This window comes from Vibrio sp. Isolate22, assembly GCF_022398115.1.
Taxonomy (GTDB): domain Bacteria; phylum Pseudomonadota; class Gammaproteobacteria; order Enterobacterales; family Vibrionaceae; genus Vibrio.
In genome coordinates this window covers 1-54,722 of sequence record NZ_JAKEUW010000034.1, presented here as the reverse complement: position 1 = coordinate 54,722, position 54,722 = coordinate 1, and the positions used below count along the sequence as shown (strand labels likewise).

Here is a 54,722-nt window from a genome sequence, read left to right as displayed (position 1 = left end):
ACTAAAAAATCAGGGGTTCATGCTTAATCACAAAACGGTTCAAAGGCTTATGGCTCAGCTCAACCTTAAATCGACGGTCAGGATTAAAAAGTATCGTTCATATCGAGGAGAGTCTGGAACAGCAGCTCCTAACGTGCTTGAAAGAGATTTTAGTGCGACTCAACCCGATGAAAAATGGGTAACTGATGTCACGGAGTTCAAAGTAAAAGAGCAGAAAGTATACGTGTCTCCCGTTGTAGACTTGTTTACTCAGGAAGTGGTTGCTTATAGAGTGGCCAAAAATGCCTGTTTGCCGCTTGTCACGGATATGCTGACGGAAGCCATATCAAAGCTTAAACCCAACTCAAAGCCAATTATACATAAAAGCCAATTATACATAGCGATCAAGGTTGGCAATATCGTCATCGACAGTATCAAAAAAAGGTAGCGGAGAGTGGGTTAACACAAAGCATGTCGAGAAAAGGTAACTGCTTGGATAATGCGGTTGCTGAAAACTTTTTTGCTTTACTCAAAACAGAGATGTATCACAACCAAAGCTTTGAAGATGCAGATGCTCTGATAGAGCAAATTAAAGAATACATCGAGTACTACAATACCAAACGTATAAAAGTNGTCGAGAAAAGGTAACTGCTTGGATAATGCGGTTGCTGAAAACTTTTTTGCTTTACTCAAAACAGAGATGTATCACAACCAAAGCTTTGAAGATGCAGATGCTCTGATAGAGCAAATTAAAGAATACATCGAGTACTACAATACCAAACGTATAAAAGTGAAACTAAAAGGCCTGACTCCGATAGAATATCGAACTCAGGCCTTGAAAGCCGCTTAACAGAAATGTCCAACTTTACGGGGTCACATCATACTAGGGCTTTTGGGTTTTCGATGAGTTAATCGGTTCAACGGCTATGGTCGGTAGCATAGTTAACGACGCTTTTGCTCGACTTGTGGTAGAGCTTGAGTGCCAATAACGATCCCCATAGAGCGACTTGCCCCCATAGCAGCGTCCATTGAGATGCCACCTCTTGCCACGAAGCGCCCATTTGGTTTAACGCTAAGAACCCTTGAATCGCTGGTGTACTTGGGAACAGTTGTGATAACAGTACGAGCCATTCTGGCATCATCTCAATAGGCCAAATAAAGCCAGAGGAGAAAATGAGCGGCATTGAACTGATCAGTACAACCACGGTCACGAGTTCTCTTCTTGGTACTAACTCTCCGATAAAAATCCCGATTAAACAGCTAGCCAATAAGAAGGGCAGTAACAAGGTTAAAATCTGTGAGATAGCGGCGAGCTGGTTTATGCCGTACATCGAAAAGCTGGCTCCGAAGTAGTACATCGATAACAAATAGTAGATGCCTACTAAGGTGCAACAACGAGCAAGGATAAGTTTTGCTGGAGAGGTTTTACTCCAGTAACCGAACGTAGACTGGGCGTTTTGTGTCGCACCAACCAACCCGGATGCCATGGCTAGAGTTTGCTGAAGGATCAACACAAAGACAGCCGGAACCACGTAATCGATGTATCCCATACGACTATTGAAAGTAGGTTTTAGATTTAAGCTAAATGCACTATAACCTTTGGCTGCGGATTCTAAAGGCACGCCTTCAATTAAGAGGTGGCTGACCTTTACTTGTGCCGCTAGCGTGCCGCCAGCCTTCGCAAGCCCTTCAACTATAGTGCCGTAAACCAAGAAGTAAGACGCATCACCTGCATAAGAGAGCGTTGGACTTTTTCCTAGAAGTAGGTCTTTGTAGAAGTCTTCAGGAATGATGATGAACCCACCAATTTCTTGGTTGAGCATGGCCTGCTTCGCGTCAGCGATAGTGGAGTCACGGCGAACCAAATCAATTTGAGAGGTCGCATCGACCATTCGCTCCAAGTGGTAGCTACTTTGGCTCTTATCTAGGTTCACGACTGATGCCTTCAATTGTTGAGGTACTTGATTGGCGTAGGGTAGCGGGTACAAGAATGAGTAAAAGACCACGCCACCAAACACCGTCAGTAATACAACAGGGTTACGAAGAACCGCCAGTAATTCTTGTTTCAGCAATTGAGTAAAGCTCATTTATTTACTCCTTGATGTTCTGCTTGTGTCGACTGTGCTGCTTGCGCTAAGTGCTTTTTAATCAACAAGATCACCATAAAAGCAGGAATAACATACCAAAACATTGAAGTGAGGTTCATCAGCGATTGCGCAGCGCTCACACCATAACTGGACTGAGCCGTTTGTACTTCAATGTAATGGCTAACAGGCAATAGGCTTCTCCAAACTAGGGCTGCCGTATTCATGTCTGTGACAGGGAAGGTGATTCCCATAAAGGCAAAACTTGGTGCCGTAAATGCGCCAGCAAAACTCATCGCTCTTGCTGGATCAAGCGTCAAGAAGAAGAACAAGCAACCCATAATGATACAACTAATAACCGTTAGTAACTGTGCGATGGTTAATGCCATAAAGCTGCCGTTAAATGGCCACTCTAAAAGGCGATAAAACCAAAAACTAAAGGCAATACCGAACCCCAAAAACAGCACAACATAAGGAGTTAATGTTGATGCGAGTGCTTTAACAGGAGAGTGAGATAGCCATGCTTGAAGCCCACGCGTGCGTACATTTGCAGTCAGTATCAAAATTGTTCCAACTACAATCATGATCTGCCATAAAGCAGGAATTACGGCAGATACCAAGAACTGAGCGTAACTGGTGTTCTTGTTAAACAATGGCGTGATTTGGCTTTGTACGGTGACAGCTTGCCCCAATGCAGATTGTACCGTGGTGTCACCGTGTGAAAGCTGTCTAACCACTTCGAGTTGAGCGTTGAACGTGCCCTGAGCTTGCAGTAGAGCTGAGTTCACCAGTTTACCAATCAATATAAATTGGCTGTTGTAGAACACGGATACCTGCGGATTTAGCCCAAGGTAAAGGTCTCGGTCAAAGTGTCTAGGTATAACAACATAGCCGTAGATATCACGTTCAATCATGGCTTTAGCTGCTTCACTTGCGGAGCTGTATTTCTGAGTGACTTGCAGGGTCGGTGACGCATCGACTAAGCGAGTAAACTGCTGTGAAATTTGGCTGTGTTCTAGGTCAACCACAGCAACAGGTAAGTCACGAGCGATGCCTTGTGAGAAAATCAGCCAAATACTTGCAGCAAGCAGCAAGGGGATCCAAGTTAAGCACGACAGCAGCCACTTGTCTTTACGTACAATAGCCCACTGTCTAAGCAAATTGCTTTTCGCTTGGTGATGCTCTGGTAAGTGAGAATTAGCAGACATACGTCACCTAAAGCTCAACCACAAGGCTCATACCCATGCGCAGTGTTTCACTTGTATCTACAGGGCGAGCTTCTACTTCAAATGTACGTAAGTCAAAGCCTTGCGCAGCATCGGTTGAACGCCAAGTTGCAAAATCACCCATAACAGCAATATGCGTCACTTGGAAAGTCAGCGACTTATCTAAAGCGGGTAGGTAAGCTTCAAATTGTGCGCCTTTCTCAAAGTGCTTGAGCATATCTTCACGAACGTTAAGTACCGCCCATGCGTCTTTAGTATCGATCACAGTGACAACTGGAAACCCTTGTGGCGCTAACTCTCCGCTACTCAGTAGCACTTGAGATACCTCACCGCTGAACCAGCTGTGTATCTGTGTGTCTTTTGCATAAGCTTCAACCTCAGCGACTGCACCTGCGGCCATCAATGCTTTTTGAGCGGCAGCTACTTTGGTTTCATCACGGGCACCTTCTTGTGCTAGCTGATACATCTGGAAAGCCGCGCTTTCTGTGTATTTTGCTGCTTGCCACTGTGTTTTGGCTTCATCACGCTTTTGCTCAGCGACTACGCCATCGTTGTAAAGGTTGTTTACTCGCTGGTAGGTTTTCTCCATTAAATCAGCGGCTGCTTTGGCTTTCAGCCATTGGTCTTTGGCCGCTTGGATTTGCTGAGTACGTGCGCCATTTTCTGCTTCTTGAGCCAGAGCACCAGCCGCTTTTTCACCAGCTTTAGCTTGTTCTAACTTTGCGTCAATTTCTGGGCTCAGAAGAGAAAAGATCAACTCACCTTTCTCAACAGAGTCGCCTTTACGTACAAATACTTCGTCAATTCGGCCTGGCACTTTCGAAGAGATGCTGTATTGCTGAGCATCGATTTGGCCTTGAAGCTTAACGGGCTGAGGTTGGTACGCTTGGTAAAAACTGTATCCGACCCAGCCAACAATGCCGATACCAACTATAGATAGAAGAAGAGGCTTAATAGGTTTCATGAATTATCCTTTTGACTGGCTAGCGGTGTCTGTTTGTGAGTCGAAATCAGACGTGACAGAAGAAGTTAAGTAGCTCGAATAAGCATTCATTTCGCTGCTGAGCGCTAAAAGCTTGTTGAGCGAGATTAGGTATTTAAATCGTGCAGCGGATTGCTGTGTTTTGATGCTCGCAAGGTATAGCTCAGCGTCAACCACTTCTAACGAGTTAGAGAGCCCTTGAGTGAAGGCTTTTTTGCGAAGTAGCAGATTCTCTTGAGCTAGCGATAAACTAGAGTTTAGCCCTTGGACTTCTTCAATAGCTTGGTTTGCTTCGAGGTAGGTCTTTTGCACCAACACAGTTAAGTCTTGCTTTGCTTGCGACTTAAGGAATTTAACCTGTGATACTGCACTGTGCGCAGCCGCCACTTTGTCTGAACGACCTGAAGTGTCGAGTAGTGGTACGTTAACACCGATACCGACTAACCAATCTGGTTTCATTTCGCTAGCGAGTGAATCGTCTTCATAGAGGTTGTAATCTCCGTATAGGTAAACCTCTGGGTAGTACTTGCCTTTTTCTGCTTTGATTAAGCTACTTGCTTGCTTCTCTTTCGCATCGAGAATTTTTAGGCCCGGATAAGTCATCAATGTTTGATCAATAAACACATCCATATGAGGTAGGTTTTTGTTGATAAACAGTTGCTCTGAAGGTTCAACGCTTTGGCTTTGACCAAGAATTTGGGTAAGGGCTAATTGAGCAATCTTAAGATCATTTTCAGCCTTGGTGCGTTCCACTACCGCTTTATCTAAAGAAGCGTCTGCTTGAAGGCGTTCTACTCGTGCAATTTGCCCTTGCTGTTCCATCTTGATAGCGAAATCTCGGTGCTGAGTTAAGCCAACTTCGACTGCTCGACGCGTTTCTACGACATCTTCAGCTAAGATCACTGAGAAGTAGTACTTGCTTAAGTCTTCGTAGCGAGCCTGCTTTTCCATCAAGAGTTGGCTTTGCGCTTCTTCGCTTTTACCTTCAGCAGCGGTTTGTGCTGCGGTAATTCGACCTCCTGTAAAAATAGGCCATACTGCGCGAATAGAAGAGCTGAAGATATCTTGCTCGGTAATCGTTGAAGTAATACCGCCGAGCGCACTGATAATTTGAGGAGGAACAGGGAGTCCAATGGAGGGTACACCACTCAGGCTATCAGCGAACTGTTCACCATTGATGGTCACATCATTATCAAGGTGAGTGTAGTTAGCACCTAACGTCACTGAAGGCAGGTTGAGGCTTCCAGTTGCATTTTGGAGATGTTGATAACGCTCTACATTAGCTTGTTGAGCCGCAAGAGAATTGTTGTTCTCTTGGAGAATTTGCCACGCCTCAGAAAAAGTGAGTGGGGCAGCATAGCTTGGCGTACTGATAGTACCGAAAAGGATACTGGCAATCACAAGGCATCGGAATGTCGGTTTGGTCATCTGCATTAATTACCAAATTAGAGTATTAACTCTAATGTTAACAGGGGGATCATCATTTGTCTTGAACAGATTACCTCATGTGGGCAAATAACCTAATCAATCGTTAACATAATGTGAATGCTATTAAGGATTTAGCGGCTTAAGACAAAGAAACAAAAAAAGCACGACGAATCGTGCTCTTTAAGTTCAGTATAGAAGAAACTACTACAAATGGAGGGTGCTATTTAAAGCTTGGGCAATGGTGATCGGCACGCCACACCAATTGTCGTGAACCTTGCATCGTTTGTAATAAATCTCTACCTGACATTTGCGGGAAAGCTAACAACACTTTTAGATCGAGAGGGGAAGTCTCGTTCTTCTCATATGCTCTGACATGAGTAAAAGTAGATTGTAAGTTTTTGAACAGCATAGCCTTTGTAAGGCAGATTCCAAAAGTATCGCGTTTCATTGCCTGGTTTCCTTTTCAACAATGTTTGTACGTTATGTTTTTTATCCTGTTTCTATCAGGCATTGCCATTGAGCGATTGCTTAAGCTCTTCCTTATTGGTTATTCAGGGCTGGTTTTGTCAGTTACTTCTCACTAGCGAATAACTGTTGGATTGTCAGTCAAATATCAATAGTGCAGAATGATGTGCATTAGTGATATGACAGCTCGCCCTTCTTTTTTGGATGGCAAGTCCTGTAACTCAAAAAATGTTGCGTGTCTGTTAACTGAAAAATAAGTGCAAATCGTGGTCTTGAAATTAAGACTCGTCACTCAGCAACGTTAAACTTCTGCATATGCAATCATTATAATTGTATTTATTTTGAACACCCTAAAAAACACCTAAAACCTTAGTGATCTAGCTCAATATTTGTTCGAATATTTGAGTTTTTCAGCTAATCCGTTCTAAAAGTGAACGATTGGCGTGTACGTCGAACATAAAGGAATATCAATTAACAATTTGGTTAATTATTTAGTTGAGCAATAGTCACAAATTCGGATTGGCGTAAAGGTGCGGTGATTAACTTAGTGTTAACATTACCAGCTAAGCACTAGGGACGGATTTATATGAAATGGAGTAGTATCAGCTTCAGAAAAAGGTTGCTGATTATCATGACGGTCACTGGCCTTGTTGAGCTGTTGATACTTTCAGCGGCAGGTTTTGCTTATATAAAACAATCTCAAGAGCAAGAGATGGGCCTGAAAGCGCTCGGTGTTGCTGATTTTCTTGCTGAGTCACCGCTTGTGACACGCATTATTCAAGAAAATGGAACCTTAAACTCTCACGGTGCTCCTCATATTCTTTCAGAAGAAACTCAAGCCAAATTCCGAAACCTTACTCAGCTGATTGGTGCTGCATTTATCGTTGTCGGTGACGAGAAGGGCGTTCGTTTGATTCACCCCTATGACGACAGGCTCGGCAAACCAATGCGAGGCGGCGATAACCAAAAGGCTTTGGTGCATGGAGAGTCCTATGTGTCGACCGCGAAAGGCTCTCTGGGCTTTTCAGTACGTGGTAAATCAGCGGTAAAAGATGCTGATGGCACGATAATTGGTGTTGTCTCGGTCGGTTATCTTTTAGATTCCCTCCAAGACAGAATAGAACCTTATTTGGCTTTTTTGATTGTGATGGCATTGCTGGTGGTCGCGGTTAACGCTCTTATTTCAAGCTACGTTTCTCGTCGTTTCCAACGCGCTATCTTGGGGTTTGAACCGGAAGAGATTGGCCGCTTATATGTCGAACTTGATGTGACCATGAGTACGGTTAAAGAGGGCATTTTAAGTATCGATAAGAATGGAATTTTGCGCTCAATAAATAAGAGCGCCTGCGATATTTTATCTATCGATAGAGAATCCGCCCTAAATCAACAGCGCCTTTCTGATGTGTTGGTTGGCAGTGACTTGGAGCAGTTACTATCGACAGGTGACACTGATCATGACATCGAGCTGTATCTCAATAACAAACGAATCATCGCCAACCGAAGCCCCATCATTGTAGCGGGTGAAGTAGTAGGAGCGGTATCCAGTTTCCGATTGCGCGATGAGATTAGTGACTTAACGGACCAGCTTTCCCAAACCAAAGAATATGCCGATTTATTACGCTCACAAACTCACGAGCATAAGAATAAGCTAAACACGATCAGTGGCTTGATCCAGATGGGTGAGTTGGAATCTGTTCAGCAATTGATTGGGCAAGAAACAGCTCACTATCAAAGCCTTATCGAGTTCTTGAGAGAAACGGTAAAAGATCCACTGATTGCGGGCATGCTGCTAGGCAAAACTGAGCGCGCACGTGAGATAGGCTTAGAACTCAAAGTTGAAGAGGGGTCTAGGCTAGAGGCATTACCAAATTGGCTGAACGCTGATGACGTTGTCACTATTCTTGGTAACCTCATTGACAATGCTTTTGATGCGACAATGTCAGCGATAAAACAAGAGGGGCAGATTGTCCCTTCACGTCGAGTGATTGAAGTATCTATCAGTGATTTTGGTAACGAGATCATCGTGGAAGTGGAAGATAAAGGATGTGGATTACCCAAGCACTTAGCAACCGATGCGCTGACTGAGAAAGGGGTGTCGAGTAAAGCCAAACAAAACCGCGGTGTTGGCTTGTATTTGGTTAAGCAGCTCACTGACCGCTATCAAGGGCAGTTAGAAATGGCCGACAACAATGACTTTGGCTCGCGCATGACAGTGTATTTGCCGAAAGAAGAACAATAGAGAACGAGTGAATCTATTAAGATCACCGTGACGGAAAAATAATGGTTAAAGGAAGAACTTAAATGAACGCAATCACGAGAGTCATGGTCATTGAAGATGATATTGCGATTGCAGAACTTCACCATCGCTATCTAGAGCAGATGGGAGGTTTTGATGTTGTCGGAATAGCGACCACCCATTCAGAAGCGTTAATGCAGTTGGATATCTTAAAGCCAGATTTAGTGCTTTTAGATGTGTATCTGCCAGACGGCAGTGGGCTCGATATTCTTAATCATGTTAGAGGTAACAATCAAGGGTGTGATGTGATTTTAATTACCGCAGCCCGAGATGTGGACACCTTACAGACAGCGATGCGTGGTGGTGTGGTGGATTACCTATTGAAACCAGTCATGTTTCCTCGCTTGGAAGCTGCGCTGAAGAAGTATCAGTCACAGCAACAAGAGTTCGAGAGTGTGTCGGATCTTAACCAAGGTTTGGTCGATAAGATGTTGCAAGCTAATGCTAAAGCAGACTCTGCAAAAGTATCGACGTTACCTAAAGGGATCGACGGCGTAACTCTCGATAAGATTCGCGCGATTTTTCAACACGCAGATTCGGTGAACATCACGGCTGATGAGGCTGGTGAACGCATTGGTGCAAGCCGAACTACAGCACGACGCTATCTTGAGTTTTTGATTACCACTGGAGAGTTAGCCGCTGATTTGAATTACGGTACGGTGGGACGACCTGAACGTTACTACAACAAAGCCACAAGGTAGCGTATCTATCCTTCTATTTAAGAGATAACCTTTTGCTACTCATTATGTGTAAAACCAGTTGAATAAGCTGGCTTTGCTTTCTTTTTCACCTCTCTCTACTCACTCCACAGACCAGATGCCATTCTTTCTCGACTACAATGTTCGAGAATGCCGATTTGCTTCTGTTTCAACCCTTGAGAAATCTATGGTCGATTATATTTTGTTCGAAAAGAGTCAATATTTAATCGATTGCCTTCACAGTGGTTGATGTAAAACAAATACTCATAGACAATACTGTCCCGAATAGTGGTGATAGCATTCACCCTCGTTTACCAAACGCATTCTCAAGTGTAATAGGCACTTGCTATTGATGTAATAGCCAAGACCTATTATCTATTTTCGTATGTCGCTGATACCTTTAGCGAATACTAAAAACCTTGTTTTTATAGGAAAGATGATGGTAATACCTGAAAACAGCAGCATCGTTATTTTTGGTGCGTCGGGAGATCTAACTTACCGTAAGTTAATTCCTGCTTTGTACCACCTGTATGCTAGCAATCAACTACCAGAATCCTTTGCGATTCTTGGAGTGAGCCGTACTGAGTACAGCGATGAGTCTTACCGTGAGAAGCTGAAGAAGTCTCTTCAGGAAATGGAACAAACTGAACCAGAGACGCTGAATGCATTTATTGAACATTTGCATTACCAAGCGATCAACACTTCAGATGTAGACGATTACGCTCGTTTAGCACAACGTCTAGACAAACTTGAGCAAGACTACCAATTCGAAAACCACAACACTTTGTTCTACTTGGCAACGCCGCCAAGCCTGTACGGTGTTATCCCAGCAAACCTTGCTGCACATGGCCTTAACGATGAAACGAATGGCTGGCGCCGTCTGATCATCGAGAAGCCATTTGGTTACGATTTAGCTTCTGCTCAAGCGTTAGATGAAGAGATCCATCATCACTTCCAAGAACACCAGATCTACCGTATCGACCACTACTTAGGTAAAGAGACGGTACAAAACCTTCTAGTGCTTCGTTTCTCAAATGCTATGTTTGAACCACTGTGGAACCGTAACTTTATTGATTACGTTGAAATCACAGGTGCAGAATTCCTTGGCGTTGAAGAACGTGGCGGCTACTACGATGGTTCTGGCGCAGTTCGTGATATGTTCCAAAACCACTTGCTACAAGTATTAGCAATGGTTGGTATGGAACCACCAGCTCAAATTAACGCTGACTCTATTCGTGACGAAGTGGTTAAAGTACTTCAGTGTCTGAAGCCTCTTGAAGAAGAAGAACTGCGTAAAGATCTCGTGCTAGGTCAGTACACTGCTTCTGACGTTCGCGGCCAGCATTTGCTTGGCTACCGTGAAGAGCACGGTGTTGCAGATGACTCTCGTACTGAAACTTACATTGGTCTGAAAGCGCACATCAATAACTGGCGTTGGAATGGGGTTCCATTCTACGTGCGTACCGGTAAACGCTTACCAACACGCGTTACGGAAATCGTGATTCACTTCAAGAACACGCCGCACCCAGTATTTGGTCAAGATGCACCAGAGAACAAACTGATTATCCGTATCCAACCGGACGAAGGTATTCAGATGAGCTTTGGATTGAAAGAGCCGGGCGCAGGCTTCAAAGCAAAAGAAGTGAAAATGAACTTCTCTTACTCTGACTTGCCAGAAACTCAAATGCTAACAGCTTACGAGCGTCTACTTCTTGATGCGCTAAACGGTGACGCAACTCTGTTTGCACGTACCGATGCAGTAGAAGCATGTTGGAAGTACGTTCAACCAATCTTAGACTTCAAACAAGATCCTCAAGCACTGTTTGGCTATGCTTGTGGTACTTGGGGCCCACAGGAAGCGGATGAACTTCTGCAACGTGATGGCCGCGCATGGCGTTTCCCATGCAAAAACTTAACAGACACGGATTACTGCGAACTATGATCAACCACAAGATCTTTGAAACGCCAGAGCTAGTTGTTGAAAACCTAGCAAACGAAATGAAAGCGTACAGCGAGCAGGGTAAACCTGTTCACATTTCACTGTCTGGTGGTAGTACACCTAAGATGCTTTTCAAACTATTGGCTCAAGCGCCATACGCAGAAGGCATTCAATGGAACAACCTTCACTTCTGGTGGGGTGATGAACGTTGTGTTGCACCGGATGATGCTGAAAGCAACTACGGCGAAGCAAACGCACTTCTATTCTCTCAAGTGAACCTTCCTGCTGAGAACATTCACCGCATTCGTGGTGAAGATGAGCCAAAAGCTGAAGCTGAGCGTTTCGCTAAAGAAATGGCTGATGTGATTCCTTGCGAAAACGGCACACCTGTTTTCGATTGGATTCTGCTAGGTGTTGGCGCAGACGGCCACACGGCTTCACTATTCCCAGGTGCAACAAACTACCAAGATGAGAACCTGTCTGTACTGGCTTCTCACCCTGAGTCTGGTCAAATCCGTGTTTCTAAAACTGCGAAAGTTTTAGAAGCAGCAAAACGAATCAGCTACCTAGTACTGGGTGCAGGTAAAGTTGAGGTCGTTAAAGAAATTCATACTACTCCTGCTTCAGAGTTGCCTTACCCGGCAGCGAAAATCCAGTCTAAAACTGGTGAAACAGAGTGGTTCCTAGATTCAAATGCAGCAAGTGCTATCGCATAAGTGCGACTAGCCGCAAGGAGATATAAATAATGAAAGGTGATATCGGTGTAATTGGCCTAGCAGTAATGGGTCAGAACCTTATCCTAAACATGAATGACCACGGCTTCAAAGTTGTGGCTCACAACCGTACTGCTGCGAAAGTAGACGAGTTTCTAGAAGGTCCAGCTAAAGGTACCAACATTGTTGGTGCTTACTCTCTAGAAGAGCTAGTTGAGAAACTAGAAACGCCACGTAAAGTGATGCTTATGGTTCGTGCTGGTGACGTTGTAGACACGTTCATCGACAACCTAATCCCACTTCTAGACGAAGGCGACATCATCATTGATGGTGGTAACACTAACTACCCAGACACTAACCGTCGCGTAGCGCACTGTCGTGAAAAAGGCATCCACTTCATCGGTACTGGTGTATCTGGTGGTGAAGAAGGTGCTCGTTTCGGTCCTTCAATCATGCCAGGCGGCGCAGCTGAAGCTTGGGAAGCGGTTAAGCCAATCTTCCAAGGTATCTCTGCAAAAACTGACGCTGGCGAGCCTTGTTGTGACTGGGTTGGTAACGACGGTGCTGGTCACTTCGTTAAGATGGTACACAACGGCATCGAATACGGTGACATGCAGCTTATTACTGAAGCTTACCAGTTCATGAAAGATGGCCTAGGTATGTCTGCTGACGAGATGCAAGCTGTATTTGCTGATTGGAACAAGACTGAGCTAGACAGCTACCTAGTAGAAATCACTGCTGACATCCTTGGCTACAAAGATGAAGACGGTGAAGCGCTAGTTGAGAAAATCCTAGACACTGCAGGCCAAAAAGGTACTGGTAAGTGGACAGGTATCAACGCACTAGACCTAGGTATTCCTCTAACACTTATCTCTGAGTCTGTATTCTCTCGTTGCCTATCTGCACTGAAAGATCAACGTGTTGAAGCTGAAACTCTATTCGGTAAGACAATTACTCCAGTTGAAGGTGACAAGCAAGAGTGGGTTGATGCACTACGTCAAGCTCTACTAGCTTCTAAGATCATCTCTTACGCTCAAGGCTTCATGCTAATGCGCGAAGCATCTAACGAGAACGGCTGGGATCTAAACTACGGTAACGTAGCACTAATGTGGCGTGGTGGTTGTATCATCCGTTCTGCATTCCTAGGCAACATCCGTGATGCGTACGAAGCAAACCCAGACATCGCGTTCCTAGGTTCTGACGAGTACTTCAAAAACATCCTACAAAGCAGCCTAGCGGCATGGCGTAAAGTAGCAGCGAAATCTCTAGAGTCTGGTATTCCAATGCCATGTACGATTTCTGCGCTATCTTTCCTAGATGGTTACACAACTGCACGTCTACCAGCTAACCTGCTTCAAGCTCAACGTGACTACTTCGGTGCTCACACTTATGAGCGTACTGACTGTCCACGTGGTGAGTTCTTCCACACAAACTGGACTGGTACAGGCGGCGACACTGCTTCTACAACTTACGACGTATAATCGTAGTGAGAAGCTGTTAAGAGCCCAGATGCCCTTAAATGTGAAAGCTAGAAATCAAAAGGATGCCAATTGGCATCCTTTTTTGTTGTGTGTGGTTTAGTTAACGCTTGATATTAGATTGAGATCTTGCAGGTTAAGTACTAGGGCGTGTTGATCTTTCGTGGTTAAATTTTGTTCGAGATAAAAGCGTTTTAATCGCGGCGAGGGGGAAGTAGCCTAGTCATTCTAAGCAAATCTCCCTCAACAAAGAGTAAAACGCTTTTAGCCGAACCCTTCGGGCAGCGTTTGCTGGTCATTTCTACTGCGTTATCGGCTTCTCATGTAGGCTAGCTACACGTCAAAGCCTCTGCCTTGTATAAATACCCAGCAACTCGCTGCAAAAACCAGCTCGAAAGAACAACACGCCCTAACTAAGCTGTCATGGCTTGCGGTTGAATATCGTCGTTATATTGCTTTCTAATTGACAGGAAGTAGTCGAGGTTCTGTTTCAGCGCTTTGACACACTGTGGGTCAAACATCGAACCGTTGTGTACCTCTATGTATTCCATCACTTCATTTAATGTCCATGCTCGTTTATAGGCTCTCTTACTCATCAGCGCATCAAACACATCCGCTAAGGTCACTATTCTGGCTTCCAACGGTATGGCTTGGCCTTTTAAGGCATCGGGTAGGCCTGAACCATCAAACCTTTCATGGTGATGACGCACGATATTCTTGATGAACTGAATTTCTTTTGAACACATTGAGCTGTGGTGCGATAGCGAAACCACATCGTTAATCATGTCTTCCCCATATAACGTATGGTTGTTCATTATCGCTCTTTCCTCATCGGAGAAACGCTCGGTACTGAACAATACATTATCTGGAATTCGGTATTTCCCTATATCGTGAAAGGGCGCATATAAGCGAATACGATGGATGAATTGGTGGGTAATCTCTGTGTTTGTATTTGACAGGGTTCGAGCCAATTGCTCACTGTATTTGCCCATTCTAATTAGATGCTCTTTGGTTTCCGGATCGCGAGCGTGCCCCATATTCAATGCAATGGCTAAGGAAGATTGGAAGTGACGTTGCCGCTCGAACAGTTGAATGAACAAGCTTGAGATGACTTGAGTGAGATAAGCCATTTCGCATTGTATTGATGATTTAGAAAAGAACCCAATCGATGAGGCATTCACGAATACAAACCCAAGATTATGTTCTTGGTAGTGAATAGGGGTTGTGTAACTGCTCTGATGGCCGAGCGTTAACAAATGGCAAGTTTGCTCTGTTGGTGGAGTCGAGCTGAGATCATGAATGATGCGAGTATCGAGAGATTCTGCTAATCGCGACAACGCTGATTCTGGTTTTATTTCTAGATCAATATAACGATGTTCAGCTTCTTTACTCAGTGCATCTGACACAAAATAGTTCGATGCTCTATTGTCACTGCATAATATGACCGAGAGCCGTGATAATGAGGGGTAATGTTCACGAGCTAGCCGGAAAAGGTCATCTACGATGGCGATAATGTCCTTATCCTGTGCGGCTACTCTATTGATCTGGGAGTAGTCAAACATGTTGCAAGCCAACCTTTATTTATAGTTATATCATTGTTTAGTAGTGTAATTTTATTTTTCGACGTTACTCAAACCATAGCACAGCGTGCGGATAAAAGACAATAACAATAAAAAAATAAAGGTTATTTCAGTTTGTTCTCATCATTTTTGTTAACTCGCACTTTTGTTTGTGTAGGTCCAAGCAGCAGCTAGACCAAATGTTGAGTGTCAGAGCATTTAATGAACGTTTTAAAATTAAATGAAAAGATAAATAGGATAACCGACGCGCTTTATGCCATCATAACGAAATAAATAAGGGCAATGGACATAATGCCTAAGTGATTGAGCAAGAAGCGGTCAGTGATGACGGTGTTCTCGCGTATATTCAAGGCGTTGATCTGCCTTGAAAAAGGTAATGTTATGACTGAAGAAGAAAGAATCGAACTGCAACGAAATAACCCACTGCATGGCTTAAAGCTTGAAACCATGATCAATGAATTAGTGGATCATTATGGTTGGGAGATTTTAGATGCGGCAATGCGTATGAACTGCTTTAACACTAAGCCAACTATCGCAAGCGCTGTTAAATACCTTAAGAAGACTGAGTGGGCTCGTGAAAAGGTTGAAAACTTCTATCTTTACCGTTTCAAGCGTATGCCTAAAGCGTCAGATATTGAATACCAAATGCCTCCACGTTCACGTACATTCCGCCACGGATTAGAGCCTCGTGAGCCTATGGAGCTAACAGTAGAGTCGATTCAAGCTTCACAAGCGAAAGCGGCTTCTGCATTTAAAGCTCGTCGCGGCGGCAACGGTCGTAACTTTCGTCGATAATGAGAAGGCGTCGTTAACAAGAAAGCGATGAACACAAAATACAAAAGGAGCCTAAGCGCTCCTTTTTTCGTGTATTCAGCTTAGTGCTGTTAAGTCTTAAGCTTCGCGATTTCTCTTTTGGTTCTTCCAGATATCGACGACATAAACGATGGCGCTGACCAGTAAGAAAAGCGCAGATACAGAAAACAGAGCAGGCATTTTTAAGATCCACGCGAACGTTGCGGCAAGAAAAGCCACAAAGCAAATGAGTCGACTTGATGACATGACATGACCGAGTTTAATGTTCATAACGCCTCCTAATGAAGTCTCATTTTCGACAGGAGAATTATCCCACTTTGTTCATAATAAAGGCTAAAAAATAGCCTAAATTAATATCAAATTTACTAATTCGATGACGGTATTCACACATTCCACGCTGGCTATTATATAAGTAATATAATAGTGGTCTGGCTAGTTCGAGAGTAACGTTGTGCAGACAGTCACTCTTGTGTGAGTAACAAAAAATTCTGCGTTTAACTGGCGTAAAAGAAGTAAGCCGTGATTAAGAAACTAGCAATGATCACTGTATTTCGAACGTATTGTTGTGGAATACGACGAGAGACTTTGGCTGAGTAATAACCACCAACCAAGGTTCCCATCAAAACTGCCATACCCGATGGCCAGTCAATCGAACCTTTGACGATAAAAAAGACTATCGCAGCTAGGGAAGCACAAGCCGAAACCAATAACTTGATGCCATTCATAACATTAATATTGGTGTAGCCAGCCAGAGCCAAGTAGCTCAATGTCACTATGCCTAAACCCGCATTGAAATAGCCCCCGTAGATACAAACAATCAGTAGTAACAGTGCTGAAAAAAATGCCCCAGCGCTGGTGGCGTGTTTGTGTTTCACGGTTGCTTGTTTAAGCCATTTGTTTAGTGTCCCACCAAAGGTAAACAGTAGTGCGGCAAAAAGTAGTAACCAAGGTACGGACTGGGTAAATAGAGCCTCTGGCGTGTGCAATAACAAGAAAGCACCAATACCGCCACCTAACACGCATAAAGCGATAACGAGTTTGAGTTGCTTGGTACCGGACTGAATCTCATGACGCAAAGCGTAAGCGCCACTGATGTAGCCGGCACAAGAGGCGAAAGTATTCGTGGCGTTGGCCGCAATCGGAGGGACGCCTGCAAACAATAGAGCAGGGAAAGTTATGAAGCTGCCACCTCCTGCAATAGAGTTAAGCACACCACCAATTACTCCTGACAAAAATAGAATCAACCAATCCATAGTTTTGAATCCAACGCGTTAAATGACTGGTTACCTTACTTTATTTTGTTAAGAATATCAGAGCTGAGCGTTTTAAAAGCGTGAGTTTGTGAGTTTGCTACCATCTTAAAGCCGTGTTTATTCTCAGCGGAGGATAAAAAAAAGGAGCCAGAGGCTCCTTTAGGGTTTCGAACTTTGTACCATGTGTGAGTGTTGGTTACACCTCGACAGGTTTTGCTCTAAAGCTCTTGAAGAGCTTAACCAGAATCGGGCTTGCAAGAACCAACACGGCTAGGATCGTGAATGTCATCGTAATTGGTCTTTCCCAAAGGAAGCTCAGTTCACCATCACTGATCATCAGTGCTCGTCTTAAGTTCTCTTCCATCAAACCACCTAAGATAAAGCCAAGCAGAAGCGGTGCGAGAGGGAAGTTAGCCAGCCTCAATGCAATGGCAGCCATCGCAATAATCAGCATCACAAATACATCCATGGTGTTGAAAGAAACCAAGTAAACACCTGTGATTGAGAAGAACAAAATCATTGGTAGCAATACGGTTCTCGGTACAGCTAGCAGTTTAGAGATGTACGGAATAAGTGGTAGGTTCAAGATAACCAGTACGATGTTACCAAAGTACATAGAGATGATTACCGACCAGAATACATCTGGATGCTCGACAAATAGTCGAGGACCAGGTTGGATACCGTAAGCGATTAATGCGCCAAGCATGATAGCTGTTGTACCAGAGCCAGGAATACCAAGCGTTAGCAGTGGTACGAACGAGCCGCTTGATGCTGCGTTGTTTGCCGATTCTGGAGCAACAAGACCGCGAATGCTTCCTTGACCGAATTCTTTCTGTTTGTCTTTTGGTGCAAGGCTACGCTCCATGCCGTAACTTAGGAATGCCGCAATAGTGGCACCTGCGCCCGGTAATACACCTGTAAAGAAGCCAAGGATTGAAGAGCGAATTGAAACCGGCGCGACTTCTTTGATCTCTTCTTTGGTCACTTTCATGCTACCGATATCAGACATCTTTTGGCTTTCTTCGGCACTGGTGTCTTTTTCTGGTTTAAGAATGCCCATTAAGGTTTCGCCCAGAGCAAAGGTTGCCATCGCAAGTAGTAGGAAGCTAAAGCCGTCCATTAAGTCGGTTAGGCCGAATGTGAAACGCTCGACCCCAACACCTTTGTCGATACCTACGGTTGATAGCATTAAGCCTAAGATAGTCATCATCCACGCTTTGATAACCTGACCAGGGCCAGCAAACGCTGCTACAGCAGATAGACCTAATAGCATCAGTGCAAAGTAGTCAGAAGACTGGAAGCTCAGTGACACGCTTGCTAGCGCCGGAGCTGCGATTAATAGCATGATTGCTGAAAGCGTACCGCCAGTAAAAGAAGAGTACGCAGCAAGGGCTAGTGCTTTACCTGCTTGGCCTTTTTGCGCCATTGGGTAGCCGTCGAAAGCGGTTACAACGGTTGAAGAACAACCTGGAGCGTTGATTAGGATTGATGACGTCGAGCCGCCAAATACCGCGCCATAGTAAACACCCGCCATCAAGATAAGGCCAGAAGAAGGATCTAGACCGTAGGTGATAGGGATCATGAGAGCAATCGCCGAGATTGGACCTAATCCTGGAAGCATACCGATGAAGGTACCAACGAAACAGCCCACGATAACCATCATGATGTTCATTGGCATCACGGCGGTCGAAAGTCCTTGTAAAATTCCGTCTAACATAATGTTGCCCCTACCAAAGAGTGAAGATTAAACCAGGCTCTAGGTAGATATCTAAGCCTTGAGTTAAAAGAAGAAAGAACGCGATAACGAAAGGAAACGATGCGCCAAACAAGATTGACTTGCGGCGCTCTCCCAGTAGGTAAAAGCCAGCAAGCAAGAAGAAACTTGTTGCTAAAACGAAGCCTAGGTATGTCAGTCCAACGCCGTAAAATGCCATTAGCACCAAGAAACCAATCAGTAGTTTCCAGTTCAAAGGCGCGGTTTCACACTTAAGCTTTTTGTCTGGTTGGCCAGTAACAAGCAAAATCAGCGACAGCCCGATACCGATGAAAGTCAGCAGGGTAGGCAGTGTTCTCGCGGTGAAGGGTTCATACTCATCACCGGGAAATAGCGGAATTAGGGTAGTTTGGTAGCCGTAGCACAAGCACGCTAGCATGAAGATCATTGCGCCGAGACGATCACTCGAAAGCAGAGACTCTTTGCTAAAAAATTTGGTTGGTAAGTCCGACATATCCAACTCCATTTGGGGTGTGTAGAAAGTAAAAAAGCCGTATATGAGCGAGTTAATGAGTAATGTCTGGGATCACTAACCTAAGGTAAGCGAATTACAGTGCTGCTTTAGCCACTTGCGTGTACAACGAATCGGCAAGCTTTGGTAATACGTTACGAATAAACAAAGGAGTTTTAGTAAACTCATGTACGGCGAAACAAGGAAAGAGTAAGAGGGCACTATGACCCTCTATCGTTATTGGTTACTTCAAGAACCCTAGCTCACGCATTAGGTCGCCCATCTGTTTTTCTTGATCTTCTAAGAAGGCGTAGAAGTCTTTGTCGGCTTTGTAGTTATCGATCCAACCATTACGGTCACGAACCACTTGCCACTCATCGGTTTTGTACATTTTGCCTAACGCTTCGTTCCACTCATCGATTTTCGCTTGGCTAGTGTTTGGAGCCGCGAAGAAGCCACGCCAGTTCGCAAATACAGTTTCATTGCCGTACTCAGTTAGTGTTGGGATATCTGGTGCTGCTTCAAGACGTTTTGGCGCCGTTACTGCCAGTACTTTTACTTGTCCAGATTTAGACATCTCTAGAACTTCACCAAGACCGGTTGATAGGAGTTGTGTCTCACCAGAAAGCAGTGCTGCCATCGCTTTACCACCTGCATCGTAGGCAATATAACGAACTTTCTTAGCATCAAAGCCTTCGCCTTTAAATGCCGCTGCAACTACTAGGTGATCCATACTGCCTCGCGCAGAGCCACCAGCGATTTTTACCTTACGAGGGTTACTTTCGAACTCTTTTACTACTTCTTCCCAAGTGTTGTATTTAGAATCCGCAGACGCAACGATCGCACCATAGTCAGCAATCGTTGCAGCAACCGGTGTTAGGTCGCGGAAAGATTGAGGGAAGATACCCGTTAGTGAGCGAACAACGATAGGGGTAGAGTTCACCATCAATGTATCTTCTTGACGTTGTGCCGTTTCAATTAGGTGAGCAATTGCTTTACCGCCGCCGCCACCAGATAGGTTTTGGAAAGAGACATTTTCTACGATGTCTGATTTCACCAGTACATCACCAGTACCACGCGCTGTCATATCCCAACCGCCACCAGCGCCGCCAGGGATTAGGAAGTGGATTTTTTCTACGTCTGCAGCAAAAGTGTTGAAAGAAAAGGTTGCTGCGATAATAGAAGCCGCAAGAGTAGGTTTCAGTGCCTTGAACATGGTTCACGTTCCTTATGTAGGGGATCTCTTCAATGGAGAGAAACTTATGTTTTATATCTAGCTGCTAAACATCACTTTTGGGTGTTGCTAAGCAGGTGAAGTTAAAGTTAACGGTGTGTTAATAAAGTGTCTTCAATGCGGCGATATTGAGGATAAAGAACATTGGGTGAATAAAGTTCATAAAGTTCACGGAGGATGAAAGCTTTGAGATGTCGCGATATCGGTAATCTAGGAATAAAAAAAGAGAGCTAACTGAGCTCTCTTTACCTATTGATTCATCGTTGATTAATATCTTTAAGTTTCAGTGGCTAAGGAAGAGCCTCTTAACACTTCTGAAGCTGTATCAAAATCAAATTCCTCTAATGAGTTTTCTAATCTCTTGAACTCTGGGGCTGATAATCCAATCTCAGCGCTACTCTCAATGTTTAGAACTATGGTCAGTGCTTCAGTGTCGTCATTGGCGACGGCTTCGAGCAGTGCTTTATACAGCGCGATGTTTGTCTGCCCAGATGCTGAATCGATATTCCGTGATTGGTCAGTTTTTTCATCAGCAGGTGGCTTAGACTTATCGAATGACTGTGCCAGCGCTTGGCTTAACTCGACAGTCGTTGTGATCACTTGCTCCATAAGCTCCGAATCTGCAGGTTTCGATTCGAGCTTCTCACATAGCTCATGCAACTTAGTCGCGCCTAGGTTACCTGCAACACCTTTTAGAGTATGCAAATAGCGAGCTTGGGCACTGCTCGTGAGTTCAGTGCTTAAAGTGTCTTGGTCTGGGTAGGCTCCAACAAAGCGATTCAACAGTTTCCAATACAGTTGGTGGTTATTGCTGGCTCGTAGCAACCCTATGTCAGTATCTAAACCATCAATGACAGGTAGCGTTGCGACTGCATCTTGTGATTTAGTATCGGCTGGTAGAGTGGGTGTTGTGAACTGCACAGGATTAGCCGGCGAAATCCAGTTCGCTAATGTCGCGAACATTGATCTGACATCGATCGGTTTGGCGATGATATCGCTCATACCACAATTAAGCGCTTTCTCTTTATCTCGTTCCATCACGTTTGCAGTCATGGCGATAATAGGCGTTTTAACATCTTTTATCTCGTGACGAATATACTGCGTTGCTTCATAACCATCCATAACTGGCATTTGGCAGTCCATTAAAATGCCATCGAAAGGGGCGCCATCCGAAATTGCTTTTTGGTAAAGCTCGATGGCTTGCTGACCATTCTCTGCGACCGTCACTTGGATCTGTTGCCCTTCTAAAAGCTCGGTTGCCAGCTCTTGGTTTATCTCGTTGTCTTCAACCAACAAGATGTTAGAACCAGCCAGTTGTTGAACATTCGCAAGCTGATTCTGTTGCTCCAATTCGCTACGAGAGACGCGATCTGAATCAAGCCCATAAAGAGACACGATGGAGTCATAGAGGTGAGAAGAGGTGATAGGCTTGTCTATAATACTCGGAACCTCAAATCCTCTTTTAGTAATGGCTTCGGCTAATTCTTCTCGGCCATAAGCGGTTAGCATCATGATTTTAGGTGCTGTCGATAGCGACAAGCCTTTGTTCAGTTCTGCAAGTAGATCAACCCCGTCACGTTTAGGCATTTTCCAATCTGAGATAATCAGGTCAAATGGCTCATTTTTATCGTCAGCTGAATGCAGTTCTACAATGGCTTCATCGACAGAAGTGCATAGCGTTGGCGTCAGTTTTAGGGACTCTAAGATATCGCCGACGATTAAACGTGCACTCGCGTTATCATCAACCACAAGAACTTTTAGGTGATTAATCGAGGCTGGCACCACAATGCGGTTTTGCGTAATAAAGTGGCTCACTCGTGTTGAGATGGTGAAGGAGAAAGTTGAACCTTTGCCAAGCTCAGTCGAGACTTGAATGTCCCCACCCATGAGTTGGCTAAGCTCCTTACTGATCGCCAAGCCTAAGCCTGTACCGCCGTATTTTCGTGTTGTAGAGCTATCGGCTTGAGTGAACTTGTTGAACAGTTTGTTTGCTTGCTCCTGCGTCATACCAATGCCACTGTCTGAAACGGCAAACTTCAGTTTGATATCATCCCCTTGTCTTTCAGCAACTGAGATGGAGATTTTCACTTCGCCTTTCTCTGTAAACTTAACGGCATTATTGCTGAGGTTAATCAAGATCTGGCCTAGCCTTAGCGGATCACCGATAAGATTGGTTGGCACATCTCGGTCTACTTGGATTAGTAGCTCTAAGCCACGCTCAGAAGCTCGTAGGCCAACCAAGTTAGTAATGTTGTCTAGTACATTCTCGAGATGGAAATCGACGTTTTCTATGTCTAACTTACCGGCTTCGATTTTCGAGAAGTCGAGAATGTCATTGATAAGACCGAGTAGGGTATCGGAAGAGAGCTTCACTTTGTGGATGTAGTTACGCTGCGCCTTGGTTAAATCGGTTTTTAATGCGAGGTAACTCATGCCAATGATCGCATTCATTGGTGTGCGAATTTCGTGACTCATATTAGCGAGGAAGTCGGATTTTGCTTGGTTTGCGGCATCGGCTTCATCTCTTGCTTCAGCTAGACTGTGTGCGAAAGTTTCTAAAGTAGAATGTGCTTTGTTGGCGAGTAAGCCCATTAGCAAGATAATGGCGAAGAAAATGACGCCTCCGACTGCTAAATGAAACGTAACACTAGAGGAGTCTTTAACATTGACACTCTCTGCTAAGTGGCGCTGCGATACAAAGTCGCGCAGTTCAACGAAGCTGCTATCCATACTATTCAGTAATTGATGACCTCGTATTTGCGAATTAACTAAGCCCATAAATTGGGACTCATAAACGCTGATATGCTCATCAAACGCCGTCGCTTTTATGTTAGGTGCGTATAGAGCGAGAAGCCGTTGGGCGTTAGTCGACTTAGCTTGCAACTGGTTGATAACGTTTGAAACCTTTTCCGCGATTAGCTTTTGCTCTTTAGAGTTGGCAAGTAGAAAGTCTCGGTTGAATCGATTTGAACGACTTAATAGTGTGCGAATAGCCAGCAGATCTTGCCCTATGAGTAATTGAGATGAGAGCTCTGCTTGGGATTCGGATACGAGGTGATTTAGCTCTGCCACTTGACTCTGCTTGGCTTGATAGAGTAATCCAACCGAGCGCGAAAATTCAGAACCACTAAGTGTGACTTGATTGATGAGTGACGCTCTTAACTTAGTAGAGGAGGCTGGTACGCCTTGGAGCTGAACTAAGTTTGTGTAGTAGCGATTTTTTGCTTTATCAATGATGTCTAAAAGTTGCTGCCCTTTGTCATCTAAGATCTGTTCTTGCAGCTCCAAAACTAACTGTGAAGCTTTTTGCATCTCAAATTTGACCAAGGAATAAGTCTTTAGATTTCCGTTGAGCAGGTACTCTTTCTCAAGGTTTTGTATGTTGACCGCAAGAGTGGCCAGTTGACTGGTTTTTAGGGCGACGTTGGTTAAGTCTTCGCTGGTTAATCTTAGTGCCCTTATATTCTGACTGTTTTGATTAATGGTTTGATTATGTAGATCCCTCATATCCCGTAACAGCTCTGTCGCGGCGTTTGAACGCTCATCCATGAGCGTTTTAGTCGATTGGCTCATCTTGATGATGTCGACATACTCTTGGAATTGCATCAGGTACTTAGTGAGTAAATCAACAGGCAGCGATGCTGCATATTCGCTTTCGTACTCGTTAGCGAGTTGGATGGTGTGTTCTGCTTCTTGATTAAACTCTTCAATGACTTGTTCGTTGTAATCGTTGCTGAAGGAGAGCTCGTAAACACGCAGCTTATCAAGGGAAGTCAATAACCTGGTGCTAGACGCATACTCTTCAACACCAATGAATCGATTATTGAGGTTGATCCAGGCGCCAACAGCAACGGAAAACACAACGATGGCGGCAACCAGAAAGGAGACTAAGATTATTTTTGAGTCAGTAGCAAATTTAGAAACAGTATTCATAAAGTACCAGCGTACTTAGTGTTCTAGTTCATCAGTAAAAGAGTCTTTGATGGTGAGCATTTCGTCGAGCTTACTAATGAAGATTGGCACTAAGTTAGGGTCAAAGTGCTGGCCAGCTTCTTCTTGTATCAGGCCTATCGCTTGTTCGATTGGCCAAGCTTGTATGTATGGTCGTTCGCTGGTGAGCGCATCAAATACGTCGGCAATAGCGACAATACGTGCGCTTAGTGGGATATCTTCGCCTGAAAGTTTGTGAGGGTAGCCACTGCCATCCCATTTTTCATGGTGGTACAGAGCAATTTCTTGGGCGAGTTTCAGTAGCTTAGAGTCGTTGTCTCCAATGATATCGCCGCCAATGGTGACGTGGGTTTGTATGATTGCCCATTCGTCTGCATCGAGCTTTCCGGGTTTCCCAAGAATAGAGTCGGGGATACCAATTTTACCTATGTCATGCATTGGTGCTGCTTGGAACAGAAGTTCGACCCACTCATCACTAACATCGAGCTGCTGGGCAAGAATTTTGGAATAGTAGCTCATTCGTACAACGTGCATACCGGTTTCATTATCTTTGTATTCCGCGGCGCGCCCCAGTTTTCGAATAATCTCGAGCCTACTATGGCTAACGCTTCTGTTCTCTGCCTCACTTTTTGAGAAAGCGCTAAGTTTTGGTCATAGAGAGAAATATGAGTCACCACACGAGCTTTTACGATAGGTGGACTGACGGGCTTAGTGATGTAATCAACGGCGCCAAGTTCAAACCCTTTTTGTTCATCGACGACATCGGTTTTCGCAGTCACAAAGATCACGGGGATATCCGCAGTGACCGGGTCACTTTTAAGTCGGCGGCATACCTCATAGCCATCCATTTCCGGCATCATAATATCAAGAAGAATAAGGTGTGGTTTCGGTGATGAAGAGGCGATTTTTAAAGCTTTTGCACCGGACGTAGCAGCTTTGATTTTAAACTCGTCGTTTAGGATCCCTGAGAGGGTATGGATATTATCTGGGATATCGTCGACTACCAGAACAATAGGCTTGTCTGTCGTAATTTGATTCATTTTTCGTCCCTAAAAAATTTAATCAGATTGGTGTATTCCATGCTAATAAAGCGTAGTGGGATTTGGTGGAAATGCATGATTTCCGGAGGGTTAATTGTGGTTTTTGGAATCTGAGAGTAAAAAATAGACTTCCTTAATATGAATAGATATTTTATATGTTAACCTTTATTTAACAAAGAATAACTGCATGGATTGTGTGGTAGTGCGATCAGGGTTGAATTGTTCAGGTTGAAGTTTGCTAGCCTCGAGCTTTTCAAGAGGTACTTAGTCGTTCAAGTAACTTTTCAAATTTACCGTGGACTTGTTACAGGGAGAACGTGTGATGCCAAATAGTGGGCTGACTCTCATTCAGAAAGATATGCTATCGTTATTCGCGAACGCAGATTTGGTGGGTGTAACCAAAATCGACAAAGTTAAAATTGCCGTGGCTGCGGCAACAGAAGTAGACAGTTTAACCGGTACAATAACAGAGGCTGTGACAGGGAGTGGAACAAGCCTCGCAGGGATGATTGAAAATATTACCGAGCAAATCAAAGAGAAGTTCTTAGATTATGCGAAGAGCATCACCAGCATTGCGATGGATGATATTAAAGCTCAAATACTAAGTATGATCCCTAGTTTGGTTAAGAAGATCTTCGCAGATTTAGCACCAGCTATTGATGATATCAAAGAGGCAGCTAGTCGAATTTACTCCGCTTTAGGTAAAGCGGTAAACAATCATAAAACTCGTCACTTGAGCTCGATGACAACCACTCGCGTGGGCGCCGATGTAATAGATAAAATTCGTGGTGAGATCCGCGCTGTTGCTGTTCAAGATTCAATGATCGCATTAGCGCATGGTGGTGTGATTGCAATTAACCTAGCGAGTTCTGGTATTGGTGCGGCTGTCACCAGTATTGTTAAAGCTGTCCTATCTATTTTTAATTTTTTCCGCGGCTTGTACGATAAATGGGTAATGGAAAGAAAGTTTCGTAAGTTTAAGCAAGAGTGTCTGATGCTTAATCAAAAGAGAGATGTAATCGGCGCTAACTTCTTCCGTGATTGGTTCAAGATGAAAATGGAAGAGATCCCCGTGATTGCGTCATACATGGTTTGCATGCCGTGTTATAGCTCTCCATATAACTTCTTATCAATAACCGACATTACGCCACCACCGCCAAACATGAAGACTCGTTTAACGCGTAGAATTAAGCGAAAGTTTTGTTTTAAAGTGAACACGGATCCTTCTGTTATAAAGTTGTCTTTCCAGAAGTCGACCCTGAGTGCTTACGCTACTCTGCAAGAAGAGGCGAAGGCGTTTATTGCCAATAGTGAAATCGCATTGGAGAGTAACAAGCCAGGTGTGAAGCAGGTGCTCAATGCTGCGCGCGGTGAGCCTAACTTTATACCGGGAACAGATGAAAAAGCGTTTACTAAAGTAGTAAGAAAACAGCAGGTTAAGAATTTCTTCAATGGCACGACGATCAAAGAGAGCGTAAAAGAAAGCCTAGCACCTAAAGCACTCGCAGCGACGGTTGCTGGTGGTTTGGAATCTCTGTTGGTTCCTGAGTAACTATAACGACAATCAGTTTCTGTTAAATCGAATAAATGCGGATGATTGGTCATCCGCTTTTTTGTGTCTGCTGATACTGTTGGGTTAGCGATGCTGTTTGAGAAGGAGCTGGTAGCGGCTCGGTAAGCTTCCAATATCCGACAGTTCTTCCAATATCACCGCAAGTGCGAACCAATCGTCCAATTTGCTCGTGATAGTGTGCGCTCTAGAATATCGAGGGGTGTAGCTACTAAAGCGAAGCTTTTCTCTATCCGTTCCCATTTGGGTGACAGACCCAAAGTCGATAAGATGCGCCCGTCCTTGTTCACTCATGATTATATTGGACGGCTTAAGATCGCCATGAACGAATCCAAGTCTATGGATTTGGTTTATAGCGGTTTCTAGTGAGCTAATAAATTGAAAAGACGAACACTCAGATAGGTTTGAGTCGTTTAGTATTTCCCGCAGTGTTTGACCACTGATGTGGGAAAGTACTAGAAAGTCTTGTTGGTAGTTAGAGAAGTAGTCGAGATATTTTGGGTAAGTGCCTTGTGTATCCAAATCTGTGTTGGAATAAAGAAACTCTGCCTCTTGTTTTAGATAGTGGCGGTGTTTTAGTTCATGAGCATATTTGATGGTGACCAATCCCCAGCTACGATGCTGAGCTATAAATACTCGCGAGCTTAAGCGAGCAAGGTCGGTATAACCATGTTTTTGGAGCGTACGTCTGAGCTGTTCATCTGTTGAACTTGTCTGGTTAGAAGAGGCATCATCTTCGATGGGTGCAGCTCGCCTTGATGGGGAGGGCGAGCTATTAGACGGAGCGCTATTAAATTCCACTTGGCAGAGAAAACCCTGAGAAGAATCCTGGGACAAATGGGTTTGATTGCCCTTGGGTTTTGATGGTGAGCTTCACTTTACTGTCTCCATAGACGAATTCAACTTGGGTGTTTTGAGCAGACGTAAAATTCACGTTTGGCTCAAATAAGCGGAACCAGCTCCATGTACCTTTCACAGTATCTTGGCCTATGGTTGAGTCTTGAGCATTGAGTTGAACACCGAGTTTTTCGATGAACTTCGCATCACCTTGCCATGATTGTTGGCTCCACAGCGTTGGGCCATGTCGGTAAGTAAAGATAGGTTTATCTGATATGATGGAAAACTCCGTGATGTTCGGTGTCATATCGACGGCTTTCAATTGGAAATTGATCAACACATTGGACGGATCGGCTAAAAACAGGGCACTTTTAATGTCAGCCGCTTTATCCATCATTGTCCAGACGTCTGGTGTAATCGACAACCCAGTGCCCGGCAATAAGCCCGGCAAATAGGGCGCTTCATCACTGTTCTTGATGAAGCCATTGAGGCGAGTCTGGTGGAACTTATCGACGATTCCATTGGTCACGAAGAAGGCTTTAACGTCGGCGACACTCACGTCAGATTTTGATTTTCGATTGAACGGATAAAACGAAGCTAAACGCTGTTGATAAGGCTGATAGATCTCGTTCGACCACGCAGTATTCAAATAGTCATGAGCCAGTGACATCACGGTTTCATTGCTTTGATGAACCACTTTGTTCACGAGTTCTTCTGCGACTTCTAGGTGATTGCTGGATAAGCTCGCGAGTGAAGCAATAGGATTACCAGCCTGTAGAGTCGCAGATAGTGTATCAAAGGCGACCTTCTGGGGCTCTTTAGCCTCGTAAAACTTATCTCCCCACTTATTCGCATTGATAAACGCCGTAAGTAGGTTATCTATTGGCTTTTTACCTTGGTCATTAGCGGTAACTTGCTTTTTGTAGGCTTGGAAGCTGAGTGATATTTGACGAGCGGATTCCTTTTTATCAGGATCTTGAATCGGCATGCTTGCAGGGTCTTGTTTTTTGTCATCCTGAGCGGGGATTTCAAGCTCCACATAGGTGTATTTAGCAATCGTTGAATACAGGCTAACGATTGGGTTATTGCTTGCTTCAGATAGGCTAGCTAATGCATTTTTTAATTGTGTCGGGTCGGCAACTTCTTTGACTTCGACATTACGAATTAGGTCACGCCAATAGTTAATGTAATCGTTTTGGTAAGTCTGCTTGAGTTCTCGGCTAATACGGTGAAGCTCCAATGCACTCGGATACGCGCCCGCCACGCCTTCGTAAGATTGCAATGCAGACATTAAAGTCGGGGAGTTCACCGATAAATCGAGTTCATTAAAGCCCGTCGGTGTGTAGATATATGGAACTAGGTAACCAGCAAAACTTGGTGAGAATTTGAATACCGAATTGAAGTTATCACCCAGTTCGCCACGAATATCGACACGTTTTGAGTAATCTGGTGAGCTCTGAATGTGCTCGTACAGCAGCGTCTCAATACCGGTTTGCGTGATGACCTTCTTAGCCAAACTCTCCAAATCATGGTTTGATTTAACTGGGGTCAGATTACGAGCAAAGATATCATCCAATAGTACTTCGAGTTGAGCAATATTGACGCTGTCGGCTTCACCTTGATCTTGCAGCGTACGAACGTAGTAGTTTTTAAGCTCTTGTACGTTGGTTCTGTCTTTGCTGAAGAGTAAGCGATAGTTATTCAGCAAAGAGAGAGTTTGTGACTGATCTTCTAAGTTCACATAGACGAAGAGATCTTTCTCAAGCGTGTTTTCCATTGAAGGGATTAAAACTTGCTGTAACTCGGCGAAATACGCCTCTTCGACCTCTGACTTAATACTTGGGTTAGGCATAAACGGTAAGGTGTACCAGGGTTCTGGTTGATTGTAGAGGTTGTAGATTCTTTGCAGTGAGAACAGGTTCGGGATGTTATCGGCCATGTTCTCGATGTCATAAGGAGATGCAGAGATCGCTTCCTTATAACGCTCAAGCATCACGTCGGCTCTGGTCTCACGTTGGTTCTGGAAATCAAAATCAAACTTAATCACCAGTAACACAGCGGCGAGCAAACCTATCCAAGAGAGTGTAAACAGCACTTGGTTAACCAGAAGAGTATTCTCTTTACGTTTGTTCACGCCAACCAGTTCGTGCTCCGCCAAGATCACATGCGTCATCAAGTATTGGGCAAACAAGGTTTGGTTTACCGGGATTTGCTCGTTCTGTTGATAGTGCTCGTGACCGACAGAATAGGAGACAGTGCTTGCCAGTAAGTCTGATTGTGCGGAGCTTTGACCATCGTGAGTGAAGTAAAAGCCTCTAAACTGGAGTGCATCGCTGAGTTGTTCTCCGCGATATAGGCGATTTAAAAACAACCACAGGTTTTGTTTCAATAAACCAAACTGGAATGGGGCGCTCGCGATGGAGTTTCGGTAATCTTGATTCAACTGCCCAGCAAGTGCATTGCTCATATTGGCAATCAGTTCACTGATTAAGTGGTCATATTCATCATTAAACCAATCGGCATCGATACCGCCGTGTTTGGAATACGGGGCTGTCGCGCCAAACACTTCGTCTCTCTTTGACTCATCAAAAGCAGAGAAGAACTGACAGAAATCACTGATACTTCCCATGTTTGAGATAACGTTATAAATCGGTAGGCTGACACCAAACGCTTGGTTAAATGTCTTAATGGTCGACTTGAGTTCATCAGCCTGTTGGGTAATTTGCTCGTTGTTCTCTAATAGCGATGACACGTCAGTCGTGAGCAGCAAGCCGTTAGCCGCTTGTCTTGGTCGCCACGCGGTGAGAGATTGGCACAGAGTTTTCAAATATTCAGGGTGTTGGTCTTCACCCATACTGATAGAGACTAAAATCGAATGCTCGCTAACCCAAAATAGGATAGGGAATTCGATGTCATTGCCAAAGTCGTCAAGCTTATACGCCTCATAACCCATTTGCGTGATGATGCTTTTGTCTTTGTTCGGATTTTGGCTTAACAGCAAATAGATAGGCTGGTCATATCGGCTGGTTAAACGTGTCTTGCGTTTTTGTCCGCTGATCATACGCTTGAAATGGTTAGCCAGCTGCTTTTGTCGTTTCTGAATCAGCTCTTTGTCTAGTGACTCTTCTTGTGATTTTGCGCTGCGCTTAATTACTACCCAGTAGCAAATGACACCAACCAAGGTTGATAGAATGGCAGCCGTGGCAAGCGCCCAAACCAGATAAGCATTGAGGGGTGTTAACAGAATGACGCTAGAAGCGACAGTAAAAAACGCGACAGACGCTAGAGCAGAGATACCTACCGTTTTCTTTACGTTACCTGACTTGTTTGGTTTTGCATCCGGCATAATCAGTTAGACTCTTCCTTGTTTAAGTCATGCGCAGAAGTGCGAACGATAATGGCATTTATTTGGTCGTTTTCGACATACCATGCTTTGGTTTTTCTCGCTTCTTCTGAGGTGTTCGCTCTCAATATCACTCGGTAGTATTTCTGGTACGGCGAGATGATTGGTTCATAAGCTGATGGCGACAGATTGTTTATAAAAGCTTGGGCATTTTTCTTACTAGAGAACGTCGCTAATTGAACCAACCAATTCGCCGTGCTTGGCGCTAAGCTGGTAACCTGTGATGTCTCAACCGCTTGGGCTTTACTTGCATGACGAGGTGGTGATTCAAGATCGTTGTCTTGACTAATAAATACGATGTCTTTGACTTCACCAGATAAGACGTAGCGCTCACTAAAGTTAGGTAAAAAGGTGAAATCGCGAGCTCGCTGGGTATGGGTTTTTGTATACCAAAACTCAGTGAGTCCGATACTGGTTGCTATCAAACAAAAGAAAAACAAACTGGTAATGAAGTATCGCTTACGTCGAGTCGGTTTTCTTACTTCTGGGAGCTTAACTTTAGTGCGGCAGTGAACACAGCTCACAGTGCGATACTGGCTAATGGTCTGTTCTAATTGATGGACAAATGCCTTTAGTTGGTCAGCACCACCTTCACGGTATTGTCCTTTGAACCCGATATTGATGAAGAGATAAACGATCTCAAGAAGATCAATTAATTTGTGAGGCTGTCTCGCGGCTTTTTCGGCAACAGAGAAGAACAGCTCACCACCGTTACGCATACCAAACAGTTCACTCAGTAGGGTTTTATTTTCCCAGCCTCGTTTCTCTCCCCATTCGGTATAAATGATGAACTCATCAATCACCACGGCATACAAGAAGCAGAGTTTATCGATAACAGCAACAGGGTAGGTTAACTCGGTGGCCTGGGCTTTGATGTCGTTAATGCCCTGAATAAATTGCTCACGGAAAACGGTTAAATCATCAGGTTCAGATAAGGTTGAGATCTTGAGTGTTTTGGTCAGTAAATCACTGCTGATATTGATCAGTTGATTCTCTGCTTTATCAAAGTGACGCAGAAACTCTTCTTGAGCGCTGGTGGAGTGCACCGCGACTAATTTAGAGAAAGCCTGGTCAGACTCTGTATTGGCAGAGCCTTTTGACGCTTTATCGATGACCAGTGTTTCTTCGTCTAAATAATCCATAGCCATTATCTCAACGCGTAAAGAACAACTTCGAGAGTTGGTATCCGAGCATCAACATGCAGCGCAATGGCATCGCGAGTGTCGAGCATATCGAGCCAGTTTCTGTCTTTGGTATCGACCTCAAAGTAAGCGACACCTTGCATTGGTTTAAGCTCACTTGGCGCAATAGGCAGTGGGGTTAATGAGATACCAGAAAGGGAGCTTCGAACCAGCTCCACAATCTTATTGTTGCTGCTGAGCTTAGCGGAAATAGGGAACAGTTCATTTAACTCTGTGCTACTGATATCTGACTTCACACTTAGAACGAAGCGACGATTGTATACGCTGCTTGGATCTTTGATAAGGGTGCGAAGTAAGCGGCGTTTGTCAAACAGAGATATGTCCCATTTGAACTCGATGACAGAATCTTGTTGAACGAGAGTCAGCAGGTTTCTTAAGCTTGAAAACAGTGGGTTAAAGTTGTCGTAAAGCTTGTCGTATTTTAGGGGCTGGCATTGAGCGGGGATCGCTGGTGTTAGTGCCATCACTTGAGCTTCAAACTGCTTTAGCTTTGAATACAGCTCGTGAGTCGGGTACTTGGTGTTGCTAATGGTTAATTCGAACCACGGTAACCACGTGTTGAGCGTTTGCAACCAAAGGAAGTCTTGCATCATAGACTGCGGGCTTTTCTGCCCTTGGCCAGCTTCGATGCGTTTCAAAAGGTTTTGAGCACGGTTACTTACCAGTGCATGAATCTCTTTGACTCGTTCGCTAAGCAGCGTCGACGCGCCATAGTGCAAACAAGCTGGAATAAAGGCACGATCCAACATCACTTCGTCGGAATCGCTGATTTCTAGGATCTTAGCGACTGGAATTAGGGTAAAACCAGAGGTGTCTTCTCCAGCGAACTTGAGGCCAATGTTGAGTTGTGCGACATCAACCTCGACGCTGGCGTTTTCTGAGGTTGAGGTATCGAAAACATTAATTGAACGAGTGATGTAACGGCTTTGCTCTTGACCATCTTCGCTGTAATCATTGTTACCTTGCAAAGAGATTGGCAGTGCAAGATAAACCACGGTTTCGATAGTGCCTTGTGGGATATCGACAACGATTTCTTGCTTGAGATTAAACTGAGTTCCATCAGGGAACACACCGGAACAACTCGGGATTGAGAGTTTGCCGATCTTTAATAGATCATGGTTGAGTACTAGCTCGGTGATGCCAAAGAAAGGGGCAAACCCAGCCAGTGTTTCAATATTCTGACGAATGTAGTTTTGCACATAGCGGTCTTGCTGCTGAAAGTGCTGAGGCGCAATAAACATCCCTTCTTGCCACACTACTTTTTTGAAAGCGTCCACGTAAAATCCTTTTCTATAATTTTTATTGGTTGGCTGTTTTACTAAAAGATTTGCCACCAGCTAGAGTCTGGCTGTATCACGGCTAGCTCTGCTTTCTTCCCTGTAATCGTTAACTCTAAAGTTTGCTCTGGATCGGAGGGCATCACGAGGACGGCTTTGGTCGTGCCATCTTGGTAATCTGCAAATTCGACCAGTGCTGCAATGTATTGCGTGTTCTTATTGATATCTAACGTCACCGCTTGTTCAGAGTTTGGCAATACGATCGGTAACACTTGTTTTGAAACCAAGTTTGCCGCGAGCAACTGCAAGTCATTATTGTATAAATCAATAAATGGCAGTTGCTTGAACAGCTGTTGATCCGTTAGTTGGTAAAGCCTAACCACAACTGGGTTAGCTTGATCGTCGTTGTATTGATTGATTGTCGCATCTGCTTTTACCGTCAGCGAGTATTGGGTCACAACCGGAACAGGGTCCGATGACGAGCATGCTGCGACGAGTAAACAAAGGGATAAGAGTATGAGTCTTTTCATTCTCTCTCCTCACTTTGCTTTTGCATGTTCTCCATAAACAGTGCTTTGAACTGACGTCTGAAATCTCCGTTGTCTTGACGGTGTTGGAAGTGTTTGCGATAGATCTTCCAATACTTTTTATCTTTATTGCTAAAAATACCGCTACTTACGTACTCGCTAAATTGGCTCTCGAGCTGCTTTGGTGCAAATTCATTTAAGAACTGATCAACCGTTTGTTCTAACGCATCAAACAAGGCTTTTTGCTGCAGTTGCGGATTTTGTAAATACTGCTGATTTTTCTCCGTTAGGGTAATGAGCTTGTCGATTGATTCTTCAATTCGAGTGTTGTTCTCGATATTGACTGGCAAATACTCTAACTCTGCAGAGGATAGGGCGCTGGTGTTACCATGAGCGATTTCATCCACTTCAATGTTGGGAACAACTTGTTCATCGTCCAGATCCTCAAATGGGTCAGAAGAGAACGGGTCATCACTCAACACATTTTTTGAAGAGAAGTTTGATGTTTTTTTTGTGGATGTAACTTCTGGTGCCTCATCGAGAAAGTCAGTGTCGCTGTCATCCAGTTTTAAATTGAAAGGTTCTATGAAAGTGTCATCCTGTTTGTTGTTCGTTGACTCAACCTTGGGGGTACTTAATAGGCTAACCAGCAGTGTGTAACCACCTAGTTTGATGATGTCGCCATCAGTAATAACGTACTCTTTCTCTTTTGCCAGTGATTTGTCGTTTAACGAAACGCCGTTGTTACTGATGTCTTTAATCACGTAACCGCGATCCGTTGGGTACAGCTGACAGTGAGTACGAGAAATCCATTTTGTTTGGTCTGGAAGCGCAATATCACATGACGGAGAACGACCTAAGCTTCCGCCACTTTCTGGCAGATACGACACTCTAGAGGAAACTACCTCTTCAGCAGGTACAGAAATCATGTGGACACTGATGGACAATGGCTACTCCTTGCACTTGGATATGGCTGTGTTAAAACTGTCTAAGAAACCTGAGTAGGTTTTAAGAAATCGATTCGAAAAGTAGACCCCCATATCCTTGGTATCTAAGTTCGTCGAATTGAAGTAATCGAGTGGTAAAGAAGCATGTTCTAGCTCTCGTTTGAATACCAACTCATCTTCTAAAACAACATCAATTTCCCTTTGTTTTAAAAGTCTTAGTAATACTTTAGCATCTCGTGGCTGCTTAACGACGTTAAATCCGTTACGTTTTAGCCAAAACCATTTGTTTGAGCCAAATTTGGCAGAAAAGTTGAGGTTTAACTTTGACAATTCATCAACCTTGGGCTCCACACCTGGACCAAAATACCAATTCAAAGTTTGTTTAGCGATTGGCGCTGAAAGCGTCGCATACTCATCACGTTCTGATGTTTGTGTCGCAACGAAAAAACCATGCTGACTGCCACTATGAACGCGTAACTGTGCATCAGACCAAGTGGTCATTGTTAGCTGATAGGGTTGTCCCATCTTGCCCAAGGCACACTTCACTTTGTCTAAAGCAATGCCTTGCATCGTAGCGTTTTCATAACTTTGGTAGGGCGGCCAATCTTGAGTGGTTAGTAAAAGCCTTGATGGCCCAATTTTAAGTTGAGCGAAAGCGCTCATCGACCAAGATGCCGAGAGGATAAGAGTGGCTAACGATAATCTGATGGTAGAGGCTCTAGTTAACATCATTAGAGTTTCCTATCACTTCAGAGATTTTCAATATAGACACTGGCGGGTAATAGTCGAGCTTCTGTGCGGCTTCGATATTTACAATATAAGAATATTGGCTGAGTGACTCTATTGCTATGTCTGAAGCTTTTTGAGTTCCTTTCAAAATGTTCTTCGCTTTGTATCCCGCAAATTGACCAACGTTGTAGTAACGACTCACGATACCAAACAAGGCTTTATGCTTTCTTATCGGGCTCTCAGTGGCCGAGAATGTTGGGATACCCTTCGAATGTAACCCTGATACGACTTCCCCTCCTTGGGTGATGATGTATGAATCAGGGGGTAAGTAAGCCATATCGACACCATCACGTTTCATATTATTTATCGTGAGGTTAATTAAGTCGCTGTTTGACTTACTTTTATCAATGTTTAATGGGTACAACATAACACGCTTATTATAAATTTCCGATAATTCCATCATTTTATTTGCGGTGATGACCGAATTATTTTCATCAGCGTTATAGATAACCCCAAGGCTAGAAATGTTATTCAGTTTATCAATGGCTTTGAACTGTATTTCATGAGGGACAATATGTGAGACACCCGTAAAATTTCTATCTTTCGAAGATAAATCAGAAATTAAATTAGAACCGACCGGGTCGGTGACAATACTAAACACGACTGGTGTCGTATTGTTTGTTCTAAAATCACTAGGTTTGGAGTCAGTACCCAATAAATTCAGTGTGATAGTGGTACCAAATGAATAGATAAGATCTGCGTTTTTATATTCTAAATCTTTGATGTGTTGCTGGAGTGCTACCTTATCTCGGTTGGCATCTAATATCGTGAATCGCACATCTACATGCTGAGATAAATAGTCCATGAAGCCTTGCTCAGCATCTGTCACTCCTCGCCACAATAAAAGAATGACGTGTTTTTCAGCACTATTAGCGAACGCTGCAGGAATCATCAAAATAAAGCTCAGAACGAACACGATCATTTTCATGATTGAACTCCTAACTTATGTTTGTCAGCCTTTAAAAAGATTGAGAAGAATAGAATCAAGCTTAATGAACTTACGAGCAGGGAAGCACCAAATATAATAATGGTTTGGTCGTAACCGAAAATACTTAAGCTCACGCCAGCTAACATTGGTCCTGCGATATTCCCGATACGCTCTGTTAGTCTGAATATGCCAATTATTTTTCCCTTCTCAATCCCTTGCCCTGAAAGTAAATCGATCACTAAAGGGATTTGTGGGGAAACACAGATGCCGTGTGCAATACCAATGATAATAACGATCAGAAGTAGCCCCAGTGTGCCTTGGAAGAAATAGAAGTTGAGTAGAGCGAGCGCAGACAGTAGCCCACCAATGAAGATAAACGCCATTTTGTTTTTGAGCTTGTCGACCAAAATGGCACTCAACGGTGAAATTAGAATGATCGCGAGACCATAAGCCATTATTACGCGTCCCGATACAGAGCTACTTTCCCCAAGAAACTGAAGGTAAACAGGGCAGATGTAATAAAGGAAGCCTGTTAGAACAATCTTTGCAGGGATAGCGCTGAAGACAGTAATTAATGCGAAGTACTTGTTGCTCAACAGTAGTTTGAAGTCTTGCAACTTGACGGGTTTACTTGAATTACTGCTATTGGACTTTTCAAAGAACACATAAACTAACAGCACGCTGAGCGTGGCTAACAATCCAGCTAGCATAAAGGTTTCTGAATAGCCGAGTTTTTCCGCCAGGATCCCACCAATCGCAGCGCCGCATAGAGAGCCTGAGAAGAACGACGACAAGAAAGTCGCCATGCCTTTTGTCCGGTTCGAGTCATTGGTGGTATCAGATACATAGCCCTGAGCTGAAATAAACACGATGCCGTAACCAACCGCGGTAAAGGCACGAGCGATCAACAACAATTCAAGTGATTGAATGAAAGCGGTAGCCACTAAGCCGATACACGTAATGAGTCCACCCGTGATTAACGATTGCCTTCTACCTACTTTGTCTGACCAATAGCCCGCGAATGGCAGTGAGATTGCCCAGCACAGCATGAATAGAGAAATAGGTAAACTGGTCACAAGGTTTTCAGGTATCCAGCCTGTGGTATTTTCTAATGAAGAGACAAACGTTGGAAAAAATGCCAGCGAAGAGGCTTCAGAGAACACTAATAAAAATAGCGGCAAGCGAATGAATCGAAAATCTTGTTTATCAATATCTTGAGATGGTTGGTTGGGATTTAGTTTGGTGATCGCTTTATTGGTGAGATTGAGTAGTTTACCAATCTCATCTCGAGTCGAGATCTTAGCAAGGTGATTCACAATGTCTCTGTTGACCAGCATAAAGACACGCTTTACCTGATTCCAAGGTGAGATGATCATGAAGTTACACATGAACAGAATGATTTCGGCCACCACAAGACAAGAGGCAACCAACACGGTAATCATATCCATGACGCTCTCTTTGAGCAGGTTGATGATCAAATTATTGTCAGTCGTGACATTCAATTGAATCGTGTGGCTGTTATTGAGCGTGAACGTAGACTCGCGAATAGAAGGGTGATCCACATAAACTTCAGGATAGCGATAGGTTGTTCCAGATTGTCCTTGAAAGTTAATAGATAGGATCTCGCTGTGATGATCGACGAAGAACGCAAATTCTTCTTCTAAACCAAATAGCCTGTCGTCAGGCACTCCCTTATCAAGTAGTCCCTTTATCATTTGATTTAATGAATCACCAATTAGGTTCGATTTCTGTTCAAGCTTGATTTCGTATATCTGAGAAAACTTATCTAGAGATTGGTATGAAACCCCTAAGTTGGCGATGATGGTAAGTAAGATTGCGAGGGAGATAATAAACACGGGAAAGTGTTTGTTTTTAAACTTCTCAAACTTAGATAACGAGTTCGGAGATTGAAGCGCTTTGTGAGCTTGTGTGATCGTTGGCAGCAACTCATCTGAATCAGGCGCAGACTCAAAGATAGCGGTTGCACTTTTTACTCTACCAACAATACCTTCTAATAAGTATTTCAATGCGATAAAGGCAACCAAACACGAAAGCAGAATCCAAATTGCAGAATAGAGAAACTGAAGTTTAAGTAAGAAGGTCTTTTGCTGCTCTAATAGAGTGGTGGAGTAGTAGAGTTTTACTTGACCCTCGACTAAACCAAAAGAGTTGGTGATATCAAGTGATAGCTGACGATCACTTTGCTGAGTTTCTTCTCCGGTACCAAACAGTTGTTCTCCTGAGGTAGAGACAACCACCAAAGCAGTAATACCATCAACAATTTGGAGGCGGCGATCTAGCATATTCTGAATATTGGAGATGGCAGACAGAGGTAAGCCTAAGCTGATCGCTTGGTTAATATCGTTATGAGTCTCCTCTAAGACTATCTCATAGATAGAATCAGACGTTTCAGTCAGTCTCTTTTCAAAATTGAAATAGTTCAGTGTAGCGTTTAATGCAATGGAAAACAGCAAGACCGCCATGATGGCAAACATCAACTTAACCCGCAGCGACAGGTTAAGTAACGATGCTTTGGTCAAGGTTTGGCTAGTCTTACTGCTCATTAGCTAAGGCCTATTTAATCGTTAAATCGAAATCGGCGCTGTTGTTTGTCGCGCTGACCGACACATGAGTAATAGGTTCGCTGCGGCTTAAACGCCCGATACACTCTTCAGCCAACCTAGGCATCAGAGAGCGGTTAATGATTTGCTCGACAGCACGGCCACCCGTTGTTGGATCTGTATTACGATCCACGACAAACTGAATGAAGTCAGCATCCCATGTGAACGACGCTTGATATTGTTCTGCCAGCTTCTTCTTGATGCGATTAAGCGATATCTCGGTGATCTTCGCTAGTTCTTCATCATTAAGCGGGTAGTACGGGACAATGGTAGTTCGGCCTAAGAAAGCGGGCTTGAAGTACTGTTGCAAGTCGGGACGAATCGCTTCCAGTAGCTCGTCGTTGTCTATGCAGTCTGTAGTCTTAGCACAGACATCACAGATAGCTTGATCAGAGGCATTCGAGGTCATGATGATAATGGTGTTTTTGAAATCAACCGTTCGGCCTTCGCTGTCTTTGATATGGCCTTTATCGAAGATTTGGTAAAACAGGTCATGCACGCCAGGGTGCGCTTTTTCCATTTCATCTAACAGCAGCACTGAGTAAGGGTTGCGTCGAATAGCTTCTGTTAACACTCCACCTTCACCAAAGCCGACGTAACCCGCTGGTGAGCCAAGCAACATAGAGATTTTATGCTCTTCCTTAAACTCGGTCATGTTGATGACAGTCAGGTCGTTGCTACCTCCGTACAGTTGCTCCGCGAGTGCCATGGCGGTTTCGGTTTTACCCACACCACTTGGGCCACACATTAAGAACACACCAATTGGTTTACGATTGTCGGTTAAACCCGCGCGGGATATACGAATCGCTTTAGCAAGCTCATTCTTAGCAACATCTTGACCAATAACTCGGGTATTGAGCTCGTCCTCTAAGGTAAGCAGCTTAGCGATTTCATCACTCATCATGTTGCCAACAGGGATACCTGTCCAATTGGCAATCACTTGAGCGATGGTGTTGTCGTCGACCATCGCATAAACCAAAGGCTCTTCACCTTGTAGGTCTGCTAATTCGGTTCTCAGAGTATCGAGTTGTTTCTGTTTAGTGGCATCGACGGCATCTTGCTCCTGCTCTTCAGTGATCTCTTGTTGAACAGTCTTGATTTGGTCAACTAATTCAATCTCTTTCTCCCAGCGCGTGTAATACGCAGCAAGTGCCTGTTGGTTCTCTTCGATTGATTGTGTCAGTTCTTCGATTATTTCAGCGCTGTTTGAGAATAGGGCATCTTCTTTCTCGAGTGCCGCTTTCTCGTTTTCTTGATAACGAATAGTCTGTTCAAGTGTTTCCAGTACTTCAGGCTTCGCCCCTTGTGTTAACGCAATTCGGGCACTGGCGGTATCAAGAAGGCTGATCGCTTTATCGGGTAGCTGACGACTTGGAAGGTAACGAATCGATAAGTTAACGGCGGCTTCGATTGCCGATTCTGCGATAAATGCGCCGTGGTGAGCTTGCAATGAGGCTGCTACGCCGCGAAGCATCTGCATTGCATCTTCAGCGTTGGGTTCTTCAATGGTGACGACTTGGAATCGACGTGTGAGTGCTGGGTCTTTTTCAAAGTACTTCTTATATTCGGCCCAGGTTGTCGCCGCAATGGTTTTGAATTCACCGCGAGCTAGTGCTGGTTTAAGAAGGTTAGCTGCATCGTTTTGTCCTGCTGCGCCGCCAGCACCAATAAGCGTGTGTGCTTCATCAATGAATACAATGATAGGCACTTCAGAGCTTTTTACTTCGTTGATTACATCTTTTAGACGGTTCTCAAACTCACCCTTAACGCTTGCTCCCGCTTGAAGTAACCCAAGGTCAAGTGAGTGGATTTGTACCCCTTGCAATGCGCTTGGTACTTCATCTGCCGCGATTCTTAAAGCTAGACCTTCGACAACCGCTGTCTTACCTACGCCGGGTTCACCGACCATAATCGGGTTGTTCTGACGCTTACGACATAAGATATCAATCGCTTTTCTTACTTCACCATTACGGCCTGAAATAGGGTCGATGTTTCCGTCGAGTGCTTGTTGTGTCAGGTTAACGGTGTATTTGCTTAATGCATCGTTACCCGCTGGAGTGGTATCAACAGAGCCGCTAGCTGAAGGGGAGGCTGTGTTGCGTGCAATCGGAGTTTTCTTGATCAAGCCTTGCAGAGACTCGAGTGACACGCTGCTTAGTGTTTCGAGTTGCAGGGTACTTACCCCTAAAACATTTTGCTGCATGAGTGCTTGGATTAGATGTAAGCTGACGATCTCTCCGTGACCGTAGTTAACCGATGCAATCATCCAAGCATCTTTGATTAACTCCGTGAGACCATGACTCAATGTAGGCTGACCTTCATTCCCTTTCGCCAACATGGAAACTTTCTTCGTCAGTTCATTAACCAAGGCGTCTAACGAAAGCTTTTGCGATTCACACAGAGCCATCAGCTTGGGATCTTTTTGCGAAATAAGCTGAAGAATCCAGTGTTCAGTCTCTATCGCGCCAACACCTTGATTCATTGCCGCACCCGCAGACGCTTCCAGCGCTTGCTTGAGTTCGGGAGAAAGTTTTCCTACTAAGTTAGTGAGAGTTACTTGTGTCATAGTCAATTCCTTGTATCTCTATAATCTACATATTCCGTATTTATGAACTACAAAAGCAAAATCTTTACGGTCTCATTAGGGCTACGTTCAGGTGCAAGGTAGTCGATTTCACCTAATCGAGCTGCTATAGAAACCTTGCTTGATAAACGCGGTCTGGTTAAGTACGAACGTTTAACGTTCAAATAAATGGCAACTGGCGTGCTGTCTTTTAAGTAATGTTGCGTTAAAGACAATACGGCTTTAGCAAATTGGTCATCTTGTTGGATTTCGAGAAACTCGTTACGGTTTTTCGGGGTCACAAAAATACTCAGATTATTGAAGTGAGCGAGACAGGTTCTCCCGACTAAAAAACCTTGGCCTAAGCGACTATTAAAATCACGATCTGTACCAATCCGAGTTAGCGAGTCTGCTGGCAATAAACGTCTTTCAAACGCTTTGCACTCCACGTCAATAGAATAGGGAAAATAGTCATTCAGGATCTTCTTCAACGTAGTCAAACTACGGCTCTGCTGGCTCAAAAGAAGCGAGTATTGCAGGTACTCTTTGTGCTCTTTCCCAAGCGCTGCAAAGTGGTTTAACAAGGCTGTCTTTTTGGGGTTTTGCTCACTTTCTACCAATAACCAACGCTGTGCATTGGTTCGATAGGTAATCTCATAGTGTCGCTGGTTGAACACATCCAAAAAGTCCTGCAACGAATGATCTTCATTGTGTATCGCTGCTAATAACTCTTCGTAAATATAATTTGGTATGACACCTTTGACGCCTGAAAGCGCCTGTTTCGCCAATCTGAGCTTTGCCTTGTTCCCTTTTAATGAGAAGTACTGAATCTCTTGGGGATTACCAGTTGGCATCGCTTCAGACTTTAATTGAATTTGAAACGGTGTGGTGCTTTGCGCTTGTAACTGTTCCAATAGTCTCATTGCCTGAGTGAAGTCATACTTTTCAGGCTGATTAGCAAGATCTTGAACGAAAGGCTTCATCGCGCCTCCTTATGACAAGCACTTTGGTGATGTCCAGTTTGGACACTAGCGGACGTTTGCACTGTTACAAACACAATTGGCTACCATGGATTTTAGGGTACTTTTTGACGATACCATCTCGGCCATAAATGCGGATCTTGAGTTGAATGTATCGGTCAAAACTACAAAATTGTTGGAAGAAACGGTTTAGTACATCAGCAAATGCCAAGTAGGGGCCTGTTGCATCTAAAGTTAATTCAATCTCGGTACCGGGTGAGAATACATTTTTACCAAGCACACGAATCGCAGAAACTTGCGAATTAAAGGTAATTGAGTGAATCATCTGAATTTCAGCACTTGATACTTGCTCTCGGCTGCATAAGCTCAGCATGTGCTTAAGGTCGGCTACCGGGTTACTCGACTGCACTAAAGACGAAAAGTTGGCGTTCAATAAGCTGATAAATTCCCAGTGAACATTCTGATCAACTTCTTTAGTGATTGGTGCTGAAGGCGGATAAATAGGTGAAAAGTCACCTGGTAAATCAATGCTCTCTAGGCATTCTAAAGTGCCACTCACCCCGCAGGCTTGTTTACCATTTGTGCACAGTAAGCGTGTACCAAGTAGCTTGCTGAATTCAGCCGTTGGCGTATCTGAAAGTGATATCGCAATGCTCATTTCACCAAAGTGATTGTGTTTACTTTGCCAATAATCGTATCGCCGATTGTGGGTATATTTCTCTTTAAAGAGAGGAATTAATGGGATCTCTCCATTAGGTGTAATTTCGTAAACATCTTGAATCTCTATGATTTCGATATTGTTGTCGCTATGAGCATCGGCATTGACGGGAACTGAAAGAGTTCGATGGTCGTAAGAAATAGGCTCACCGGTTTGCTCAAACAGATTAACCGCAGGCATAACATTTAGCTTGATAACATCTTTATTGAACAAGCGGATGAATTCAGACGGCAGTGAAGACATAAATAAGTTGATCACGATTTCCGACTCATCAAACTGGCTCGCGTATTGTGCGAAGTTCTTGAGCCTAAAGAACTGACGCTTCTCCTTGAAAAAGAAGAATTCGTTGATCAGTTGGTAGCCAGTGAACTGATTGCCGTGCTCGGGCAGAAACTTAAATTCTAGGTCGCTAATTCGGTTCTTTAGCTGGTGGCTATCAAGGGTGGTGTGTTGAGCACATTCACTATCAGAGATTGAAATCGACAAGGTGTTGTTGAGTAGCAATTCAACGAGAGAGTCTGCGTTGTTCTCAAAGCCTTTGACGAAGAAGTCTAGGTCATTGAGTTCCAAGTGACTGAAGTGAGTTTCTGGATCACCAGTGCTGAGTGATATTTGGACAACAGCATTACTTTGACTGGCTGATTTGGGTCTGTTGAAACTAAATGGAGCGCTTAAAGCTTTAATGTTACTTAGGCTAAACGGCGAGATTTTCAATTCATCAACGGTCCTGAATAGGCACTCGTTTTTGGTGTTGGTGCTCGAAAACAGTGAATCTTTTGGCAAAGTACTGGATTCAATGGGACCATCTTCGGCTAGCAGCTCAAGGTACGCAACGCTCGGTACGGTTTGAATGTACGAAGGGTACAAAACACCGAGAATCCCTTCGATGACTTCTGGTAACTGCTCCGAGAGTTTCTTTTCGACTTTTGCATTCAAAAGGGCAACACCGTCAAGCAGGCGAGCCATGCTTGGGTCTTCGATTTTACCCTGATGAATATTGAGCTTTTCAGCGTGTGTAGGATACTCCTGACCAAACTGTCCCAATGAACGGCGAACAAACGCCAGCTCTTGCTCAAAGTACCGCATAATAGGTTCAGTCATAGTTATCTTCTTCCAGAGAGGTCGTTAAGTCGCTTAATGCGATTTTTGAATCAAAGATAAGGTCTTGTTCGCCATGGCTGGTTTTTACTTTGGCGATGATGTTGAATGACAATGAGTTATCGCCTTCTTTTCGCTCGCCAAGCTCGACAGAAATGTTGTGTAAGCGTGGCTCAAAGCTTTTAATCCAATTTTCGATTCTTAGCGTGAGTTGTGTTTTTTCTAGTGTTGCACTGAGTAACTGAATATCTTCGATACCAAACTTCAAATTTGAGCGGTTTACTTCAACTAACCTGTTGTCAATGTCAGTTAGCGAGGCTTCCGCCTCTAAAAGTTTGGTGAGATGGAATTTGATGTCCTCTATCTCAGCATCTTGGTACGGTTTGGAATCGCTAACAAAGGTGGTCCAAAAACTCATTACGCCACCTCATTTAGGTCGGTAGTTAACACCACTTCACCACTGAAATAGTCAAACTGGTATTGAGGCACAATGCGCAAAGTACAAGCGAAGCTGCCAGATTGAGAGCTAGACTCTGTGACATTTACTTTGGCAAAGCTCAACGGGTATTTCGACAGAGTTTCTTCGTTGGCAAACGACACGTTGCTTGAGAATTTTTCTATCCAGTGCGTTAAGAACAGTTCACACTCTGTCGCGTTATTGAAGCTGCCGATCATTTCTCTTACTTGAACTTTTAAGTAATGCGCGATTCTGCAGGACATCAGAGTGGTTTGAATCTGAGTAAGGACCTTGTCGTTGTCACTTTGCCCACATTGCCAAATTGAATTGTTGCCATTGAAGTAGAACTTGTCAGTTAATGGGCTTTTAGCGAGTGGAATGAAGCCACTTTGCGCATAGAAGTTAGATAGTTGCCCGAACAAACTAATGTCGGTGACTGGCTTTTGTAGGTAACTATCAAAATAGTGGTTCACAGGCAGGTTGATAACCGCGCCTTGAAGCTTATCGTTCCAGCGAGATTTTAAAAAACCGAACCAATTCACGCGGTGGAACTCTCGCATAACAGTGGTAGCGAGCACCATGTTGGCTAACCCCCACGCACCTTTGCCTTGTTCGTTATAAATAAAACCGGCTCTTCGATTTTTATAAGCTTCTCTGATTCGTACTTGAGGTAGCGCCATACCAATGAAGCGAGAACTCGGTTTAGCACGGAGTTCTTGCCATGCTGTGTAATCGGGGCCTGAAAGAATCTTATTGATACGTTCGATATCTGAAAGCCAGTCCGCGCCGCTTTCACCAAAAAAAGTAGGCACTGGAGAAAACAGCATTGGACACAGTGTCGCTTCCCCTAATTTTCCAAGTAGCTCCAAGGTAAACAAGTCGTCGTATTCAGCATCAAAATCGATATCCATAGAAATAGGGTGGCTAAAAGCGATACAACCAAACGGATGTCCCCCTAAGGTATTCAGCTCGTTGTTACCTATCTTGTTGTACAGGTCACTGGATTTAGTTGAGTATGCTTGGTTAACGTCGCTGGATATCTCTTCCCAGTTCATATCAAGAAGCTTTACATGTGCTCTTTGATAGCTAACGGGTAGGGAGGTGAGTTGTTGCAGGCTAAGCCAATTACGTTCTAGTTTTTGAAACTCCGAATCATGGATAACTTCATCGAGTTGTAAACTGAGTGCGTTATCGATTTTTGATATTAGTGTCGATATCAATGAAATTAGTGAGGATTTAGAGCGTAAGCAGTGTTGATCTAGCTCAGATAGCAGAGATAAAGCCTCTTTTAAAAAGGAATTATCTATGTCATCTAATTGGTTAAATTTGTTTTGCCATTCTGTATTTAACTTCATACAAAATTTTGGCCGGATTGCTCCGGCCAAATCCCTATTAGCCAGGAATCTTAGCAACCATTCGAACTGAAGTAGTCAGTTCTTCAAGTTGTAACCAAGGTCTTAGGTGAGCGACTGCAGAGTAGGCACCTGGCTTACCAGGTTGCTCAACTACTTCGATGCGAGATTCACAAAGAGGGGTTTTTGCACGTTGCTCGTTACCAATTGCACCAGCATTGGTGTACTGGTCGATCCATAGTTGAAGTTCACGCTTAATGTCAGGTGCTTCAAGGTTCGAACCTAGCTTGTCTCGGCCCATTACTTTCAGATAGTGCGCAATGCGGCTACTTGCCATGATATAAGGTAGGCGAGCAGAAATCGCAGCGTTTGCTGTTGCGTCTGGGTCAGTGAAGGTTTTAGGCTTCTGTGTAGTTTGACCGCCAATGAACACGGCGTAGTTTGAACTCTTATAGTGAACCAAAGGAAGGAAACCAAGATCAGACAGCTCTTTTTCACGCTCATCCGTTAGGTTTACTTCAGTTGGACACTGTTGCAGTAGGTCACCAGCTTCAGACTTGTACGTTAGGTTTGGTAGGTTTTCTACCTTACCACCGTTATCAAGACCGCGAATCGAAGTACACCAACCAGAAGCCGTGTACGCTTGAGTCATTTTAAGACCAAGATCATACGCTGCATTTGACCAAACTAGCTGATCATTGCTCTTAGGTTTAGGGTTGCCATCCATATCTGTGTCGAGCTCTTCGTAAGCAAACACATCGGTACTCAAGCCTTTTCCACCATAAGGTAGACGAGCAAGAGTTCGTGGAAGTGTGAGTGTTACGTAACGCGCATCATCACTCTCACGGAATGAGTTCCATGCTGCGTAAGCTGGGGAGTCGAAGCCCGCTGCAACAGGTTTACCTTCAGAGAAGGTTTGGAAATCATTAAACTCGAACATTTCTGCATTTGCAGCAGCAACGAATGGAGCGTGACAGGCAGCAGCAACTTCGCCCATGTAACGAAGCAGTGCAACATCTTCATCTTTTGCGCTGAACTCGTAGTCACCAATGAAGGTTCCGTAAGGTTCACCGCCGGCTGTACCAAATTCACCTTGGTAAACGGCGTTAAATAGTGGGCTACGGTCAATTGCAGGTGCATCTTCAAATTGATCAAGCAGCTCTTCTTGCGTGAAATCGACCATTTTGATTTTCAGATCACGGCCAAGCTCGCTCTCTTTAACCAGCTTTTGTAGGCCACGCCAAGAGCCTTCTAGTTTTTGCAGATCTTTTTGTTGCATGACTTCAGACAGTTGCTTGGATAGCTTTTTATCAATCTCTGAAATCGCGTTTTCGATGGTTTTTGTAACGTTTTTATCCCACGTCACTGTGCCTGAAAGCGCCTGCTCTGTTAGAACAGAAAACAGCTCTTTGGTGGTGTCTGCGGGAGTTTGAGTGGTAGCTTCAATCGCACGGTCTAGAAAGCTCAGTGAGCCTTCAGCAGCTTCCGGTTGCGCTTGATTTTCAGTTTCAGTACTCATTACTCAGCTCCTTCTTCTTTAATGCCAAGCTCATCAGAAAGAGCATTGATCGTATCTGCACTTTGTAGAACTTCTTTCAGCAGTTTCTCTAGGTCACGAGAACGATCGGCTTTAGAAAGAAGTACCTTCAGTTGATTGCGGGTTTCGACAAGTTTCTTAAGCGGTTCAACCTGTTCGATGATCGCTTCAGGTTCGAAGTCTTTCATTGAATCGAACTTAAGGTTCGCTTCAAATTGGCTGTCATCGCCAGCAAGTACGTTATCTACTTTTAGGGATAGTTCAGGGCCAACGCGCTTCATTACTGTGTCGAAGTTGTCTTTATCAACGTTGTAGAAGGTACGATCTTCCACTTCTTCTTTGTCTTGTTTATGGCCTGAGTAGTCACCAATAACCCCAACAACAAAAGGGAGCTCTTTGGTTTCTACAGCGCCATTAGTCTCAACGTCATAGGTAATACTTACGCGGTTCTTACTTACGCGTTTATGTTGGGAATTTAGTGCCACGGTAACTCTCCTTGTTTAATTACTTAGCAGTCGAAGTGACTTTAGCTGTAGTAGCATCGAAGCCAACCTCAGGGCCTTTCTCGATCTTACCGCCGTCTGCTTCAATGTAGTAAGCCTTAGAAATCTCGGTGTAGGTTAAGCTGAAAGATTCGCTCGGAAGGGAACCGTCAGTACCTGACATGTTATAGCTAGACATACGAGCCATTTTCAGCGTTAGAATGAGGTATGGATCAGCACCAGAACCTTCACGGTTTGGTTTTGTCATCACGATTTCAACAGTGCGACCTTCTGGACCTGGCGCGTATAAGAATGTGGTTAGATGTGGTGTTGCACCATCACAGCCACGAGTCATGTTGACTTCACCAAGAGCAACCATACCTTGGTCCGCATTGTTCGCATTACCTACATCGATACCAACACCACGAACAGCACTCCAAGAAATACTATCAAGAGCAAAGAAACCATCTTTGCCGCCGATTTTTTCTACGGTTGCTGCACCTTTTGGTGTCGTACCATCAATTCTCATAAAAATAGAAGCCATTACTTTCTCCTTGCTGACGCATTAATGTGCTTTACCACTCAAAATCTTGCAGGCTGCTCGATGATGAGTCGGAAGTAGATTCAGATGTTTGGTTTGTATCTGTGGTGCTATTTGAACTATCGGGAACTGACGTTACATTCGCTGGCTCTTCAATAGTCGGTTTTGCTGGCGGAGTTGCCTCCGGAGCAGAAGTCATTACAGGAACCGATTTACCTGACAAATCCATCTTGTCTAGGTTGTCCATTCCGGTCATTTGATTGATTTGGGCAATCACATTTTGTTCATTGCCAATCATCTCTTGGAGCAACTCAGGAAAGCTCATATATCCCCAACGAATAGAGCGCTCGAGTAAGAATGCGATAGGGCTATGAGGTTCAGTCTCTTTAAAGTATTCGGCGATCTTTCTAATCTCTTGGAAGGCATGATCACGATTCACAATACCGTTGATGCTCGATACGTTCTGAACGACAGCTTGAACTTGATTCTGAGTTAACTGAACATTTGACGCACGAGATTGTGCTTGGCTTGTTTGGGCTGCTTGCCCGAAATCTTGGCTGACTATTGTCGCTGAATTAGCGTCAGTAGGGGCCACATCACTTTGTTCTAATGCCGCAGGTATCGAATCGTTTTCTACTGCGACTTCTGACGAGGCTTCGAGCACATGGAAATCGTCATCTAAAGGCCAAGGTGTGAATTTTTCACCCACTAGAAAGTGTATCGCCTTGATGAGGTCACGAACGTTAGTCTTGATAAAGTTAAAACTGATTAGGGTTGCACCTACTGCTTGGCATTTTTCCGCCAAGTTTTTCTCTACCAGTTCTAGTTCGTTGTAGATACTTGCCAGTTGAAAAAGCGTTTCAGAAATGCTTTGGTCAAATGCGCCTAAAGCGGATGCTTTCAGTTCGTTTATGTTGCCTTTACGTTCAGCAATCAAGTAATCGCCATAGGTAACGCCGGCACAGAAGTCGAGCATTTGAAAGGGTACATAAACAGAGCTTGTATCAACGGACTCACCAACGAGTTGAAGTAAGGGCTTGGTTCTGAATTCTGCAATCTCTTTTGCTTTTCCAGCCTCATCTGAAGCTTTTAGCTTAGCTTCTGGTGGCATCGGGTTTAGCGTACCCCAGAATTGGTCGATAAATTGGTTTAAAGCAGGAAGAGTATTAGCAAGGTTTTCGAATGGGCTAGGAGTAAAAAGCTGACTGGTAATATACCAGCCTAATATTTCCAAGTCTTTCGACTGAGAAATGAGTGTTTCTTCTGAGACTTTTCGTAGCTCAGCCCAGTTATCCGTGTTGGCGTCAACCAAGGCTGGATCTGAGGATGCATCAGGCGTCTCAACTAACTGTCGAAATGACGACTGAGCGCTATTGTAAACGTTTCTTAAGCTGCGATAGGCACTTCGATCTAATTTCAAATAAGAGCCAGAGGGCGCATCATCCGAGATTGGAACAAGTAGGTCGGCGATTTCTGTCATATACATCCTGTAAAAAATCTATTTGTTATTCCGATCGCACAAAGTGTCACATTTGATACATATCCCTTATGTTTCGTAAACACTTGTTAACATTTATTAATTCTAGAGCTTTTTTGTGAAAAGTCTCATGTAAAATAGATATTTACTTAAAACTTGGAACTTCATCTAAAAAAAGTGGACCGATGTCACGGTTTTGTGAAACCCTATGAAATGTAAGGTGTTTAGCCTCCAATCATCACTGTTGGCATACCCAAGACAATAGTGCCACCGTGGCTTGTAGTATCGCCCATACGAGCGGCAGGTTTGCTCATAATGAGAACTGTCGCGCTGCCTTTGATGATGCTATCAGGAGGACCAACACAGACGCACATGTCGCCAAGTGTTGCTGCGGGCATATTACCAATCAGAACAGTCGGAACCCCGGGGCCACTGATTGGACCGCCAACATGCGGGATAGGGGGGACAGCAGGTGTTTGCATTGGGCATACATGCATGTCGGTTAGTCGTGCGGCTAAAGTCATCGGTCACTCCTATGCTTTGCTTCCCTTGGCAAGCTCAAGTGCTATACCGATGGATTTTTTGTAGTACTCGTCTGTTTTGTCCCAATTTGGTAACGCTGCCGAGTGGTTAATCGCGCCGGCTACCGCCTTAGAGTATAGAAAAGGATCTGGGAGAACCGTTGGCAAATCTGGTGCAACAATACTGCCAGACCCGTTCCAAAATACCGCTTGCGCCAGCCAGGATGGGCCACAATTTAAATTGAGCTTGTTTGAGAATAGTTCACTCTTGCGCCTTTGCTCTTCTGATGGTGATTTGACCCACGCTTTTGCTGTAGAGATACATTGCTTTTGCATGGTAGACCACACGTCATTTCTTGCATCGAGTGTATGCGCTCCCCACCAAATAGCCTCACGAACGGGAAGCCCGTGAGCAAGAAGTTGAACTAAGTCGAAGTAAAGTTCGTTCTCTAACAGAGCTTCAATGGAGTCGTTGATGCTGAGATCTTCATCGATCAGGGCTTGAGCTTCGTCTGAGCTAGAGAACCTGTCGAGTAACTGCCGGCCTGTCTGATACGGAATCTTTTTATACATGTTTTCGTTCTACCTAAATTTGTGCTGTGGTCCGTTTTAAGTGTTAGCGACTTGAATCTGCTAATTCACCTTAACTATCGCACCTTTTAGCTCGCCCATAACACCACCATCGAATGTGCCTTTTAAGCCGGATTTAAACTCGGCACTCAGTGAGCCCTCAGCGGAAAGGGTAGTATCTGCTTTAATCGCCACGCTGAGGCCTTTGATACTGTTAGAGCTTGTCGCTTCGAGGGCTGTGGTTACGCCAGATATTTTGTTCGCTGATGTTGCTTTGCTGGTCACGTTCATCCCTTCAAGGTTGAGTGCGCTGCTAGCTTTGATATCAATGTTGCTGGCTTCAATGCTAATCGAAGAGGAAGACATGGTAATTTTGCTTGATCCAACGGTTAGCTCAATTTTGTCATCGGCTTCTAACGAGATGGATTTGCCTTTTTCACTGATCGCTTTGTCTGAAGTCAGTGTGTAGTTGTCCTCTGTAGAGACTGTCACTTGTTTGGTCGTCTTCTGAAGCAATTCACCTTTGATGGTTTCCGTTAGGTTGTTTTCTACTTCCTTGGTGAAATCTTTGGTGGCATGCATGTACATGAGCTCATTGTCTTTCTTGTCATCAAAATAGAGCTCATTGGCTAATCCACTTAGCTTAGTGCTGATACCTGTTTTGGTTGAGTTTGCTTCTTTATAAGGCGGTGGATTTTTACTGTTATAGACACTGCCTGTGATGATAGGTTGGTCTGGATCGCCATCGATAAAGCTCACTAAGACTTCTTGTCCTACTCGAGGAATAAACTGTGCACCATAGCCGCTGCCTGCCATCATTTGAGCGACACGGACATAGCAACTGGTTTTGTCACCTGAAGCTTCAGTATCCCAATGAAACTGGATTCGAACTCGACCTTGGTCATCTTGGTTAATCTCACCAGCGGTGCTTCCTGCAACTACAGCGCTTTGTAAACCGTGTATTTTGGCTTTATCTCTCGGCGTCGGGTAATTTGGAATTGAAGTGTCGAACAGTGAGAGGTTTGTTTCACAATGGTTGTCACTGTTGTAATTAATACGGAGCTCAGTAACGAGATAGTCGCCAAGCTGAGACTTATCTAGGTGTGACGACAATGAAAACCAAGTGCCTAGTTCGAATGAATCATGCTGTGCTTCTGCGTGGACGGTTTGATAGCTTTGCTCTAGTTGTTCAATACGTCGTTTGACTAGGTTGCTGGCAAGGTCTTCCATTCCACCGGTAATACCAAGGCTTGGATAGTATTGTTTGGTTAATTTGGTGTTGTTCGCGATCTTGTGACTCGATTTCTTCTCTTTACTACTCACCAGTTTGCTTTGTGAGTAGTCATAAGCAGTGAGCTCGATACTTGCACCATGAAACTGACCTTGCGGCATCCACTTATCTATTAGAGGATTACTTCCAGAAGGCGTCTCAATCATATCCATTTTACTGGCATCTGATTTTTGAAATGGACTTTGTGCGTCTTGGAGCATCATCAAGTGATCAGAATCGCTGTGTTGGAAAAAGTAATGAACGCCTTCTTCCGCTAGTAAACGACTGACAAAGTCGAAGTCACTTTCATTGTATTGGACACAATATTCTCGTTTAGAAGAGGGCATGGTTCCTGTTTTAAAGGATCCGCTAAAGCCCGCTTGCGTTAATACATCTGAAACGATGTCTTTGGTTGATTGGCTTTGATATACACGAAATGAGTGGGTGTGTTTTAGCAACCAGAACCAAGGCCTAAGAGTGACGCGGTAACTTGAATATTGCAGGTTGCTGTCCATACCCAACAGCTGAACTTGCGTAACAATACCGTTGAACACTCGGGTAGCGGTTAAGTTATCGGTATCATTGACAAATCGTGTAACCGCGAGGTTTTGTCCAAGCTGGTCGTCAATAACAAAGCTTTTAGATATGAGCGTTAATTCTATTTTAAACGGCTTCGATAAATACTCAGAAATAGTCAACTCGCTGACTGCATGCTCATTGCTTTTAGAATCTTTTGCCACAATGGTACTGGCAGAAGGGGAGAAATTATCCGTCATAGGCTCGCCTGATAATGCTCGAAGGTGTCTCGACATAAGTTCATGTCAATACTAACGAACTGACTAAATGTTAATGTTTTATATCTAAATTTATAGCATAAAGTAAATAATATAATAGCTGTAATGACAAAGGCGTGAGGTCTTTCTATTTTATGAAAACGAATGCCATTAATTTAATTGTGGTAATTACATGTTGATTTATATTGTTAACTGTCATTTAAATTCAAGAATATTGCGACGTAGAGAGGGATATAGGGATATCTTAATTAATATATAGAATAATGTGTTGATAGAGGTGGGGTCGCGTAGTAATAATAGAGATATTGCTAGCGTGTTACATTTCTAAGCTAGTGGTTATTCAAGGATAGAATAATGACAAACACAAAAATCTCATTACGGGTGACCGTTGGCGGGATGTTTTTACTTGCAACGGTACTTACGGCAATTGTTGCTGTATCACTTCAATATGGCGTTGTTGATCAAATCAGCTAAAGGACGTATCTATCCTACGGAACTTACCTGTTAGTTTCTAATAGGCATACCTAGTCCTAGAACTTTGTTCATTGCTTTGACGTTTGCTAACGCCTCACCAACTTGAGCGTTATAACATCTCAAGCTCAATGTGCCGCTAGTCAGTCCTTTATATCGGCTTTGTTGCGTAATTAAATTTAGATATAGAGCCAACCCGTTTCGCGTATTTCTTAGTCAATACGACAAGTTTTAGGCATACCTAACCTAGTAAGCTTGTTCAACGCTTTTATCATCGCGTAAGTTTCACCCACCTGGGCATTGTAATTTCTTAAGCTCAGTTTCCCTCCTAGCAACTGTTTAACTCGATACATCGCTGTTTCTGAGAGTGAACGCTTGTGGTATCCATACCGCTCTTTCCAATACT

Annotated in this window: 42 protein-coding genes and 4 pseudogenes; 10 read left to right on the top strand and 36 right to left on the bottom strand. The window is 44.0% G+C overall.

The features are described 5' to 3' along the window. From L1D55_RS17800 to L1D55_RS17790, 3 genes and pseudogenes are all read left to right on the top strand, one after another. The coding region (locus tag L1D55_RS17800; RefSeq protein ID WP_239918310.1) for a DDE-type integrase/transposase/recombinase at positions 1-427 on the top strand (427 nt) is incomplete at its 5' end. After that, positions 370-627, top strand: coding sequence for an IS3 family transposase (locus tag L1D55_RS17795; RefSeq protein WP_345772785.1), 258 nt, complete (start codon positions 370-372; stop codon positions 625-627). The genes L1D55_RS17800 and L1D55_RS17795, both read left to right, overlap by 58 nt. Beyond that, positions 614-829, top strand: a pseudogene (locus tag L1D55_RS17790) (IS3 family transposase); the annotation flags it as partial. The gene L1D55_RS17795 and the pseudogene L1D55_RS17790, both read left to right, overlap by 14 nt. Before the next feature lie 67 nt (positions 830-896). Here the strand turns inward: L1D55_RS17790 and L1D55_RS17785 are convergent. From L1D55_RS17785 to L1D55_RS17765, 5 genes are all read right to left on the bottom strand, one after another. Beyond that, positions 897-2,066, bottom strand: coding sequence for an ABC transporter permease (locus L1D55_RS17785; RefSeq protein WP_239918308.1), 1,170 nt, complete (start codon positions 2,064-2,066; stop codon positions 897-899). Then, positions 2,063-3,271 carry an ABC transporter permease gene (locus L1D55_RS17780; protein ID WP_239918307.1) on the bottom strand — a complete coding sequence of 403 codons (1,209 nt, stop codon included), beginning with the start codon at positions 3,269-3,271 and terminating at the stop codon, positions 2,063-2,065. The genes L1D55_RS17785 and L1D55_RS17780 overlap by 4 nt, the downstream gene beginning before the upstream one ends. A gap of 7 nt (positions 3,272-3,278) precedes the next feature. Further along, on the bottom strand, positions 3,279-4,253 hold the full coding sequence (locus L1D55_RS17775; protein WP_105024817.1) for an efflux RND transporter periplasmic adaptor subunit: 975 nt from the start codon (positions 4,251-4,253) through the stop codon (positions 3,279-3,281). 3 nt (positions 4,254-4,256) lie between these two features. Then, positions 4,257-5,705: a TolC family protein gene (locus tag L1D55_RS17770; protein ID WP_239918306.1), complete on the bottom strand. Its 1,449-nt coding sequence runs from the start codon at positions 5,703-5,705 to the stop codon at positions 4,257-4,259. Positions 5,706-5,919: 214 nt separating this feature from the next. Next, a complete protein-coding gene (locus L1D55_RS17765; RefSeq protein ID WP_004738340.1) occupies positions 5,920-6,147 on the bottom strand; it encodes a hypothetical protein in 228 nt (75 codons plus the stop codon). Between the two features lie 603 nt (positions 6,148-6,750). Here L1D55_RS17765 and L1D55_RS17760 point away from each other — a divergent pair. The 5 genes from L1D55_RS17760 (at position 6,751) to gnd (ending at position 13,291) form a co-directional block, all read left to right on the top strand. Further along, on the top strand, positions 6,751-8,403 hold the full coding sequence (locus L1D55_RS17760) for a sensor histidine kinase (RefSeq protein ID WP_239918305.1): 1,653 nt from the start codon (positions 6,751-6,753) through the stop codon (positions 8,401-8,403). A 62-nt stretch (positions 8,404-8,465) separates the two neighbouring features. After that, positions 8,466-9,161: a response regulator gene (locus tag L1D55_RS17755; protein ID WP_239918304.1), complete on the top strand. Its 696-nt coding sequence runs from the start codon at positions 8,466-8,468 to the stop codon at positions 9,159-9,161. A 436-nt stretch (positions 9,162-9,597) separates the two neighbouring features. Next, the gene (gene zwf, locus L1D55_RS17750; RefSeq protein WP_239918303.1) at positions 9,598-11,100 is read left to right on the top strand and encodes a glucose-6-phosphate dehydrogenase; all 1,503 of its coding nucleotides are present in this window, start codon (positions 9,598-9,600) and stop codon (positions 11,098-11,100) included. Continuing rightward, positions 11,097-11,813, top strand: coding sequence for a 6-phosphogluconolactonase (pgl, locus tag L1D55_RS17745; protein ID WP_239918311.1), 717 nt, complete (start codon positions 11,097-11,099; stop codon positions 11,811-11,813). The genes zwf and pgl overlap by 4 nt, the downstream gene beginning before the upstream one ends. Positions 11,814-11,842: 29 nt before the next feature. Continuing rightward, a complete protein-coding gene (gnd, locus tag L1D55_RS17740) occupies positions 11,843-13,291 on the top strand; it encodes a decarboxylating NADP(+)-dependent phosphogluconate dehydrogenase (RefSeq protein ID WP_239918302.1) in 1,449 nt (482 codons plus the stop codon). A 410-nt stretch (positions 13,292-13,701) separates the two neighbouring features. Here the strand turns inward: gnd and L1D55_RS17735 are convergent, their stop codons facing one another. Further along, complete coding sequence (locus L1D55_RS17735; protein WP_239918301.1) at positions 13,702-14,862, bottom strand: HD domain-containing phosphohydrolase; 1,161 nt, start codon at positions 14,860-14,862, stop codon at positions 13,702-13,704. A 387-nt stretch (positions 14,863-15,249) separates the two neighbouring features. Here L1D55_RS17735 and L1D55_RS17730 point away from each other — a divergent pair, with 387 nt between their 5' ends. Then, positions 15,250-15,663 (top strand): VF530 family DNA-binding protein, encoded by a 414-nt coding sequence (locus L1D55_RS17730; protein WP_239918300.1) that lies wholly within the window; start codon positions 15,250-15,252, stop codon positions 15,661-15,663. A gap of 96 nt (positions 15,664-15,759) precedes the next feature. On the opposite strand, the gene L1D55_RS17725 is transcribed toward L1D55_RS17730, so the two are convergent. The 7 genes and pseudogenes from L1D55_RS17725 to L1D55_RS17695 form a co-directional block, all read right to left on the bottom strand. Then, entirely contained in the window at positions 15,760-15,951 is a 192-nt protein-coding gene (locus tag L1D55_RS17725; RefSeq protein WP_004738330.1) for a hypothetical protein, read from the bottom strand. A gap of 224 nt (positions 15,952-16,175) precedes the next feature. Beyond that, a complete protein-coding gene (locus L1D55_RS17720) occupies positions 16,176-16,934 on the bottom strand; it encodes a sulfite exporter TauE/SafE family protein (RefSeq protein WP_239918299.1) in 759 nt (252 codons plus the stop codon). Positions 16,935-17,130: 196 nt separating this feature from the next. Beyond that, positions 17,131-18,651 (bottom strand): tripartite tricarboxylate transporter permease, encoded by a 1,521-nt coding sequence (locus L1D55_RS17715; protein WP_105024823.1) that lies wholly within the window; start codon positions 18,649-18,651, stop codon positions 17,131-17,133. Between the two features lie 10 nt (positions 18,652-18,661). Then, the gene (locus L1D55_RS17710) at positions 18,662-19,162 is read right to left on the bottom strand and encodes a tripartite tricarboxylate transporter TctB family protein (protein ID WP_004738327.1); all 501 of its coding nucleotides are present in this window, start codon (positions 19,160-19,162) and stop codon (positions 18,662-18,664) included. A gap of 241 nt (positions 19,163-19,403) precedes the next feature. Continuing rightward, positions 19,404-20,375: a tripartite tricarboxylate transporter substrate binding protein gene (locus tag L1D55_RS17705; RefSeq protein WP_239918298.1), complete on the bottom strand. Its 972-nt coding sequence runs from the start codon at positions 20,373-20,375 to the stop codon at positions 19,404-19,406. A 294-nt stretch (positions 20,376-20,669) separates the two neighbouring features. Beyond that, positions 20,670-24,326 (bottom strand): response regulator, encoded by a 3,657-nt coding sequence (locus L1D55_RS17700; protein ID WP_239918297.1) that lies wholly within the window; start codon positions 24,324-24,326, stop codon positions 20,670-20,672. A 15-nt stretch (positions 24,327-24,341) separates the two neighbouring features. Continuing rightward, positions 24,342-25,384 (bottom strand): annotated as a pseudogene (locus tag L1D55_RS17695) (two-component system response regulator). Positions 25,385-25,706: 322 nt separating this feature from the next. Here L1D55_RS17695 and L1D55_RS17690 point away from each other — a divergent pair. After that, on the top strand, positions 25,707-26,936 hold the full coding sequence (locus L1D55_RS17690) for a hypothetical protein (RefSeq protein WP_239918296.1): 1,230 nt from the start codon (positions 25,707-25,709) through the stop codon (positions 26,934-26,936). Between the two features lie 84 nt (positions 26,937-27,020). On the opposite strand, the gene L1D55_RS17685 is transcribed toward L1D55_RS17690, so the two are convergent. The 23 genes and pseudogenes from L1D55_RS17685 to L1D55_RS17575 all read right to left on the bottom strand — a co-directional run. Then, positions 27,021-27,755, bottom strand: a complete 735-nt coding sequence (locus tag L1D55_RS17685) for an AarF/UbiB family protein (RefSeq protein WP_239918295.1) — start codon at positions 27,753-27,755, stop codon at positions 27,021-27,023. Continuing rightward, complete coding sequence (tssM, locus tag L1D55_RS17680; RefSeq protein ID WP_239918294.1) at positions 27,745-31,137, bottom strand: type VI secretion system membrane subunit TssM; 3,393 nt, start codon at positions 31,135-31,137, stop codon at positions 27,745-27,747. Before tssM ends, L1D55_RS17685 begins: the two co-directional genes overlap by 11 nt. Positions 31,138-31,139: 2 nt before the next feature. Continuing rightward, a complete protein-coding gene (icmH, locus tag L1D55_RS17675; protein ID WP_239918293.1) occupies positions 31,140-32,342 on the bottom strand; it encodes a type IVB secretion system protein IcmH/DotU in 1,203 nt (400 codons plus the stop codon). Next, a complete protein-coding gene (gene tssK, locus L1D55_RS17670; protein ID WP_239918292.1) occupies positions 32,342-33,673 on the bottom strand; it encodes a type VI secretion system baseplate subunit TssK in 1,332 nt (443 codons plus the stop codon). The genes icmH and tssK overlap by 1 nt, the downstream gene beginning before the upstream one ends. A 41-nt stretch (positions 33,674-33,714) precedes the next feature. After that, complete coding sequence (gene tssJ, locus L1D55_RS17665; RefSeq protein ID WP_239918291.1) at positions 33,715-34,203, bottom strand: type VI secretion system lipoprotein TssJ; 489 nt, start codon at positions 34,201-34,203, stop codon at positions 33,715-33,717. After that, the gene (locus L1D55_RS17660) at positions 34,200-35,147 is read right to left on the bottom strand and encodes an FHA domain-containing protein (RefSeq protein WP_239918290.1); all 948 of its coding nucleotides are present in this window, start codon (positions 35,145-35,147) and stop codon (positions 34,200-34,202) included. The genes tssJ and L1D55_RS17660 overlap by 4 nt, the downstream gene beginning before the upstream one ends. Before the next feature lie 3 nt (positions 35,148-35,150). Next, the gene (locus L1D55_RS17655) at positions 35,151-35,879 is read right to left on the bottom strand and encodes a transporter substrate-binding domain-containing protein (protein ID WP_146489968.1); all 729 of its coding nucleotides are present in this window, start codon (positions 35,877-35,879) and stop codon (positions 35,151-35,153) included. After that, on the bottom strand, positions 35,866-36,864 hold the full coding sequence (locus L1D55_RS17650; protein ID WP_239918289.1) for an ABC transporter substrate binding protein: 999 nt from the start codon (positions 36,862-36,864) through the stop codon (positions 35,866-35,868). The genes L1D55_RS17655 and L1D55_RS17650 overlap by 14 nt, the downstream gene beginning before the upstream one ends. Further along, on the bottom strand, positions 36,861-39,428 hold the full coding sequence (locus L1D55_RS17645; RefSeq protein WP_239918288.1) for an MFS transporter: 2,568 nt from the start codon (positions 39,426-39,428) through the stop codon (positions 36,861-36,863). Before L1D55_RS17645 ends, L1D55_RS17650 begins: the two co-directional genes overlap by 4 nt. 10 nt (positions 39,429-39,438) lie before the next feature. Then, on the bottom strand, positions 39,439-42,051 hold the full coding sequence (gene tssH / locus L1D55_RS17640; RefSeq protein WP_239918287.1) for a type VI secretion system ATPase TssH: 2,613 nt from the start codon (positions 42,049-42,051) through the stop codon (positions 39,439-39,441). Positions 42,052-42,098: 47 nt separating this feature from the next. Continuing rightward, a complete protein-coding gene (locus tag L1D55_RS17635) occupies positions 42,099-43,031 on the bottom strand; it encodes a type VI secretion system baseplate subunit TssG (RefSeq protein ID WP_239918286.1) in 933 nt (310 codons plus the stop codon). Between the two features lie 64 nt (positions 43,032-43,095). Further along, the gene (gene tssF / locus L1D55_RS17630) at positions 43,096-44,847 is read right to left on the bottom strand and encodes a type VI secretion system baseplate subunit TssF (RefSeq protein ID WP_239918285.1); all 1,752 of its coding nucleotides are present in this window, start codon (positions 44,845-44,847) and stop codon (positions 43,096-43,098) included. Then, positions 44,840-45,262 (bottom strand): type VI secretion system baseplate subunit TssE, encoded by a 423-nt coding sequence (tssE, locus tag L1D55_RS17625; RefSeq protein ID WP_086713375.1) that lies wholly within the window; start codon positions 45,260-45,262, stop codon positions 44,840-44,842. The genes tssF and tssE overlap by 8 nt, the downstream gene beginning before the upstream one ends. Beyond that, positions 45,262-46,656: a type VI secretion system contractile sheath large subunit gene (locus L1D55_RS17620; RefSeq protein WP_239918284.1), complete on the bottom strand. Its 1,395-nt coding sequence runs from the start codon at positions 46,654-46,656 to the stop codon at positions 45,262-45,264. Before L1D55_RS17620 ends, tssE begins: the two co-directional genes overlap by 1 nt. Before the next feature lie 37 nt (positions 46,657-46,693). Then, positions 46,694-48,172, bottom strand: coding sequence for a type VI secretion system contractile sheath large subunit (gene tssC / locus L1D55_RS17615; protein WP_086713377.1), 1,479 nt, complete (start codon positions 48,170-48,172; stop codon positions 46,694-46,696). After that, positions 48,172-48,675 (bottom strand): type VI secretion system contractile sheath small subunit, encoded by a 504-nt coding sequence (gene tssB, locus L1D55_RS17610; protein WP_086713378.1) that lies wholly within the window; start codon positions 48,673-48,675, stop codon positions 48,172-48,174. The genes tssC and tssB overlap by 1 nt, the downstream gene beginning before the upstream one ends. A gap of 19 nt (positions 48,676-48,694) precedes the next feature. Further along, complete coding sequence (locus tag L1D55_RS17605) at positions 48,695-49,216, bottom strand: type VI secretion system tube protein Hcp (RefSeq protein WP_086713379.1); 522 nt, start codon at positions 49,214-49,216, stop codon at positions 48,695-48,697. A 31-nt stretch (positions 49,217-49,247) separates the two neighbouring features. Continuing rightward, complete coding sequence (locus tag L1D55_RS17600) at positions 49,248-50,693, bottom strand: type VI secretion system ImpA family N-terminal domain-containing protein (RefSeq protein ID WP_239918283.1); 1,446 nt, start codon at positions 50,691-50,693, stop codon at positions 49,248-49,250. Between the two features lie 221 nt (positions 50,694-50,914). After that, positions 50,915-51,214 carry a PAAR domain-containing protein gene (locus L1D55_RS17595; RefSeq protein ID WP_017110734.1) on the bottom strand — a complete coding sequence of 100 codons (300 nt, stop codon included), beginning with the start codon at positions 51,212-51,214 and terminating at the stop codon, positions 50,915-50,917. Between the two features lie 9 nt (positions 51,215-51,223). After that, positions 51,224-51,784 (bottom strand): hypothetical protein, encoded by a 561-nt coding sequence (locus L1D55_RS17590; RefSeq protein WP_239918282.1) that lies wholly within the window; start codon positions 51,782-51,784, stop codon positions 51,224-51,226. A 60-nt stretch (positions 51,785-51,844) separates the two neighbouring features. Beyond that, entirely contained in the window at positions 51,845-53,827 is a 1,983-nt protein-coding gene (gene tssI, locus L1D55_RS17585; RefSeq protein ID WP_239918281.1) for a type VI secretion system tip protein TssI/VgrG, read from the bottom strand. 522 nt (positions 53,828-54,349) lie between these two features. Continuing rightward, a pseudogene (locus L1D55_RS17580) lies at positions 54,350-54,454 on the bottom strand (IS5/IS1182 family transposase); the annotation flags it as partial. Positions 54,455-54,528: 74 nt separating this feature from the next. Next, positions 54,529-54,722: pseudogene (locus tag L1D55_RS17575) on the bottom strand (IS5/IS1182 family transposase); the annotation flags it as partial.

Coding starts and splice junctions, on each gene's coding strand:
- L1D55_RS17770 (WP_239918306.1), bottom strand. CDS start 5,705: ATGCAGATGACCAAACCGACATTCCGATGCCTTGTGATTGCCAGTATC.
- L1D55_RS17635 (WP_239918286.1), bottom strand. CDS start 43,031: ATGAAGCCTTTCGTTCAAGATCTTGCTAATCAGCCTGAAAAGTATGAC.
- L1D55_RS17765 (WP_004738340.1), bottom strand. CDS start 6,147: ATGAAACGCGATACTTTTGGAATCTGCCTTACAAAGGCTATGCTGTTC.
- icmH (WP_239918293.1), bottom strand. CDS start 32,342: ATGGCTATGGATTATTTAGACGAAGAAACACTGGTCATCGATAAAGCG.
- tssI (WP_239918281.1), bottom strand. CDS start 53,827: ATGACGGATAATTTCTCCCCTTCTGCCAGTACCATTGTGGCAAAAGAT.
- L1D55_RS17785 (WP_239918308.1), bottom strand. CDS start 2,066: ATGAGCTTTACTCAATTGCTGAAACAAGAATTACTGGCGGTTCTTCGT.
- L1D55_RS17690 (WP_239918296.1), top strand. CDS start 25,707: ATGCCAAATAGTGGGCTGACTCTCATTCAGAAAGATATGCTATCGTTA.
- L1D55_RS17595 (WP_017110734.1), bottom strand. CDS start 51,214: ATGACTTTAGCCGCACGACTAACCGACATGCATGTATGCCCAATGCAA.
- L1D55_RS17650 (WP_239918289.1), bottom strand. CDS start 36,864: ATGAAAATGATCGTGTTCGTTCTGAGCTTTATTTTGATGATTCCTGCA.
- L1D55_RS17600 (WP_239918283.1), bottom strand. CDS start 50,693: ATGACAGAAATCGCCGACCTACTTGTTCCAATCTCGGATGATGCGCCC.
- L1D55_RS17755 (WP_239918304.1), top strand. CDS start 8,466: ATGAACGCAATCACGAGAGTCATGGTCATTGAAGATGATATTGCGATT.
- L1D55_RS17655 (WP_146489968.1), bottom strand. CDS start 35,879: ATGATGTTAACTAGAGCCTCTACCATCAGATTATCGTTAGCCACTCTT.
- L1D55_RS17620 (WP_239918284.1), bottom strand. CDS start 46,656: ATGAAGTTAAATACAGAATGGCAAAACAAATTTAACCAATTAGATGAC.
- L1D55_RS17700 (WP_239918297.1), bottom strand. CDS start 24,326: ATGAATACTGTTTCTAAATTTGCTACTGACTCAAAAATAATCTTAGTC.
- L1D55_RS17780 (WP_239918307.1), bottom strand. CDS start 3,271: ATGTCTGCTAATTCTCACTTACCAGAGCATCACCAAGCGAAAAGCAAT.
- L1D55_RS17590 (WP_239918282.1), bottom strand. CDS start 51,784: ATGTATAAAAAGATTCCGTATCAGACAGGCCGGCAGTTACTCGACAGG.
- L1D55_RS17725 (WP_004738330.1), bottom strand. CDS start 15,951: ATGAACATTAAACTCGGTCATGTCATGTCATCAAGTCGACTCATTTGC.
- L1D55_RS17720 (WP_239918299.1), bottom strand. CDS start 16,934: ATGGATTGGTTGATTCTATTTTTGTCAGGAGTAATTGGTGGTGTGCTT.
- L1D55_RS17730 (WP_239918300.1), top strand. CDS start 15,250: ATGACTGAAGAAGAAAGAATCGAACTGCAACGAAATAACCCACTGCAT.
- L1D55_RS17710 (WP_004738327.1), bottom strand. CDS start 19,162: ATGTCGGACTTACCAACCAAATTTTTTAGCAAAGAGTCTCTGCTTTCG.
- zwf (WP_239918303.1), top strand. CDS start 9,598: ATGGTAATACCTGAAAACAGCAGCATCGTTATTTTTGGTGCGTCGGGA.
- L1D55_RS17705 (WP_239918298.1), bottom strand. CDS start 20,375: ATGTTCAAGGCACTGAAACCTACTCTTGCGGCTTCTATTATCGCAGCA.
- pgl (WP_239918311.1), top strand. CDS start 11,097: ATGATCAACCACAAGATCTTTGAAACGCCAGAGCTAGTTGTTGAAAAC.
- tssC (WP_086713377.1), bottom strand. CDS start 48,172: ATGAGTACTGAAACTGAAAATCAAGCGCAACCGGAAGCTGCTGAAGGC.
- gnd (WP_239918302.1), top strand. CDS start 11,843: ATGAAAGGTGATATCGGTGTAATTGGCCTAGCAGTAATGGGTCAGAAC.
- L1D55_RS17715 (WP_105024823.1), bottom strand. CDS start 18,651: ATGTTAGACGGAATTTTACAAGGACTTTCGACCGCCGTGATGCCAATG.
- tssE (WP_086713375.1), bottom strand. CDS start 45,262: ATGAGTTTTTGGACCACCTTTGTTAGCGATTCCAAACCGTACCAAGAT.
- tssJ (WP_239918291.1), bottom strand. CDS start 34,203: ATGAAAAGACTCATACTCTTATCCCTTTGTTTACTCGTCGCAGCATGC.
- tssH (WP_239918287.1), bottom strand. CDS start 42,051: ATGACACAAGTAACTCTCACTAACTTAGTAGGAAAACTTTCTCCCGAA.
- tssF (WP_239918285.1), bottom strand. CDS start 44,847: ATGACTGAACCTATTATGCGGTACTTTGAGCAAGAGCTGGCGTTTGTT.
- L1D55_RS17645 (WP_239918288.1), bottom strand. CDS start 39,428: ATGAGCAGTAAGACTAGCCAAACCTTGACCAAAGCATCGTTACTTAAC.
- tssM (WP_239918294.1), bottom strand. CDS start 31,137: ATGCCGGATGCAAAACCAAACAAGTCAGGTAACGTAAAGAAAACGGTA.
- L1D55_RS17760 (WP_239918305.1), top strand. CDS start 6,751: ATGAAATGGAGTAGTATCAGCTTCAGAAAAAGGTTGCTGATTATCATG.
- L1D55_RS17775 (WP_105024817.1), bottom strand. CDS start 4,253: ATGAAACCTATTAAGCCTCTTCTTCTATCTATAGTTGGTATCGGCATT.
- L1D55_RS17605 (WP_086713379.1), bottom strand. CDS start 49,216: ATGGCTTCTATTTTTATGAGAATTGATGGTACGACACCAAAAGGTGCA.